The sequence below is a fragment of the Stappia sp. genome (assembly GCF_048268045.1).
Lineage (GTDB): Bacteria > Pseudomonadota > Alphaproteobacteria > Rhizobiales > Stappiaceae > Stappia.
On sequence record NZ_JBLWWG010000005.1, the window covers coordinates 57,672 to 115,342 of the forward strand.

At 66.5% G+C, this 57,671-nt stretch carries 45 protein-coding genes and 1 riboswitch (2 of these 46 cut by a window edge); of the genes, 19 read left to right on the forward strand and 26 right to left on the reverse strand.

Translation table 11 applies throughout. From position 1 onward, the window contains the following. On the forward strand, nucleotides 1-604 hold the final stretch of the coding sequence (locus ACN0WF_RS09635) for an autotransporter domain-containing protein (protein WP_417772608.1). 2,990 nt of this gene lie to the left of the window's left edge; the window shows 604 of its 3,594 coding nt (coding positions 2,991-3,594); the start codon falls outside the window, past its left edge; the stop codon is at nucleotides 602-604. Nucleotides 605-628: 24 nt separating this feature from the next. Here ACN0WF_RS09635 and ACN0WF_RS09640 read toward each other — a convergent pair whose 3' ends face one another. From ACN0WF_RS09640 to ACN0WF_RS09650, 3 genes are all read right to left on the reverse strand, one after another. Further along, on the reverse strand, nucleotides 629-1,462 hold the full coding sequence (locus ACN0WF_RS09640) for a class I SAM-dependent methyltransferase (protein WP_417772609.1): 834 nt from the start codon (nucleotides 1,460-1,462) through the stop codon (nucleotides 629-631). Between the two features lie 253 nt (nucleotides 1,463-1,715). After that, on the reverse strand, nucleotides 1,716-3,035 hold the full coding sequence (locus ACN0WF_RS09645) for a glycosyltransferase family 4 protein (protein ID WP_417772610.1): 1,320 nt from the start codon (nucleotides 3,033-3,035) through the stop codon (nucleotides 1,716-1,718). 16 nt (nucleotides 3,036-3,051) lie between these two features. Continuing rightward, nucleotides 3,052-4,878, reverse strand: a complete 1,827-nt coding sequence (locus ACN0WF_RS09650; protein WP_417772611.1) for a glycosyltransferase family 9 protein — start codon at nucleotides 4,876-4,878, stop codon at nucleotides 3,052-3,054. A 281-nt stretch (nucleotides 4,879-5,159) separates the two neighbouring features. Here ACN0WF_RS09650 and ACN0WF_RS09655 point away from each other — a divergent pair, with 281 nt between their 5' ends. From ACN0WF_RS09655 to ACN0WF_RS09700, 10 genes are all read left to right on the forward strand, one after another. After that, complete coding sequence (locus tag ACN0WF_RS09655) at nucleotides 5,160-6,218, forward strand: DUF2793 domain-containing protein (protein ID WP_417772612.1); 1,059 nt, start codon at nucleotides 5,160-5,162, stop codon at nucleotides 6,216-6,218. Nucleotides 6,219-6,389: 171 nt separating this feature from the next. Further along, nucleotides 6,390-7,493, forward strand: a complete 1,104-nt coding sequence (locus tag ACN0WF_RS09660) for an SAM-dependent methyltransferase (protein WP_417281053.1) — start codon at nucleotides 6,390-6,392, stop codon at nucleotides 7,491-7,493. A gap of 22 nt (nucleotides 7,494-7,515) precedes the next feature. Continuing rightward, entirely contained in the window at nucleotides 7,516-8,706 is a 1,191-nt protein-coding gene (locus ACN0WF_RS09665; RefSeq protein WP_417281052.1) for an FkbM family methyltransferase, read from the forward strand. A 402-nt stretch (nucleotides 8,707-9,108) separates the two neighbouring features. After that, nucleotides 9,109-10,650 carry a D-glycero-beta-D-manno-heptose-7-phosphate kinase gene (gene rfaE1 / locus ACN0WF_RS09670; protein ID WP_417281051.1) on the forward strand — a complete coding sequence of 514 codons (1,542 nt, stop codon included), beginning with the start codon at nucleotides 9,109-9,111 and terminating at the stop codon, nucleotides 10,648-10,650. A gap of 57 nt (nucleotides 10,651-10,707) precedes the next feature. Continuing rightward, nucleotides 10,708-11,688: an ADP-glyceromanno-heptose 6-epimerase gene (rfaD, locus tag ACN0WF_RS09675; RefSeq protein ID WP_417281050.1), complete on the forward strand. Its 981-nt coding sequence runs from the start codon at nucleotides 10,708-10,710 to the stop codon at nucleotides 11,686-11,688. Between the two features lie 104 nt (nucleotides 11,689-11,792). Next, complete coding sequence (locus ACN0WF_RS09680; protein ID WP_417281049.1) at nucleotides 11,793-12,974, forward strand: hypothetical protein; 1,182 nt, start codon at nucleotides 11,793-11,795, stop codon at nucleotides 12,972-12,974. A 7-nt stretch (nucleotides 12,975-12,981) separates the two neighbouring features. Then, on the forward strand, nucleotides 12,982-13,782 hold the full coding sequence (locus ACN0WF_RS09685; protein ID WP_417772613.1) for an ABC transporter permease: 801 nt from the start codon (nucleotides 12,982-12,984) through the stop codon (nucleotides 13,780-13,782). A gap of 75 nt (nucleotides 13,783-13,857) precedes the next feature. After that, complete coding sequence (locus tag ACN0WF_RS09690; RefSeq protein WP_417772614.1) at nucleotides 13,858-15,087, forward strand: hypothetical protein; 1,230 nt, start codon at nucleotides 13,858-13,860, stop codon at nucleotides 15,085-15,087. Further along, nucleotides 15,087-15,893: an ABC transporter ATP-binding protein gene (locus ACN0WF_RS09695; protein WP_417772615.1), complete on the forward strand. Its 807-nt coding sequence runs from the start codon at nucleotides 15,087-15,089 to the stop codon at nucleotides 15,891-15,893. The genes ACN0WF_RS09690 and ACN0WF_RS09695 overlap by 1 nt, the downstream gene beginning before the upstream one ends. A gap of 60 nt (nucleotides 15,894-15,953) precedes the next feature. Further along, nucleotides 15,954-17,003, forward strand: coding sequence for a hypothetical protein (locus ACN0WF_RS09700; protein WP_417772616.1), 1,050 nt, complete (start codon nucleotides 15,954-15,956; stop codon nucleotides 17,001-17,003). 76 nt (nucleotides 17,004-17,079) lie between these two features. On the opposite strand, the gene ACN0WF_RS09705 is transcribed toward ACN0WF_RS09700, so the two are convergent. The 3 genes from ACN0WF_RS09705 to ACN0WF_RS09715 are packed head-to-tail and all read right to left on the reverse strand — an operon-like array spanning nucleotide 17,080 to nucleotide 19,616. Next, nucleotides 17,080-17,865, reverse strand: a complete 786-nt coding sequence (locus tag ACN0WF_RS09705) for a MetQ/NlpA family ABC transporter substrate-binding protein (RefSeq protein WP_417772617.1) — start codon at nucleotides 17,863-17,865, stop codon at nucleotides 17,080-17,082. A gap of 28 nt (nucleotides 17,866-17,893) precedes the next feature. Continuing rightward, nucleotides 17,894-18,571: a methionine ABC transporter permease gene (locus ACN0WF_RS09710; RefSeq protein ID WP_417772618.1), complete on the reverse strand. Its 678-nt coding sequence runs from the start codon at nucleotides 18,569-18,571 to the stop codon at nucleotides 17,894-17,896. Then, nucleotides 18,561-19,616, reverse strand: coding sequence for a methionine ABC transporter ATP-binding protein (locus tag ACN0WF_RS09715; protein WP_417772836.1), 1,056 nt, complete (start codon nucleotides 19,614-19,616; stop codon nucleotides 18,561-18,563). The genes ACN0WF_RS09710 and ACN0WF_RS09715 overlap by 11 nt, the downstream gene beginning before the upstream one ends. Nucleotides 19,617-19,996: 380 nt before the next feature. Here ACN0WF_RS09715 and ACN0WF_RS09720 point away from each other — a divergent pair, with 380 nt between their 5' ends. Together ACN0WF_RS09720 and ACN0WF_RS09725 are read left to right on the forward strand one after the other, a co-directional pair. Next, nucleotides 19,997-21,409 carry a mannose-1-phosphate guanylyltransferase/mannose-6-phosphate isomerase gene (locus ACN0WF_RS09720; RefSeq protein WP_417772619.1) on the forward strand — a complete coding sequence of 471 codons (1,413 nt, stop codon included), beginning with the start codon at nucleotides 19,997-19,999 and terminating at the stop codon, nucleotides 21,407-21,409. A gap of 116 nt (nucleotides 21,410-21,525) precedes the next feature. Continuing rightward, nucleotides 21,526-23,025, forward strand: a complete 1,500-nt coding sequence (locus ACN0WF_RS09725) for a phosphomannomutase/phosphoglucomutase (protein ID WP_417772620.1) — start codon at nucleotides 21,526-21,528, stop codon at nucleotides 23,023-23,025. A gap of 24 nt (nucleotides 23,026-23,049) precedes the next feature. Here the strand turns inward: ACN0WF_RS09725 and ACN0WF_RS09730 are convergent, their stop codons facing one another. After that, the gene (locus tag ACN0WF_RS09730; RefSeq protein WP_417772621.1) at nucleotides 23,050-24,264 is read right to left on the reverse strand and encodes a glycosyltransferase family 4 protein; all 1,215 of its coding nucleotides are present in this window, start codon (nucleotides 24,262-24,264) and stop codon (nucleotides 23,050-23,052) included. A gap of 202 nt (nucleotides 24,265-24,466) precedes the next feature. Between ACN0WF_RS09730 and ACN0WF_RS09735 the strand changes: the two genes are divergently transcribed. Together ACN0WF_RS09735 and ileS are read left to right on the forward strand one after the other, a co-directional pair. Further along, nucleotides 24,467-25,780 (forward strand): nucleotide sugar dehydrogenase, encoded by a 1,314-nt coding sequence (locus ACN0WF_RS09735; RefSeq protein ID WP_417772622.1) that lies wholly within the window; start codon nucleotides 24,467-24,469, stop codon nucleotides 25,778-25,780. 166 nt (nucleotides 25,781-25,946) lie between these two features. Continuing rightward, entirely contained in the window at nucleotides 25,947-29,087 is a 3,141-nt protein-coding gene (gene ileS, locus ACN0WF_RS09740) for an isoleucine--tRNA ligase (RefSeq protein WP_417772623.1), read from the forward strand. 126 nt (nucleotides 29,088-29,213) lie between these two features. Here ileS and ACN0WF_RS09745 read toward each other — a convergent pair whose 3' ends face one another. Then, nucleotides 29,214-29,648 carry a 6,7-dimethyl-8-ribityllumazine synthase gene (locus tag ACN0WF_RS09745; protein ID WP_417772624.1) on the reverse strand — a complete coding sequence of 145 codons (435 nt, stop codon included), beginning with the start codon at nucleotides 29,646-29,648 and terminating at the stop codon, nucleotides 29,214-29,216. 104 nt (nucleotides 29,649-29,752) lie between these two features. Then, nucleotides 29,753-29,912: riboswitch (FMN riboswitch) on the reverse strand. 318 nt (nucleotides 29,913-30,230) lie between these two features. Here ACN0WF_RS09745 and ACN0WF_RS09750 point away from each other — a divergent pair. Beyond that, on the forward strand, nucleotides 30,231-31,418 hold the full coding sequence (locus ACN0WF_RS09750) for an MFS transporter (protein WP_417772625.1): 1,188 nt from the start codon (nucleotides 30,231-30,233) through the stop codon (nucleotides 31,416-31,418). A 48-nt stretch (nucleotides 31,419-31,466) separates the two neighbouring features. Here ACN0WF_RS09750 and ACN0WF_RS09755 read toward each other — a convergent pair whose 3' ends face one another. The 7 genes from ACN0WF_RS09755 to ACN0WF_RS09785 form a co-directional block, all read right to left on the reverse strand. Further along, complete coding sequence (locus ACN0WF_RS09755) at nucleotides 31,467-33,179, reverse strand: FAD-dependent oxidoreductase (RefSeq protein WP_417772626.1); 1,713 nt, start codon at nucleotides 33,177-33,179, stop codon at nucleotides 31,467-31,469. After that, a complete protein-coding gene (locus ACN0WF_RS09760; protein WP_417772627.1) occupies nucleotides 33,176-33,949 on the reverse strand; it encodes an SDR family NAD(P)-dependent oxidoreductase in 774 nt (257 codons plus the stop codon). Before ACN0WF_RS09760 ends, ACN0WF_RS09755 begins: the two co-directional genes overlap by 4 nt. A gap of 14 nt (nucleotides 33,950-33,963) precedes the next feature. Then, nucleotides 33,964-34,710: an SDR family NAD(P)-dependent oxidoreductase gene (locus ACN0WF_RS09765; protein WP_417772628.1), complete on the reverse strand. Its 747-nt coding sequence runs from the start codon at nucleotides 34,708-34,710 to the stop codon at nucleotides 33,964-33,966. Between the two features lie 112 nt (nucleotides 34,711-34,822). Then, nucleotides 34,823-35,944, reverse strand: coding sequence for a C4-dicarboxylate TRAP transporter substrate-binding protein (locus tag ACN0WF_RS09770; RefSeq protein ID WP_417772629.1), 1,122 nt, complete (start codon nucleotides 35,942-35,944; stop codon nucleotides 34,823-34,825). 79 nt (nucleotides 35,945-36,023) lie between these two features. Then, entirely contained in the window at nucleotides 36,024-37,328 is a 1,305-nt protein-coding gene (locus ACN0WF_RS09775) for a TRAP transporter large permease (protein ID WP_417772630.1), read from the reverse strand. A 9-nt stretch (nucleotides 37,329-37,337) separates the two neighbouring features. Beyond that, nucleotides 37,338-37,862: a TRAP transporter small permease subunit gene (locus tag ACN0WF_RS09780; protein ID WP_417772631.1), complete on the reverse strand. Its 525-nt coding sequence runs from the start codon at nucleotides 37,860-37,862 to the stop codon at nucleotides 37,338-37,340. Continuing rightward, nucleotides 37,862-38,620, reverse strand: a complete 759-nt coding sequence (locus tag ACN0WF_RS09785; RefSeq protein WP_417772632.1) for an SDR family NAD(P)-dependent oxidoreductase — start codon at nucleotides 38,618-38,620, stop codon at nucleotides 37,862-37,864. Before ACN0WF_RS09785 ends, ACN0WF_RS09780 begins: the two co-directional genes overlap by 1 nt. A gap of 143 nt (nucleotides 38,621-38,763) precedes the next feature. Here ACN0WF_RS09785 and ACN0WF_RS09790 point away from each other — a divergent pair, with 143 nt between their 5' ends. Further along, entirely contained in the window at nucleotides 38,764-39,507 is a 744-nt protein-coding gene (locus tag ACN0WF_RS09790; RefSeq protein ID WP_417772633.1) for a GntR family transcriptional regulator, read from the forward strand. Nucleotides 39,508-39,543: 36 nt separating this feature from the next. Continuing rightward, nucleotides 39,544-40,155 (forward strand): glutathione S-transferase, encoded by a 612-nt coding sequence (locus ACN0WF_RS09795; protein ID WP_417772634.1) that lies wholly within the window; start codon nucleotides 39,544-39,546, stop codon nucleotides 40,153-40,155. A 64-nt stretch (nucleotides 40,156-40,219) separates the two neighbouring features. Here ACN0WF_RS09795 and ACN0WF_RS09800 read toward each other — a convergent pair whose 3' ends face one another. Beyond that, a complete protein-coding gene (locus ACN0WF_RS09800) occupies nucleotides 40,220-40,561 on the reverse strand; it encodes a cupin domain-containing protein (protein WP_417772635.1) in 342 nt (113 codons plus the stop codon). Nucleotides 40,562-40,688: 127 nt separating this feature from the next. Then, entirely contained in the window at nucleotides 40,689-42,311 is a 1,623-nt protein-coding gene (locus ACN0WF_RS09805) for a Na/Pi cotransporter family protein (RefSeq protein WP_417772636.1), read from the reverse strand. Nucleotides 42,312-42,822: 511 nt separating this feature from the next. Here ACN0WF_RS09805 and fdhD point away from each other — a divergent pair. Further along, nucleotides 42,823-43,656, forward strand: coding sequence for a formate dehydrogenase accessory sulfurtransferase FdhD (gene fdhD, locus ACN0WF_RS09810; protein ID WP_417772637.1), 834 nt, complete (start codon nucleotides 42,823-42,825; stop codon nucleotides 43,654-43,656). 137 nt (nucleotides 43,657-43,793) lie between these two features. Here fdhD and ACN0WF_RS09815 read toward each other — a convergent pair whose 3' ends face one another. The 9 genes from ACN0WF_RS09815 to ACN0WF_RS09855 all read right to left on the reverse strand — a co-directional run. Then, nucleotides 43,794-44,063 (reverse strand): formate dehydrogenase subunit delta, encoded by a 270-nt coding sequence (locus ACN0WF_RS09815; protein ID WP_417772638.1) that lies wholly within the window; start codon nucleotides 44,061-44,063, stop codon nucleotides 43,794-43,796. Nucleotides 44,064-44,097: 34 nt separating this feature from the next. Then, a complete protein-coding gene (fdhF, locus tag ACN0WF_RS09820) occupies nucleotides 44,098-46,980 on the reverse strand; it encodes a formate dehydrogenase subunit alpha (RefSeq protein WP_417772639.1) in 2,883 nt (960 codons plus the stop codon). Nucleotides 46,981-46,984: 4 nt separating this feature from the next. Further along, nucleotides 46,985-48,553, reverse strand: a complete 1,569-nt coding sequence (locus ACN0WF_RS09825; protein WP_417772640.1) for a formate dehydrogenase beta subunit — start codon at nucleotides 48,551-48,553, stop codon at nucleotides 46,985-46,987. Further along, complete coding sequence (locus tag ACN0WF_RS09830) at nucleotides 48,550-49,029, reverse strand: formate dehydrogenase subunit gamma (RefSeq protein ID WP_417772641.1); 480 nt, start codon at nucleotides 49,027-49,029, stop codon at nucleotides 48,550-48,552. The genes ACN0WF_RS09825 and ACN0WF_RS09830 overlap by 4 nt, the downstream gene beginning before the upstream one ends. 114 nt (nucleotides 49,030-49,143) lie before the next feature. Next, complete coding sequence (locus ACN0WF_RS09835) at nucleotides 49,144-50,052, reverse strand: LysR family transcriptional regulator (protein WP_417772642.1); 909 nt, start codon at nucleotides 50,050-50,052, stop codon at nucleotides 49,144-49,146. Nucleotides 50,053-50,240: 188 nt separating this feature from the next. Continuing rightward, nucleotides 50,241-51,995 (reverse strand): OFA family MFS transporter, encoded by a 1,755-nt coding sequence (locus ACN0WF_RS09840; RefSeq protein ID WP_417772643.1) that lies wholly within the window; start codon nucleotides 51,993-51,995, stop codon nucleotides 50,241-50,243. Nucleotides 51,996-52,389: 394 nt separating this feature from the next. After that, entirely contained in the window at nucleotides 52,390-54,453 is a 2,064-nt protein-coding gene (locus tag ACN0WF_RS09845) for a cache domain-containing protein (protein ID WP_417772644.1), read from the reverse strand. Beyond that, complete coding sequence (locus tag ACN0WF_RS09850; RefSeq protein ID WP_417772645.1) at nucleotides 54,446-55,972, reverse strand: sigma-54-dependent transcriptional regulator; 1,527 nt, start codon at nucleotides 55,970-55,972, stop codon at nucleotides 54,446-54,448. Before ACN0WF_RS09850 ends, ACN0WF_RS09845 begins: the two co-directional genes overlap by 8 nt. Before the next feature lie 189 nt (nucleotides 55,973-56,161). Further along, on the reverse strand, nucleotides 56,162-57,671 hold the 3' portion of the coding sequence (locus ACN0WF_RS09855; RefSeq protein WP_417772646.1) for a DEAD/DEAH box helicase. The gene runs 44 nt beyond the window's last position; 1,510 of the gene's 1,554 nt are visible here — the last part of the coding sequence; the start codon falls outside the window, past its right edge; its stop codon occupies nucleotides 56,162-56,164.

Below are 57,671 nucleotides of genomic sequence, written 5' to 3' on the forward strand. Positions count from 1 at the left end.
CTATGCCGGCCAGCAGTTCGGCCCGCTCGGCCTGAGGCTGGGGGCGGTCTATACCTGGCATGACATTGATACCCGCCGTGACGTGGCCTTTGGTGCCTTCACGGGTCGGCTTTCCGCCGACTATTCGGCGGCGACTGCCCAGGTGTTCGCGGAGATCGGCTACCGGATCGAGCGCGATCTGGTTCGCCTCGAGCCCTTCGCCGGGCTTGCGCTGGTACACCAGAGCAGCGACGGTTTCGCTGAAACAGGCGGTGCGGCCGCCTTGACCGCGGGCTCGACCTCGCAGGGGATAGGGGTCTCGACGTTCGGCCTGCGTGGCGAGGTCGATCTTGCGTCCGTTATCGGGGCCCCGGCGTCGTTCACCGGGTCTCTCGGCTGGCGTCACGCCTTTGGCCGGGTCGATACGACGACACCGATGGCGATGACCGGATCGGTACCGTTTTCCATCGCCGGCGCGCCCATCGACCGGGATACGCTGGCCCTCGAGGCCGGTGTCAGGGTGGCGCTTGGAGCCGGTGCGCGCGTCGACGTCAGCTATCGCGGCGAGCTTGGCGCCAGCGCCAGCGACCAGGGCGTCACGGCAAGACTGTCGCTCCCGTTCTAGGGAGGACATTGGTCTGCGCGGATCTCACAGTTTGCGGAAGACGGCGGCATAGTCGAGGCGTTCGCCGTCTTCATACTCTTTGAAGCGCTGTGTGCCGGGCATGTCGGCCCAGTCGCGCGCATAGCCGCGAAACGGCGGCGGTACGCGCGAGATGAGCGCCGCGCGCCGGGGTGCGTCCTCGGCGATCGCGGCGAACACATGGGCTGTGATGTCGCGAAAGCGCAGCGGCGCGAGACCCGCCCCTTCGGCCAGTTCGCTGACATAGGACTTCTGGCCTTCGAAGTCCTGTCGCGTATAGCCGACCGAGAGTGTCAGCAGCCCGCCCGGGCGCAGCACGCGGGTCGCCTCGGGCAGGAAGTCCTCCATGCGGATATAGCTCGCCGCACCGACGCTGAAGACGAAGTCAAAGGCCGCGTCGTCGAGCGGCAGGCGTCGTCCGTCGCCGCTGACCACCGAAATCGCCGGATCGCCGCGGAACCGGTCGCGACAGACGCGCGCGGCCGCCCGGTCGACATCGACGCCCGTGATCCGCGATTGCGGGTGAAGCATGCGGGCCACCCGCATGCCGCCGCCGAGTCCGCAGCCGATGTCGAGCATTGCCGCGCGCGAGCCGTCGAGATCCCGCGTCATCTCGTCGATGACAACCTGATAGAGCGTCGCCTGCAACGCCTCGCGGGCAAACTGTGGCTCGGCGAGGATTGCCGGTGCAGCGGGTGCATAGCCGCTGTTGAAGAAGTTGAGCCGTCGCGCTGGCGAGAGCTTGTAGAGAATGAAGTAGATCGCCTCCTGCAGGCGGTCGCGCGCCTGACGCGGCAGGTGCTTCTGGATCGACTTCTTGAGCTCGAAAAGCGCGGACATGGCGGGAGATCCGGTTCAGGTCTGTCGGGCCATGGCGCGGCGGCGCGCGAGCGTGGCGTGATGAAGGAGAGGCGCGCCGCTCTCGAAGCCGCGCGCATGAGGCCGAAACTCGACATTGCCCTTGCCGGAGCAGGCCGGGTCACGGACAGGAACGGCGAAGAAGACCGGCTCCCGTTTGACGGCAGCTTTCGCAAGCCTCGCGGCGACGCGGACCGCTGCGCTGTGCGGTGGGGTAGGGGCGCGGCCGGTCACGTCACGGTTCCCGCGCTGCCTGCTGGAGCCGCTCGCGCACGGCGTCGAGCACCTGGTCCGCGTGGGAAAGCCAGCCCTGGCCAGGGGCGCCTGCCGGCGCCGGGCGGGCGGAGGCGGGATCTTCGGCAAGGCGCAGGATTTCGTCGCGCCAGCCGCGCCCGTCGGTCGGGTCGAGAAGCGTCGCCCGTCCTGCAAGCGCTTCCCGGTGTGCGGCGATGTCGGAGGCGACGACCGGCACGCCGAGGGCTGCTGCTTCCGCTGGCACCAGGCCGAAGCCCTCGGCGAGCGAGGGGGCGAGAACGCCGGCCGCGCCGCGCATCAGCGCCACGATTTCCGCATCGGTGAAGCCGTTCGCCTCTGCCACATGCCCCGAAAGACCCCGGCTGCGGTCGAGCGCGGCCAGGACATCGTCGCACGCCCAGCCGCGTCGCCCGGCGATCACCAGGCGCGGAACCATGGTCGAGGGCAGGCGCTCGGTCAGGCCGCGCCAGAGGTTGAGCAGGAAGCCTATGTTCTTGCGGCCCTCGATGGTGCCGGCACAGAGGAAATAGGGGCGCGTGGTGGCCGGCGGGGGCAGGGCGGTCGTCCCGGGACCGATGTCGCCGGGCAGCGGCACCACCGCGACGGGCGGGCGCGCCAGCCGCTCCTCCGCCTGGAACCGGGCGAGCCGTTCCGCTGTCGCCTTCGAATTCACCAGCAGCAGTTCGCCGCTCGCCGAGATCGCGCGGATGCGGGCCTTGTGCTCCTCGGTGCTGGCCGCGCCGCAAAACTCCGGGAAGTCGACGGGGATCAGATCATGCAGGAAGAACGCCGGGCGCACCTTGCTTCGCTCCAGCCAGCGAAACAGATGCCGTTTCTCCAGCAGGATATGGGAGACGTGCAGATAGGCGGTTGGCATGTCGTTGGCGGATGCGAGCGGCCCAAGCCCCTCGGACGCGCGTGCCGCCGCCTTGAGGATCTGCCAATAGGCGGGAAGCCGCGTGCTGCGCGGCTGCGGGGCCTCGAAGCGGACCGCACCCGCGCGCTCGCGGGTGAGCGTGTTCGCGCTTTCGAGCCAGTCGACGAGCGCGCGGTAACAGGGGCGCGGGTCGCTCTGTTCGTCGATCCGCGTGCGGTGGGCGAGGATGCGGTGGAACTGCGCGCCCGACAGCGAGATCTGCCGCCCCGGCGTCAGCACCACATAGCGCAGGTCGCTCCAGCGGCCGGCGGCCTCCGGCATGGCGAGCCGGCGCACCAGCGCGTCCTCGACGCGGTCGATGCCCGAGCGCGAGGGATGGTAGAGGTGGGCGAGCGTCCGCGTGACGTCGAGGAGCAGCCTCATCGCCGGAGCGCCCCGCTCATGCTGTCGGCGCTGGGCTTGGGGCGAGGGAGCGCCGGCCGTGGCTGTCGAGCAGGCGGCTGACCTCGGCCTGGATCTCCGCGATGCCGATGGCGTTGACGCAGGGGCTGATGCCGGTGAGCCCGGTGAGGATGCAGGGCAGATCCTCGTTGCGCCAGCACGGCGAGCAGCCATAGACCTCCGGCTTCCACAACACCGTCGCGTGCTTGTGGTGGCGGGTGAAGGTGCGCCCGTCCGTTGGCCCGAAGAGCGCGACGACGGGAACGTCGAAGGCGGCTGCGGCGTGAAGGAAGGCGGAATCGACGCTCACCATCGCGTCGAGCCGCGACACCAGTGCCAGCGAGGTGGCAAGCGACTGGCCGGCCGTGGACCAGATGCCCGGGCCTTGCGGAATGCCGTCGGCGAGGTGGTGCAGCACGATGACGTCGTGGTCCTCTGCAAGCTTGACGATCAGCTCGCCGATGCGCGGATGGTCCTTGTAGCTGTCGCGCGAATAGGGCTGCACGCCGACGACCGGCCGCCTGCCGATGCCGCGCTCCGCCAGGAAGGCGTCGCGCGCGGTGCGCTGGTCAGCATCGAGCTCCATCTGGATGTTCCAGCCGTGGCGCGTGAGCAGGCGCTTGCGAATGCCCATGCCCCGGGCGAAGAGCTCGACCCGCCCCTTGCGCACATGCGGCCTGGTCCTGCTTTCGTAGCGTCCGGCCGGGCAGATCGTCAGATTGCGCCAGCCGCGATACGAAAGGGTGTCGAGCGGCGCGCCGTTGATGTCGATGAGGCGCACATGCGGGTTGTCGAGGAAGATCGGGAAGAACCCCTTCGGCACCGCCAGATCGACCGGTTGGCCGGACTTGAGCGCCAGCGCCCGCAGGCCGGGCGTCATCATCAGCAGATCGCCGATCCCGCCCATCGCGCGGGTGACGAGATAGCGGCGCGAGAGTCCGGCCTCCGCCGCTTTGGGCGCGGTCGGCGCGGTCGCGGGCTGGCGCCAGCGCAGGTCGCCGAAGCGCGACAGCAGATCGAAGAGCACCGCCATGCGCAGCGCCAGCGTTCCGCGCCTCAGGCGTGTGAGAACGCGCTGCACCAGCCCGCGTCGCGGCCGGCGCGCACTGACCAGCCGGCGCGCGGTGGTCACCAGCAGATGCGCGAACAGTCCTTCCGCCGCCGGTGGGGTATCGGCGGCGGCAAGGAACGGGGCGAAGGTGCGGGCGATGCCGACGGCCTTCATCTTGCCGTTGCGGATCAATCGGCGGCCGTGCACCAGATAGTCGGTGCCGCGCGCGCCGATGCGCCCGTCCATGAGCATGGCCTTGCCACGGATCTCGACCACGCGGCGGTAGTCGTTGAAGCCGCCCTGGATCAGGTAGGGCCGGTCGGCCAGCCCGCCGATGGCCTCTTCCACGCCCTCCGGATCGCCCATGATCAGATGGACGTCGGCATGAAGGATGCGCACGCCGATCGCTTCCGCCGGATACAGCTTCTCGACGAAGGTGGCGAAGTCGGAGATCAGTTCCTCGAAGCGGTGGATCGGGCCTGGGTCGCGGGTGCGAAACAGCGGCTTGTAGGCCTCGAACACGGCTTCCAGCGCGGCGAGCGCGCGGCTGCAATCGGACGGTCGCACGCGCGGAACGCCGGAAACGGTCTGCCCCTGCGCCTTCAGCGTCTCGATGATGCGCTCCGCGTTCCGGTATTCCCGGTAGCTGGTTTCATCCAGAAACGCGCCGAAGAACCGCTCGAGCGTTTCCTCCAGCGTCGCGAGAGTGGCCTGGGCGGCGGGCGTGGCATCTGTCACGGAGGCGTCGAGCTCCTTCTGCGCGATCGCGGACATCAGGTCCGTAGCGGTTGAGTTCGGCGGAAACGCGGCGTCGCGGCTTGCGGGCGAGGATTCGGCGCCGCCGCCGCGCGCTTCCTTCCGGTTATCCGATGGGAGCCCTCGCAGGCAACCCAAAAGCACATCCGGTGCCTGCGAAATCCCCGCTGTCGGGCCCGATGCTAGACTCGTTTGCGCCGGGCATTGCACCGCCGTTGGCCAAACTTGCCCGCACCGCACGTCGCCGGCCGTCCGCCGCCCGTGTCTCCCGTTCCCCCTCGCACAGAGAGGACCACCGCATGTCCATCGATCCCGCAACCGCAACGCCGCTGCTCGCTCTCCCCCTCATCCAGGCCGCGCAGGCGCAAAAGCATGTCACCCACAACGAGGCGTTGATGGCGCTCGACGCGCTGTTGTTCCTGACGCTGGAACGGTCGGATCTGGCCGCCGCTCCCGAGGAGGCGGGCGAGGCGGCGCGCTATCTGGTCGCCGCGCCGGCGACCGGCGCCTGGGCGGGACATGAGGGCGAGATCGCTCTCAGGCGCGACGGGGCCTGGCTCTTCCTTGCGCCCGCCGAGGGGTGGTGCGCCCTCGACCGCGCCCGTGGCGTGCTGATGCTGCGCGGGGCTGCCGGCTGGCGTGACCTTGCCGAGCTGCCCGATGCCGGGCGTGACGACCTCGCCCGCCTCGGCATCAACGCCAAGGCCGATCCGGTCAACCGTCTCGCCGTGCGCGCGCCCGCCAGCCTCTTTGTCGGCGAGACGGGCTCGCACCGGCTGACGGTGAGCAAGGGCGCGGCCGGCGACACGGCGGCGCTGCTTTTCCAGACCGACTATGCGGCGCGCGCCGAGATCGGCCTTTGCGGCGACGACAACCTGTCTCTCAGGGTTGCCCGCGACGGGGGCGGCCTGGCACCGGCGCTGACCGTCGCCCGCGCCTCGGGAAACGTCGGCATCGGCACCACGGAACCCGGCGCGGAGCTGGAGGTCTCCGACACAAACGGCGACGGCGACTGCCGCCTGCAACTGCGCACCGGCAACGAAATCGCCCAGTTCGGCGTGTCCACGACCCAGGTCTTCATCGACACCACCGACGAGAAGCCTTTTGTGCTCTATGGGAATGGGGCGAGTAGACTAATTGTAGGTGCTTCAGGTGCTGTGGGAATCGGGGTGCTTGAACCAACCGCACGGCTTCATGTGGATGGAGCGATGCGTTGCACTGTGTATCCTGCTGAATCCCTTCCTGACCCCGCCTCCATTGGCCCAGGTGCTATCGCATTCTCTGATAATGGCACTGCAATTTCGCAGTTGTTTTGTGATGGGCAGAAATGGGTGACGGTGATGAGTTCCAACAAATGAACATGAATTTTATTGTAGGAGATTTGAAATTTAAACGTCCAATTCATTTGGTGTTACTTTTTTGAAAATTAATACATTAATTGACTCGTTGTCTTCGTTTGAATTTGCGGTGCAATATGGTTTGGACTAAAAATCAAACGGTGATTCCGACCTCCAAACGGATACAATAGCATGGCAACATCACCGTTTTTCCGATCCCGCAAGCATGGCTCAGCTGGAGCTAGTTCAAAGGACGACGGAGGAGTCGAAGTGGAGGCGGATTTTTCGCTGGAAGCTCAGTTGCGCGATCTTCTCAAGCTTACACGAGATGATGGGGAGCCTAATCTTAATCCCCTTATGGAGTTGCTTCGCGATTTCAACGCAATGAAATTCAATATAAAATTTTTCGGCTATGAATTGGCGAAGATTCTCGCAGAAAACCTTCCTCCCGCACCCTCGGGTGGGCCATTTGAAGTCAGCATGATGTCAAAGCCCTCGACGCAAGCTGATTTGTCGGATGATTGGACGCGTCATTGGACGAGTGAGTTGAGGGTTGCTCATGTCTTTCATCGGAAGCTGTGGGAACTCGCCTATGTGCTCCAGTTCGTCTGGCAGACTGGAAATATGGGCGAAGGCAAGAGAGGGCTGGGCTTCGGATGTGGTGAAGAACCCCTTCCGTCATACTTGGCATCCAAAGGTTGTCATGTCACGGTGACAGACTTGGAGCCGACAGATCGGCGTGCGGCTGGGTGGGCTTCGACTAATGAGCTCGCAACCCTCGAAAAAGCATACAAGTCTGAATTCTTGGATCGTGAAACGTTTAATCGGCTGGTCGACTTCAAGTATGTCGATATGACGGATATTCCATCCGATCTGCGTGGGTTTGATTTTTGCTGGTCGATTTGTGCTTTTGAGCATTTGGGGTCGATTGCAGCTGGTATGGATTTTGTTGAAAGCGCTGTCGATGTTCTGAAGCCCGGTGGCGTCTCCATTCATACTACTGAATTTAATTTCATGAATGACGTCGAGACTATGGATAATTGGAGTACGGTTCTATTTCAAAGAAAGCATTTTGAGGAAATGGCACGCCGCTTGGAGGCGAAGGGGTGCGATGTTGCTCCGCTTTGTTTTGATGTAGGTGACGGTGCACTAGACAAGTTTATTGATGTCGCACCCTATGCCCATGACTGGCGGTTTGATCAGGGGGGCGCATGGCGAGATGGTGCAAATCATATCAAGCTAACTGCTGATGGGTTTCCGGTAACCTGCTTTGGCATCATTGCTACTAAGCGCTGACACTCGAGTTTGTAGGTTTACGATGGCAAATGAATATTATTATCTCGGTCGCTCCATGGGGATGGCTAAGCTTCATGGTACGGATAGCTACATATGCGTAGATACACGTTCCTGGGAGTCCTTGATATATATTCAGGGACATCCTGTTGAGCCGTCTGAACTCTCGGTGCTTAAGCGGTTTTTATCGCCGGGCGGGACATTTCTCGATATCGGGGCAAATTTCGGGCTTTATTCCATCGTTGCAAGCGAGATAATCGGTGCAAGAGGGCGGGTTTATTCTTTTGAGGCCAATCCTCATACCTTTGCCTATCTTAAGCAATCTGCCATGGCAAATCGCCTGATCTGGCTGCCTCAGTACACGTGGGAAAACCTGGCCGTTGCTGAGAGTAGCGGCGAGTTGGAGTTTGCGTATGACCCAACCCAACTCGGGGGAGGCCATATTCGCAATGAGCATGATGCGGAGGACACCCACACGATCGTGCGGGTGAAGTCTGTGGCTCTTGACGACTATCTTCCCTCGGACGTGCAGCCCGATTTCGTAAAGATCGATGTCGAGGGGCACGAGCTTGGCGTCTTGAAGGGGATGGAAAAGACGCTGCGGCGCTCGCCGAACATTCGCCTTCTGCTGGAATATTACACGTTCACTGACGAGGTGACGGAGTACGGGCGGAGCGTCATCGGCTATCTGCGTGAACTTGGTTTCGGCGTCTGCGCCTTGGATGGACATGGGGCGCTTCGTGTCGTTCCCGAGGGAGAGATCCCGACGGGAAATATCTATATTCTGGCGACGCGGACGCCCGACGAAGACGCCTCGCGCGCCCTTGATTCCTTTAGTATCCGCCCGCACGGGTTTGTGTATCACCCCGTGTTTGAGTCTGGTGAGCATCGTCTTGTCCAGCGCGGCGGAGAGCTGCTCTACGACGGTGCGCGTAGTGGCGACCTTGAGGAGCCGACGCTTTTCTTTGGCCCGTATATATCTCTGCCTGCCGGCGCGTATACTCTGCGGTTTGAAGGCGATGGCGATGGGGATGCACATTTGGCCCTGACCGCCGATGCCGGTGCGAAAGTGCTTTTCTCGTCGGAGGTTTCGCGGTGGAACCAACCGATCCGGTTCGATGTCGCCGAGAGGGTTGGGCAGTTTGAGGTTGTTCTGAGGAAAACCGCCAGCTTGAAGAGCTTGAGACTGGACGGCGTTGTGATCGAAAGGCGTTGAGGCAATATGCGGCCGGGCGTTTGATGCCAATAGGTACTGAATGAAAGTCGCTTTGGGCCGTGAAAACCTTTCCGGCGTCTTGTTGATCAAGGTTGCCTGGGGGAAATGTCACGCCGCAAGCTCAACCCTGTAAATTGTGCGCGTTTTTCCGCAGTGCGGAATCTGCCATATTCCCGATGTACATATGTTTGCGTTCGATTCGGGCGCGCTCGCGCATGCTTCGGCTGTGCAACCGGTGTTGCCGGATCTCGGCTGGGGATTGTTTTGTGAGAAGGTGCGGACATGCCTGAACGCCTCCCTCGACATGGTGGGCGGCGCCCGTCTGCAGGCGACGGCGGGCCCAGCCCGAGCAGGGCGGTGCCGATCGAGGAGATCGGAAACGGGGACGGACCGGAGACACGCATGTTCGCTCGCAAGTTCTTCAACAAGTCGTTCGACGGGACCCGGATCCTCGTTGTCGGCGACGTCATGCTCGACCGCTTTGTCTACGGCAAGGTCTCGCGGATTTCTCCCGAGGCGCCCGTGCCCGTGCTGCATGTCGACAGGGCGTCCACCATGCTCGGCGGCGCCGCCAACGTCATGGCCAACGCGGTCTCCATCGGCGCCGAGGCGGTGCTGATCGGCCTTGTCGGCGCGGATCCGGCCGGCGCCCACTGCGCGGAGCTTGTCGCCGCGCATCCCAGGGCCCGCAACGGCCTGATCACCCGTCCCGATATCTGCACCACGGTCAAGACCCGCTACGTCAGCAATGGCCAGCAGATCATGCGCTGCGACGAGGAGGTCGTGCGTCATGCTCCCGCCGAGGTCGAGGACCGCGTCATCGCCGCGGCATCGGCGGCGATGGCCGATTGCGACGTGCTCGCCATCTCCGACTATGCCAAGGGGCTGCTGACCGACCGGGTTCTGGCCGAGGTGATCGCGGCGGCGCGGGCACGCGGCATTCCCGTGATCGTCGACCCCAAGCGGCGCGATTTCTCCGCCTATCGCGGCGCGACGCTGATCAAGCCGAACCGCGCCGAGCTCCGCGACGCGACGGGCCATGCCTGCGCCGACCTCGAAGGATGCGCCGAGGCGGCCGCGCGGGTGATCGAGCAGACCGGCGCGGACCTGCTCGTCACCCTGTCCGACGAGGGCATGGCGCTGTTTCGCGCTGGCCGCGAGCCGCTGCATTCGCCCGCCAGCGCCCGCGAGATCTTCGACGTTTCGGGCGCCGGCGATACCGCGCTGGCGGTCTTCTGCGCCGCGCTCGGCGCAAGCCATTCGATGGAGCAGGCGACCTTTCTCGCCAATGCCGGGGCAGGCGCCGTCGTGCGCCGCGCCGGCACGGCGGCGCTGACGCCGAGCGAGCTGTCGCGTGAGCTCAACCGCATCAACCGCCCGCTTGCCCATGCCGTCGCCTCGCTGGAGGACGCCGCCGAGATCGTCGAGGGCTGGAAGCGCGAGGGCCTCTCCGTCGGCTTCACCAACGGCTGCTTCGACATTGTCCACGCCGGCCATGTGGCGATGCTGGCGAAATCGGCGGAGCAATGCGACCGGCTGGTGGTCGGGCTGAACAGTGACGCCTCCGTCTCGCGGTTGAAGGGCAGCGGCCGTCCGGTGCAGCCGCTCGTCTCGCGCGCCGAGGTTCTGGCGGCGATGCAGTCCGTCGATCTGGTGGTTCCCTTCGAGGAGGACACGCCGCTGGAGCTCATCTCCGCGCTGCTGCCCGACGTCCTCGTGAAGGGCGCGGACTACCGCGAGGAAGACGTGGTCGGTGGCGATGTGGTCAAGGCCGCCGGCGGGCGCGTGGCGCTCATCGAACTCGTCCCCGGTCTCTCGACAACCCGGGCGGTGGAGCGTATCAGATCGGCGCAGGGCTCAGCGGACGTGGTGGCATCCCTTGCCCCGCCCGTCCTGTCCGTGGCCGGCGCGGCCACTGCGGAACCGGCCTCCAGCGCGGAATGAGCGCTGCGGGTCGAACATCACACGGCATCGAAACACACACGACATGGAGCGAACGACGTGATCCTAGTGACCGGCGGCGCCGGATTTATCGGCTCCAACATCGCGCTGGCGCTGGCCGCGCGCGGCGAGCGTGTCGTGGTTTGCGATACCTTTGGCGATGGCGACAAGTGGAAGAACGTCCGCACGCTTCTGGCCGAGGAGTTCGTTTTCCCCGAGGCGCTTGACGGCTGGCTCGCCGCCAACGGCGATGCGCTCAGCGCCATCGTGCACATGGGCGCGATCAGCGCCACGACGGAGCGCGACGTCGATCTGATCGTGGCAAGCAACCTGCAGCTTTCGAAGCGACTCTGGAGCTTTTGCGCGGCGCGGGCGATCCCCTTCGTCTATGCCTCCTCGGCCGCCACATATGGTGACGGCGCGCGCGGTTTCGACGACCGTTCCGACGATGCCTATCTGTCGGCGCTTCGTCCGCTCAACCCCTATGGCTGGAGCAAGCTCCTGTTCGACCGGCAGGTGATGGCCGCCATCGGTCGTGGCGACCCGGCCCCTTCGAAATGGGCGGGCCTCAGGTTCTTCAACGTCTATGGCCCGCGCGAGGACCACAAGGGCTCGATGCGCTCCGTGATGCGGTCCAACTGGGAAAAGCTGCGCGCCGGCGAGCCGCTGCGGCTCTTCCGCTCCGACCGCGCGGACTATGTGGACGGCGGGCAGATGCGCGACTTCGTCCATGTGGACGATTGCGTCGCCGTGGTGCTGTGGATGCTCGACAATTCCTTCCCCGGCGACATCTACAATGTCGGCACCGGCACGGCGCGGCGCTGGGTCGATGTGGGCGAGGCGATGTTCGCGGCACTGGGGCGGGCGACCGACATCACCTTCATCGACATGCCGGAGCAGCTCAAGGGGCGCTACCAGTATTTCACGGAAGCGCGCATGGACAAGCTGCGTGCCGCGGGCTTCGACCGGCCGCCGACCGGCCTGACGGAGGGCGTCGCGGCTTATTTTGCGTTTCTGGAGCGGGAATCAGACATACTTTGACCATAGAAGCCGCGTAGGAGGCGAGAACGCAACGTGATGACCGGCATCATTGGCACGGGTCGCGAACGCCTGACCCGCGCGGACGCGGGCAAACGGAGACGGTCGTGAACGTCGAACCGGACAGGCACCTGCTGCTCGCGGCGGCCGGGCAAGGCGGTGCGCGCGGGCTTTTCCGGCGTGCCTGGGATTTCGTCTCGCGCCACTACGCTCTGCTTCTCGTCACGGGCATCTTCGTTGTCCCGGTCACCTGGGCGCTTCTCTTCTACGGGCTGATCGCCGCCGACCGCTACGTGTCGGAGACCAAGTTCATCGTGCGTGGCGTCAACAGCCAGCAGATCGGCGGTCTGTCCGTGCTGCTGCGCAGCTTCGGCCTGGCGCGCGCCAATGACGATGCCTATGCGATCCACAGCTACATCCGCTCGCGTGACGCGATGGACGAGCTGATGAAGCAGGTAGACCTCAGGGCGGTCTACACCCGACCCGAAGCGGATTTCATCACCGGCTACTCCACTCTGTTCGGCGATACATCGGAGGGCTTCTTCCGCTATTTCTCCGATCAGATCGTGGTGGAAGAGGACATCCAGACCGGCATCACCACCCTGCGCGTCTCGGCCTACCGGCCGCAGGACGCGGTGGCCATCGCCCGCGCGCTGCTCAGCCTCAGCGAGGCCAGGGTCAACCAGATGAACGACCGCGCCCGGCGCGATGCGCTCGATGCCGCCGGCGAACTCCTCAGCGAGGCGGAAACGCGCGTGATCGAAAGCCAGACGGCGATCACCGCCTACCGCAACCGGGTGCTGATGGTCGACCCGGAGGAGAATGTCAGCAAGCGCACGGAGCTGATCGCCGCGCTCACCTCGGAGATGGTCGAGGACGAGGTTCTGCTGCGTCAGCTCCGCACCTCCTCGCCGAACAATCCGCGCATCCCCCCGCTGGTCACCAAGATCACCTCCCTACGGGACCAGATCGCGGAAGAGCAGGGCCAGATCGCCGGCTCGGACGCTTCCATCGCCAGCAAGATCTCCGACTACGAGGGGCTTGTGCTGAAGCGCGTGCTTGCCGACAAGGCGTTCGAGAGCGCCATGCGCACCATCGACAACGCCCGGCAGGAAACGCAGCGCAAGCGTATCTACATCGAGGCCGTCGTCAGCCCGCACCAACCGGACAAGTCGACCGAGCCCAAGCGCCTGCGCCGCATTTTCACGGTGATGATCATTTCTTTCGCCGCGTTCGTGATGATCTACCTGCTGGTTTCCGGCGGGCGCGATCACCTCAACATCCATTGAGGGCGCCATGACGGACGAGATCGCCGCCACCGATACCTCGATGATCCTCAAGCGACGCTTCAAGACGCTGAACGCGCTGCTGATCCGCGAGCTGATGGTGCGCTTCGGGCACAACAACATCGGTTTTCTCTGGCTGGTCGGCGAGCCGCTGATCCTGACGGTCGGGGTGATGATCGTCTGGTCGTTCATCTACGGGCGGGAGAACCATGGCGTTCCGATCCTGCCGCTGGTGCTGACGGGCTACTCCATGCTCACGGTCTGGCGGCACATGGTCTCGCGCTTCGTGCACTGCTTCCGCCACAACTCGGGGCTGTTCTTTCACCGCCGCATCCGCCCCTTCGACATGCTGGTCGCCCGCGGGCTGTTGGAGCTTGTCGGCACGCTGATCGCGTTCTTCGTCGCCTACATCCCGCTCGCCCTGCTCGAGGTGATTGCCCCGGTGCACGACTACCTGATCATGCTGACCGCCTGGTTCCTGATGTGCGCCTTCACCTTCGGCGTCGGCCTCATCATCGCCAGCCTGACGGAGATGTCGGAGACGCTCGAGCGCTTCGTGCAGCCGGTCATGTATCTGTTGCTGCCGCTGACCGGCTCCTTCTACATGGTCGCCTGGTTGCCCAGCACGGCGCAGAAAGTGGTGCTTTGGTCGCCGCTGGTGCACGCCAGCGAGATGTTCCGCGGCGGCTATTTCGGCGCGACGGTTCCCACCACCTGGGATGCGTCCTACCTCGCGGTCTGGGCGGTGGTCGTCAATGCCGTCGGCCTTGCCATGATCCGCAAGGCGCAGAACCATATCGAGGTGCAGTAGGATGGCGCGCCTGGCTCGCGGCATCGGCGGGCGGACAGGTCACCGTGCCCGCCAATCGGATGGATTCGGAGCGAGATGAGCGAAACGAAACAACGCGACGACACGCAGGAAGTCACGAGGGAGCGCAAGCTGGAGCTTGTGCCCGTCGACGGGACCGCGCATGTCGATATTGTGCGCCGTTTCGCCGGCCCCACCAGCCCGGACAAGGCGACGGTCGGCGGGCGTCTTTCGTGGCGCGCCTGGCTCTTTCTTTTCCTGGTGGCGCTGCCGGTGTTGGTCTCGCTCCTGTACAACGGCCTGATCGCCAGCGACCGCTACTTGTCGACCGCCTCCTACATCGTACGCCAGACACAGCCCGACAGCTCCCTGCTGGGCATGCTGCAATCCCAGACGGTGTCGAGGGTCGACGACGAGAGCTTCGCGGTTGCCGAGTTCATGCGATCGCGCGACGCGGTCGACGAGCTCGACCGCGACGGCATGCTCTCCGCCATCTTTGCCGCTGACAATGTCGACATGTTTTCCCGCTTCCCTGGGATGTGGGCGGGTGACACGCGCGAGGATCTCTACGATCACTTCCAGAAGTATCTGCACGTCGAGTTCCAGCGCTCGACCGGCGTCAGCGTGCTCGACGTGCAGTCCTTCTCGCCCGAGGCGGCGCGGCGGATCGCCGAGAAGCTTCTCGTCGCGGCCGAGGCTCTGGTCAACCGGCTGAACGACCGCGCCCGCAACGACGCCATCGATCTTGGCCGCAAGATGGTCGATGACGCGCTGGCGCGCTTGTCCGGCATCCGAGACCGCATCACCCAGTTTCGCAACGATGAAAGCATGATCGACCCGAGCGTCGAGGTGAAGGCCGCCTCCGAGTTGATCAAGCAGCTGCTGCTTGAGACCAGCAAGATCGATGCAAAGCTTGCGGAGACCATCGCCTCGACGCCGGACAACCCGATGATCCCGCAGCTTCGTATCAAGCGCGATGCGCTGGAGGAGAGCATCCGTGGCATCCGTGAGCGCGTCGCCGGCAGCGGTAACGCCTCTCTGGCGCGCAAGATCTCCGATTACGAACGGCTTGTGCTGGAGCGCGAGCTCGCCGAAAAGCAGCTCGCCGGTGCGGTTGGAACCATGGAGGCGGCGGTGCAGGAGGCGAGGTCCGGCCGGCTCTACCTGGAGCGGGTCGTCGAGCCCAGCCACCCGGATCGCCCGGCGTTTCCGCGCCGCCTGCTCAACATCCTGGCGACGCTCGGCATCTGCCTCCTGCTCTACTGGATTGTCCGCTCCATGGCGGACCTGCTGACGGAGCAGAACTGATGTGGTCGGCTCTTGCGCGCCGTGGCCGCGGCTTTCCGCTCGCCAAGCGCCGCACGACCCGTCCCGCGGCGCAGGACACGCCCGAGATCGAGGGCGAGCGGATCGCTGACGTGACCCGCGCGCCCGGCCGCGCCGCGGATGCGCGCGCGCCTGAGCGCGCCATCGTGCTCGAGAATATCGTCAAGTGTTACCACACCCAGGCCGGCACCAAGCGCGTGCTCGACGGGATCGGCTTTCGCGTCGGCGCGGGCGAGAAGATCGCCGTCCTCGGCCGCAATGGCGCGGGCAAGTCGACGCTCGTCAAGCTCATCGGTGGTGTCGAGCAGCCGACCGCCGGCACGATCTCGCGCGGGCTTTCCATGTCGTGGCCGATCGCCTTCGGTGGCGGCTTCGAGGCCAATATGACCGGCTACGACAACATCCGCTTCATCGCCCGCCTCTATGACCGGCCGATCCAGGAGACCATCGAGATGGTCGACGATTTCGCCGAGCTGGGGCGAAATCTCCTGCTGCCGATCCGCATGTATTCCTCCGGCATGCGCGCGCGGCTGGCCTTCGCGCTGACCCTTGCCATCGATTTCGAGTGTTTCCTGATCGACGAGGTCATTGCCGTCGGCGATCAGCGCTTCCACCGCAAGTGCCATGACGCTCTGTTCGTGCAGCGCGCCAATTCCGCGATGATCCTGGTCAGCCATGACATTGGCATTATCCGCTCGTTCTGCGACAGGGCCCTGGTGCTGAAGAACGGACGTGGCCGCGTTTTCAACGACATCGATCTCGCCCTCGACATCTATTCGTCGTTGTGACGGCGCCGGCAGGAAGGACCGCAATGAACCGCACCGCCAGGCAGGGCAGGCAGGTCTGAGATGTTTCTCGCGCTTTGCGGTCCGCCGTCCCCCAATACGATCTTCGTCTCGCGCGTCGCCCTCGATATCCTGCGCCTGCAGGGCGAGGAGTTCCGCTTCGTCTCGGGCAACTCCGCCGCCGACATGGTGCAGGCGCTGAAGGAGAGGGGGGATACGTCCGCCATCCTGTTCTTCGATGTGCCGGACTGGCGCGTGGTGCGCGCGATTGTCTCCGGACACGTTCCCACGCTTCAGCTCTCCCAGACGTTCGAACGGGTCGTCGTCTACAACATGGTCTCGCGCAGCATGACCATGGAGCAGGCGATCCGTTTTGCCAGCCAGTCCGCCTCCTGCCTCTTCCCCGTGGCAGGCGCTCCCGAAACGCTGCTCGTGCGCATCGACGACAGCATCTCGACGCTTGGCGGCCTGGTCGAGGAGATCGGCGCCGCCTGGGGCCTGCCGATAGACGACCGGATCCAGGAGGAGGTCGCCCGCATCTACATGCCCGATGGCCAGATGGATCTGGAGGAGCTGATCCTTGCCAGGGTCGAGCACGCCCAGGCTGCACACCTGCGATCGCTGGAACTCACCGACAGCGAACGCTCCCTGCTTGCCGCCGTCGGCGAGGAGTACCAGCCCCTGCTGGATGGCGCCCCGGTCGAGCGGGTCGAATGGCCGGTGCGCATCCTGATGAACGCGGCAAAGCCGGATCTGCCGTTCGAGGGCGGGGCCATCGACATGGTCGGGCCCGCGCGCTGCCTCACCTTCGGGCCCTATCTCCACCTTGCGCCCGGAGACTGGGAGGCGGACATCGCCTTCGCGGTGTTCGACAACCTGTCGGGCAACAGCCTGATGATCGACATCGTGGCCGACGGCGCCATCGCCAGCGTCGGGCGGGCGGAGCTTCCCGCCGAAGGGCTCTTTCGGGTGCGGCTGCCGTTTCGCGTCAGCGAGCCGCAACAACCCGTCGAGGTGAGAACCGTCATGCTCACCGGCGCCATCGAGGGGGCTTTCCAGCCTGTCCACGTCGTCATGACGCGCCGCCGGGATGACGCGCAGGCGGACGGCTGAGCCCCGATGCGGCGCGCGCAACGCAGAAAGGGCGGCACGATGGCCGCCCTTTCGCGTCTTTCCGTGAAACGGATGCTTACCAGCTCGACAGCACGGCGCCCTGGAAGGTCTCGGCGACGAACGCGCGGATCTCGTCGGACTGGTAGGTCTCGACGAGCGTGCGCACCCAGTCGGCATCCTTGTCGACCGTGCGAACGGCGATCACGTTGACATAGGGGCCCTTCGGGCTTTCGCGCAGGATCGGGTCGTTGACCGGGTCGAGGCCTGCTTCCTTGGCGTAGTTGGTGTTGATGCCGGCGGCGTCGACGTCCGGCAGCGAGCGCGGAAGCTGGGCCGCGTCGATCTCGATGATCTTCAGGTTCTTCGGGTTTTCGACGATGTCGGCGACCGAGGCCTTGGTGCCGACGCCTTCGGTCAGCTTGAGCAGGCCCTTGTCCTGGAGCAGCAGCAGCACCCGGCCGCCGTTGGTCGGATCGTTGGGAATGGCGATGGAGCCGCCCTCGGGAATGTCCTCGACGCTCTTGTACTTCTGCGAATAGACGCCGATGGGGAAGTTGACCGTGGTCGCCACGTCGGTCAGCTCATAGCCGCGGTCGCGCACCTGGTTGTCGAGATAGGGCTTGTGCTGGAACGAGTTGGCATCGAGGTCGCCCGAGTTCAGCGCCTCGTTGGGCACCACGTAATCGGAGAACTCGAGGATCTCGATGTCGAGCCCCTTCGGCGCGGCCAGTTCCTTGACCGCTTCCATGATCTGCGCATGGGGTCCGGGGGTGACACCGACCTTGATGCTCTTGGCGGAGGCCGGAGCGGCGGCGAGAAGCGAGACGGCGGCGAGGCCGGCGAGGAGAGTCCTGGTGAACATGATGAAGCCTTCCAGGTTGGAGGAGTCGTCAGTGCCGGGCGCGCTTGTCGAAGCGCCGGGCAAGAAAATCGCCAAGGCTCTGAACGCCTTGAACGAGCAGGATCAGCACCAGCACCACGGCCAGCATGACGTCTGGCATGAAGCGCTGATAGCCGAAGCGGATACCGAGATCGCCCAGGCCGCCGCCGCCGACGGCCCCCACCATCGCCGAATAGCCGATGAGGCTGACGGCGGTGAGCGTGAGCGCCAGCGTGATGGCAGGCAGAGCCTCGGGAAGCAGGACCTTGCGCACGATCTGCAGCGGCGAGGCGCCCATGGCGCGCGCGGCCTCGATCAGCCCCTGGTCGACGCCGCGCACGGCGCCCTCGATCACCCGTGCGATGAACGGCGCGGCGGCGATCGTCAGCGGGACGATGGCCGCGGTGGTGCCGATGGAGGTGCCGGCGATAAAGCGCGTGAACGGCACGATGGCGACCACCAGGATGATGAAGGGCGTCGAGCGCGCGGCGTTCACCACCAGCCCGATCCCGGTGTTCAGCGCCGGAGCGGCGAAAAGCTCACCCTTGCGGCTTGTCGCCAGGAAGACGCCGAGCGGCAGGCCGACGAGCGTGCCGATCAGCCCGGAGACCGCCACCATGTGCAGTGTCTGGACAAGCGCGTCGACAAGCAGCCGCAGGATCTGCGGGGGCAGGAAATCAGGAAACATAGCCGAGCACCTCGGTTGTCAGGCCGTGGGCGTGTGCGCCAGTGTCGAGGGCGGCGAGCGCCGTGTCCGTTCCCTCGACGCTGAAGACGAGCTGGCCGAAGGTCTGGCCGGCGATCTGGTCGACCTTGCCCTGGACGATGGAAAGGTCGAGCCCCAGCTCGCGCGAGAGATGGCTGATGAAGGGGGCTTCGCTGCCCGGCCCCTTGAAGACCACGCGCACCAGCGCCTTGGCGCCTGGGCTCCGGCTGGCGGTGAGCTTCTCGCGCAGATGATCGGGCAGCACCGCGCCGGTGACCGCCGAGACGAAGGAGCGTGTCGTCTCGTGCCGGGGCTCGGTGAAGACGTCGAAGGTTGCCCCGTGCTCGACGATCTCGCCGCCGTCGATGACCGCCACGGAATCGGTCACCGCGTTGATCACGCTCATTTCGTGGGTGATGAGCAGGATGGTGACGCCGAGGTCGCGATTGACCTGCTTCAGCAGTGCGAGGATCTGTTCCGTCGTCTCTGGATCGAGCGCCGAGGTCGCCTCGTCCGAAAGCAGCACCTTGGGATCTGTGGCGAGCGCGCGGGCAATGCCGACGCGTTGCTTCTGGCCGCCCGAAAGCTCGGCTGGATAGCGGTCGGCCTTGTCCGCGAGGCCGACGAGATCGAGGAGGGGGCGCACCCGCTTTTCGATCTCGGAGCGGTTCGTGCCGATGATCTCCAGGGGCAGGGCCACGTTCTGGAACGCGGTGCGCCGGGCCAAAAGGTTGAAGTGCTGGAAAATCATGCCGATGGAGCGGCGCTCGCGGCGCAGCGCCGCCTCGTCGAGCCGCGTGATGTCGGTGCCGTCGATGATGACAGAGCCGCTCGTCGGCCGCTCCAGCCCGTTGACGAGGCGGATCAGCGTCGACTTGCCCGCGCCCGAGCGTCCGATGACCCCGAGGATGCTTCCACGCGCCACATTCAGGTCGATGTTGCGCAGCGCCTGCACCGAGGCGTGGCCGGAGCGGGAGGGGAAGGTCTTCTCGATGGATTTCAGCTCGACGATCGCCTCGCGCGCCACCTGTGGCGTGGAACGGTCAGGCGTCGGATGGTGTTGGCTATTCAATTCTGATGAACCGGTCTTTGGGGGAGGCAGGGGGCGACACTATCGCCGTGCTGCACCGCAAAATCTAGAGACCGGGTGTTGTATTCCCCCGCTGGGGAGGATCCTGTTCTCTGCTTGGGCATGTTCGCGAAAATGGAATCCACCGACACCGGTTTCGCGGAATGGTTCGAGTCTGGCGTCAGGGCGTGAATGCCCGTCCCCAGACGATTTCGCGTTGCAGAGCTTTGCGGTTAACGTTGCATCAGTCGCGGAGGTGGCAAAAGGGACCGTGCCATCATCCGCGTGCTGCGGTGGCCAATTGCGACCAGAGACCCCTTGCGACGAGAGACCCAAGCGTGATCGTTCCCTGTATTCTGTCCGGCGGTGCCGGGTCGCGGCTCTGGCCCCTGTCCCGCTCGCTTCGCCCCAAGCAGTTCCTTCCGATCTTCGGCGGCGAAAGCCTATTCCAGAAGACGCTCTCGCGTTTCTCCGGGGAGGGGTTCGCCGCGCCGCTGATCATCTCCAACGCCGACCATCGTTTTCTCGTCGGCGAGCAGATGGCGGAAATGAGCATCTCGCCCGGCGCTATCGTCCTCGAGCCCGTCGGTCGCAATACGGCGGCACCGGCGGCGGCGGCGGCGCTCATGGCGGCGGAGCAGGACCCGGACACGCTCGTCCTGCTCGCCCCTTCCGATCACATGGTGGCCGATCCGTCGACCTTTCTCGAGGCGGTGACGCTCGCCGCGCCGGCCGCCCGGGCAGGGCGCATCGTCACCTTCGGCATCACGCCCAGCGAACCCAACACCGGCTATGGCTACATCCGCCTGCGCGCCGGCGACAGCGCCGTGCGCGAGGTTGCCGCCTTTGTCGAAAAGCCCGACCGCGCGCGCGCCGAGGCATTCCTTGCCTCGGGCGACCACGTCTGGAACGCCGGGATCTTCCTGTTTCGGGCCGGGACCATGATCGAGCAGTTCGAGCGCCACGCGCCGGAGGTTCTCGCCGGGGTGCGCTCCGCGCTTGCAGCCGCGGTGCGCGATCTCGACTTCCTGCGCCTCGATGCGGAGCTTTTCGCGGCCTTGCCCGATATCTCCATCGACTTCGCCATCATGGAGCGCTCGGATGCGATCTCCTGCGTGCCGGTCGATCCGGGCTGGAACGATCTTGGTTCCTGGTCAGCGGTCTGGGAGACCTTGGAGAAGGAGGAGAACGGCAACAGCGCACTCGGCGAGGCGATGTTCCTGAAGAGCCACGACAGCCTGGTCGTCAGCGATTCGGCGCTGGTGTCCGTCGTCGGCCTTGACCACGTCATGGTGGTTGCGACAAAGGACGCCATTCTGGTCGCCGACAAGGGGCATGCCCAGGACGTGAAGACCATCGTCGACCGCTTGAAGGCCGATGGCCGGCGGGAGGTGCGTGAGCATCTTCGCGCCTATCGGCCCTGGGGCTGGCGCGAGGAGATCGCCGCCGGCACCCGGTTCCTTGTTCAGGAGATCGAGATCCGTCCGGGAGCAGCCCTGACCGAGCAGAGCCACGTCAACCGGGCCGAACACTGGGTGGTGGTGTCCGGCACGCTCGAGATCTGCATCGACGGGGAAACGCGGCTCGTGACGGAGAACCAGTCGGCCTATGCGCCGGTTGGCGCGCGCCACCGGCTGGCGAATCCGGGCCGAGTGCCGACCCGTGTCATCGAAATTCAGTCGGGCGCCTATATCGGCGATGACGACATCGTTCGCTATCACGCGAAGGCGGACGCCGCGCCTGAAGCGTGAAGCGGGGGAACCCGCCGCAGTTTCGGCCGTTTTAACAAGGAGAAGGACGTGGGCCCGTCGCGCCCGCGTCTTCGTTTCGCATTCGAATCGCTTGCCAGCATTCAAAGAGGTCTCACATGTTTCCAGTGCCCGTCGCCGGCCTCGTGCCCAATACCTATGCCTTCGAATCGACGCCGCTGGTGAAGCCGACGGGCTTTCGCGAGTACGACGCGCGCTGGCTGTTCGAGAAGGAAATCAACCTCATGGGCGTGCAGGCGCTGGGCATGGCCATCGCCACGCTCATGCACGAGCGCGGCGTGCGCCCGGAGATCGTCGTCGGCCATGATTTCCGCAGCTATTCCGCGTCGATCAAGCTGGCGCTTGTCACCGGTCTCATGGCTGGCGGCGTAAAGGTCCACGACATTGGCCTGGCCCTGTCTCCGATGGCCTATTTCGCCCAGTTCGCGCTTGATGTTCCCGCCGTCGCGATGGTCACCGCCTCGCACAACGACAACGGTTGGACCGGCGTCAAGATGGGCATCGACCGCCCGTTGACCTTCGGCCCGGACGAGATGGGCCGGCTCAAGGAGATCGTGCTCACCGCGTCCTTCCGTGAGGGTTCCGGTGGCGGCTATCGCTTTGTCGAGAACTTCCCCGAGCGCTATATCGCCGATCTCACCGACCGAGCGAAGCTGTCGCGTCCGATCCGCATCGTCGCGGCGTGCGGAAACGGCACCGCGGGCGCCTTTGCTCCGCAGATCCTCGAGGCGGTCGGCGCCGAGGTGATCCCGCTCGATTGCGAGCTCGATCACACCTTCCCGAACTACAATCCGAACCCGGAAGACATGAAGATGCTTCATGCGCTGCGCGACAAGGTGCTGGAGACCGGCGCCGAGGTCGGTTTGGGCTTCGACGGCGACGGCGACCGCTGCGGCGTTGTCGACAATGAGGGCGAGGAGATCTTCGCCGACAAGGTTGGCGTCATGCTGGCGCGCGATCTCTCCGCGCTGCATCCCGGCGCGACCTTTGTCGTCGACGTCAAGTCGACGGGCCTGTTCGCCACCGATCCGGTGCTTCAGGAAAACGGTGTCATCGCCGACTACTGGAAGACCGGCCATTCCTACATCAAGCGTCGCGTCAACGAACTTGGCGCGCTCGCCGGCTTCGAGAAGTCGGGGCACTATTTCTTCAACGCCCCCATCGGTCGCGGCTATGACGATGGCCTGGTCTCCGCCCTCGCCATCCTCGACATGCTCGACCGCAATCCGGAGCGCACCATGGCCGACCTGCGCCGGGCGCTGCCGCGCACCTGGGGCTCTCCGACCATGTCGCCGCATTGCGCCGACGAGATCAAATACGAAGTGGTCGACCGGGTCGTCGCCCGTTTCACCGCGATGCGCGACAAGGGCGAGGAGTTCGCCGGCGGCATGATCGTCGACCTGGTGACCGTCAACGGCGTGCGCGTTGTCATGGAAGACGGGACCTGGGGGCTGGTACGCGCCTCCTCCAACAAGCCGGAACTGGTTGTCGTCATCGAGAGCCCGGTGTCCGACGCGCGCCTGCGCGAGATGTTCAAGGCGGTCGACACCGTGTTGCGCGAGAACCCGGAAGTGGGCGACTACAACCAGACGATCTGACGCCCGGCGCGCGGCGCGGCTTTCTCAGTCGAGGCCGAGCCGCGCGCAGACCAGATCGAGATGCGTCTCCCAGCCAGGCGGGCGATAGTGTGCGAGCCGCGCGATCTGCGCCGCCCGCCGGGGCGCGTCTGGGCGGGCGTAGTCGATCACCGCCTGCTGCCATCCGAGACCGTCGAGGGGGTCGAGGAAGTCCGGCACCGTGCCGCCGACCTCCCGGAAGGCGGGTATGTCGGACACCACGGCGGGAACCCCCATGGCCAGCGCCTCCGCGAGCGGCAGGCCGAAGCCTTCCGCGAACGAGGGAAACAGCAGGGCGCGCGCACTGGCCAGAAGCCCGCGCAGGTCCGCGTCGCCCATGCCGGCGACCTCGCGCACGTGCCCCTTCAGCGCCGGCGCCCTGTCGAGCATGTCGAAGGCGGCCTCCGCCTCCCAGCCGCGCCTGCCGACGATGACGAGTTCCGGCATCTCGGACAGCCCCAGCCGGCCGTCCCGGTAGCGCTCGGCGAGCTTGCGCCACAGGTTCAGCAGCAGCAGATGGTTCTTGCGCGCCTCGATGGTGCCGAGCACGACGAAGCGCGGCCGGCCGTTCCGCGCCGCCGGCTCGACCGGAACCCAGTCGGCCTCGATGCCGAGAGGCGCGGTGATCGTTTCCGGCTGGGCAAGGCCGAAGTCGGCGACCGCCTCGGCGAAGCGCGCGGCCGTATCGCCGGAGTTGGCGATCACCAGCCGCGCATGGGCGGCCATCGTGCGCACCCGCGTGGCGTGGCGCGGGATCTGCGCCGGCACCACATATTCCGGGTGGGTGAGGGGGATGACGTCATGCAGCAGGCAGACGGGATCGGCGGCGCCCGCCCGGCCGAGCCGTTCCACCGTGCCGCCACGCTCAAGGCCCCGGTGATCGAGGCAGAAGAACAGCGGCCGTCCGTCGACGCCCGGCGCTTCGCGTGGCCGCGAAAGCGTGCCGCGCAAGACGGCCGCAAGGGCTGCCGCGCGTGTCGGCCGATCACCCGCCGCGGCCGTCCCCGCCCAGATCGCCTGTGTCGCGTACATCGCCTCGTCGGCGAAGTCTGGCGGATAGCGCAGGACGCGGCCGGCAAGGGTGTCGACGCGAACGACCCTGTCGCCGAAGCGCGCCCGCAGGCCGCGTTCGTAGGCAAGCACCACCCGGTCGACGCCGGTTGGCGTCGTGCGGTTCAGGCGGCGCACCAGTCGGCCGATGTCGATGAAGATCTCGCGCATGTCCTGTCCTCTTGCATGAAAATCGCGCGCGTCCTATCCCCCTTCGTCGGAAAACCATGATAGACGCAGTCGCGACAGGGGCGCGGGCGGCAGTCCTGCCGGGCCGTCAGGCCGCTTCCGCCACGCGCCCGACACGGATCTCTGGCGGTGGACGGACGCCCTGCGCGGGCCCTGGTCGCTGCGTCATGCGAGAGCACTGAACATGCAGCCTTCCTCCGCGCTTGCGAGCCTTTCCGGCCGTATGTCCGACCGTTCCGCCGTCATCGGCATCATCGGGCTCGGCTATGTCGGCCTGCCGCTTGCCTATCGCTTCTCGGAGCTCGGCCATGCCGTCGTCGGCTTCGATGTCGACCCGGCAAAGATCGCCGCGCTCAACGCCGACAACGGCTACCGCCGCTATGTCGGCTCGCGGACCGAGGACATCCGCTTTCCCGCGCCCTTCGAAGCAACCTCGGACTTTGCCCGTTCGGCCGACTGCGATGCGCTGGTGATCTGCGTGCCGACGCCGCTCGGCAAGTATCACGATCCCGATATCGGCTATATCCTCGACGCCGCGCGGCGCGTGCGGCCGCACTTGCGCCCCGGTCAGGTGATCGCGCTCGAATCGACCACCTATCCCGGCACCACCGAGGAGGACATGCTCCCCGAACTGGCGCGCGACGGGCTGACGGTGGGCGAGGACATTTTCGTCGTCTATTCGCCCGAGCGCGAGGATCCCGGCAACGAGCGCTTCGGCATCCGCCAGATCCCCAAGGTCGTCAGCGGCGTCACCGCCAATTGCCTTGAGGCGGCGAAGGCGCTCTACGGCGGAGCTGTCGACACCCTGGTGCCGGTCGCCTCGACCCGCGTTGCCGAGATGACCAAGCTCCTGGAGAACATCCACCGGGCGGTGAACATTGGCCTCGTCAACGAGATGAAGACGCTGGCCGACCGCATGGGCATCGATATCTTCGACGTGATCCGCGCGGCCGCGACCAAGCCCTTCGGCTTCACCGCCTTCTATCCGGGGCCGGGGGTCGGTGGTCACTGCATTCCCGTCGACCCGTTCTATCTGACGTGGAAAGCGCGCGAATACGGGCTCCACACCCGCTTCATCGAGCTGGCGGGCGAGATCAACCGCTATATGCCCGATTACATCGTCGAGAAGACGATGGAAGCGCTCAACGGCGACCGCAAGGCACTGAACGGCTCGCGGGTGCTGGTGCTGGGCGCGGCCTTCAAGAAGAACATCGACGACATCCGGGAATCCCCAAGCCTTCAGGTGATGGAGGGGCTCGCCGCGCGCGGTGCCCGGCTCGGCTATGCCGACCCCTTCGTGCCCGCGCTGGCGCTCGCCGACGGAACCCGGCTTGAGGCCGTGACGGCGGACGCGGCGACCATTGCCGCGCAGGACGCGGTGGTGATCGCCACGGATCACGATGCCTTCGACTACGACATGATCGCCCGCGAGGCGAAGCGCATCGTCGACACGCGCGGACGCTTCCCCGCCGCCGATGCGAAGGTGACGCGGGCCTGAACGGCAGAGCGTCGCCGGCTTTTCCGTCCGGCCGCGCCGCCACGATGATTGTTTTTTGCGCGCCGGTCGGCTAACCCACGAATGCCAACCGGCGCCTCCAGCCGGGATCCACGGAAGAGGGCGGCAAGGCCCTGTCCGCGATCAACAACACAGCGGGACTTTCGCGATGTATGAAGCCATCGATCCAAACCCCAATTTTCCCAAGCTCGAGGAAGATATCCTCAAGTTCTGGGAAGAAAACCGGATTTTCGAGGCTTCCGTCGAGAACCGGCGCAACCAGGACGGCGCTGGCGAATATGTCTTTTATGATGGCCCTCCCTTCGCCAACGGCCTGCCGCACTACGGCCATCTGGCGACCGGCTTCGTCAAGGACCTGATCCCGCGCTACCGCACCATGCGCGGCGACTGCGTCGTGCGCCGCTTCGGCTGGGACTGTCACGGTCTTCCCGCGGAGCTGACGTCGGAGAAGGAACTGGGCATCTCGGGCCGCAACGAGATCCTCGAGTACGGTATCGGCAAGTTCAACGAGCATTGCTCCGTTTCGGTCATGCGCTTTACCAACGAGTGGCGCTATTACGTCAACCGGCAGGGGCGCTGGGTCGATTTCGATAACGATTACAAGACTATGAACCTCTCCTTCATGGAGAGCGTGATCTGGGGGTTCAAGCGCCTCTGGGACAAGGGACTGGTCTATCGCGGCTATCGCGTCGTGCCCTATTCCTGGGCCGTGCAGACGCCGCTGTCGAATTTCGAGACCCGCCTCGACAACTCCTACCGCGAGCGCCAGGATCCGGCTCTGACCGTCGGCTTCCTGCTCAAGGACGAGCGCTTCGCCAGCCGGCCGACCCGCCTGCTCGCCTGGACGACCACGCCCTGGACGCTGCCGTCCAACCTGGCGCTGGCCGTCTCTCCCGATCTCGACTACGCGGTCCTGGAAAAGGACGGCCAGCGGGTCATCCTGGCCGAGGCCGCGCTGGAGCGCTACGAGCGCGAGTTCGGTGAATGGACCAGGGTCGACAGTCTCAAGGGCGCGGCGCTTGCGGGCGTTGCCTATGAGCCGCTCTTTCCCTATTTCGCCGACACCGAGAACGCCTTCACTGTGCTTGCCGCCGAGTTCGTCGAGGCGGGCGACGGTACGGGCTGCGTGCATATCGCACCCGGTTTCGGTGAGGAGGATTTCGAGCTCGCCCGCGACCGCAACATTCCGCTCGTGGTCCCGGTCGACGAGGCTGGCAAGTTTACCGCCGAGGTCACCGATTACGTCGGCAAGAACGTCATCGAGGCCAACAAGGACATCATCCGCGACCTGAAGGCGCGCGATGTCGTCTACCGCCACGAGACCTATCTCCACGACTATCCGCACTGCTGGCGCACGGACACGCCGCTGATCTACAAGGCGATCGACGCCTGGTACGTGGCGGTGTCCCAGTTCAAGGACCGCATGGTCGAGCTCAACAAGGAGATCGACTGGGTTCCCTCCCACGTGCGCGACGGCCAGTTCGGCAAGTGGCTGGAGAATGCCCGCGACTGGAACATCTCGCGCAACCGTTTCTGGGGATGTCCGATCCCGGTATGGATCAGCGACGACGCCAACTACCCGCGCACCGACGTCTATGGCTCCATCGAGGAGATCGAGCGCGATTTCGGCGTCAAGGTCGACAACCTGCACCGTCCGATGATCGATGAGCTGGTGCGTCCCAATCCGGACGACCCGACCGGCAAGTCGATGATGCGCCGCGTGCCGGAAGTTCTCGACGTGTGGTTCGATTCCGGCTCCATGCCCTTCGCGCAGGAGCACTATCCGTTCGAGAACAAGGAGCGGTTCGACCGCAACTTCCCGGCCGACTTCATTGTCGAATACGTGGCCCAGACGCGCGGCTGGTTCTACACGCTGATGGTGCTGTCGACGGCGATCTTCGACCGTGCGCCGTTCCGCAACGCGGTCTGCCACGGTGTCGTGCTCGACGAGAACAAGCAGAAGCTCTCCAAGCGGCTGATGAACTACCCCGACCCCGTGGGCGTGTTCAACACCTACGGCGCCGACGCGCTGCGCTGGTATATGCTGTCCTCGCCGCTGCTCGTCGGCGGCGACCTGGCGGTCGCCAAGGACGGGCGCGGCATTGCCCAGTCGCTGCGCCAGGCGATCATTCCGATCTGGAGCGCCTATTACTTCTTCACGCTCTACGCCAACGCGGACAAGTACAAGGCCGAGGTGCGCTTCGACCAGAAGAACCTGCTTGACCGCTACATCCTGGCCAAGACCCGGGAGCTGATCGAGAAGATCGAGGGATCGCTCGACGCCTACGACATTCCCGCTGCCTATTCGCATGTGCCGGGCTATATCGACGCGCTCAACAACTGGTACATCCGCCGCTCGCGGTCGCGCTTCTGGGGGGAGGAGCTCGATGCCGACAAGCGCGACGCGCTCGACACGCTCTACACCGTTCTGACCCACCTGATGCGCACGTTGGCGCCGATGATGCCCTTCGTTGCCGAGCGCATCTACAAGGGCCTGACCGGTGAGCTGTCGGTGCATCTCGTCGACTGGCCGGACGCGACGAAGCTGCCGCACGACCCGGACCTGGTTCGCCGCATGGACCTGATCCGCGACATCTGCGCCTCGGTCATGTCGCTGCGCGAGGCCAAGCGCCTGCGCGCCCGCCTGCCGCTGAAGACGTTGACCGTCGCCCATGTCGACATTGAGGATCTTCGCGACTACGCGCCGCTCATCGCCGAGGAGGTCAACGTCAAGGACCTGGTGCTCGAGTCCGACCCGCTTTCGGTCGGCGAGCACAGCCTTGTCGTCAAGCCGCAGATCGGCAAGCGTCTGGGACAGAAGATGAAGGAGGTGATGATTGCCTCCAAGTCCGGCAACTGGACGCTGCGCGACGACGGCATGGTCGAGCTCGCCGGCATCGAGCTGCCGCCGGAGGACTACACGATGCGTGTCACCGCGCCGGAAGGCTCCGACACGGGTCTCTTCGACGCCGGTCGCGGTGTGGTCGTCATGGACACGCGCCTTTATCCGGAGCTCGAGCGCGAGGGCTACGCCCGCGATATCGTCCGCCTCATCCAGCAGACGCGCAAGGACGCTGGGTTCGACGTCAGCGACCGCATCCGCCTGGCGCTTAGCGTCCCTGCGGGGCTTGTCGAGGCGGTCGAGGAGCACAAGGCCCGCATCGCGCAGGACACACTGGCGATCGATCTCGTGATCTGCGATGCGCCGAAGGGTGGCGCCGGCGTTCATGCCGCGACCCATGAGGTCGGCGGCGAGAGCGTCACCATCGAGGTTGCAAAGGCCGGCTGACGCCGGTCTGACGCGCGACATTAAAGAAGGCCGCCGTCCCTTCCGGGGCGGCGGCCTTCCTTATTGTGCGCATGGCGGTGGAGGGCCGCGGCGTCCGCCGCCTTGGCCCGGCCGTGGCCGCTGGGCCTAGGCGGCGAGCGAGGCCCGGATCTTGCCGATCTGCAGCGCGGCGCGTGCGGCCTCGCGGCCTTTCTCGACGAAATGCGTGCGATAGATCGCGTTGTGGTGCTCGTCGTCGCGATATTGGTGCGGCGTGAGCGAGACCGACAGCACCGGCACGCCGGTGTCGAGGCCGGCGCGCATGAGCCCGTCGACGACGGCGCTGGCGACAAAGTCATGCCGGTAGATGCCGCCGTCGACGACCAGCGCGGCCGCAGCCACCGCCGCATAGCGGCCGGTCTGCGCGAGGTCGCGGGCAACGAGTGGCATCTCGAAGGCTCCGGGCACGTCGAAGACATCGACCTGTGCGGCGGGGATCAGCTCGAGGAAACCCTCGAGCGCGCGGTCGACGATGTCGGAATGCCAGTTGGCCTTGATAAAGGCGTAGCGGGGTTCTGTCATTGGATCACCCTGGTCGTGGCCCCGGTGGGGCGCGTCTGCGGTCAGGTCACCCAAGGCGATTACCCGCGAGCCGGCCGAGGGCTCCGCCTGGAGCCTGCCGGTTCGCTGGTTCTCTTCCATCCGGACTGTGACCGTCGGCCCAGGCATCGCACCTGGTCTGCTGACCCCTCGGCCGGCGTGGTGCCGGGTCGAAGGCGCTCGCGGGCTCGCCGCACGACGCGGCATACCGCCGGTGGGGAATTTCGCCCCGCCCTGAGAACTGCGCCAACATAATGCCGTCCGTCCGCCGCTTCAATGCACTTGAGCTCTGAACAGACTGTCGAATTCCGCCCGGGCTTGACGGCCGGCAGACTTTGCGGCACCTCTGGATTACTGGAACCGCCGCCAGGGCGCAGTTTCGTTCCGGTCCTTCCCGTTGCATTTTTTCGAAAGTCGGGAGCGCAAGGTTTGCCGCGCCGCGCCGCGCGCGCCGCCTCCGTTTCAAGCGTCTCCCGCAAATCCCCCAAACGCTCCTCGGTTCCCGCAAGGCGCTCGGCGCGCCTGCGGGCGCTCGTCTTTGATCTCTCCGCAAGGATGCCTCAAATGTCCTTTTCCCCGCTTCTCGGGTTGCTTGCGCTTGCCGTCTTCTTCGTCGGTGCGAGCGAATTCATGATTTCCGCGATGCTGAGCCCGCTTGGTGCGGCCTTCGGCGTGTCGACGGCGCAAGCCGCGATGCTTGTTTCCGCCTACGGATTTGCCTATGCGGCGGCCGCGCCCTTGCTGGGACGCCTGTCCGACCGGGTGAACCGGGAGCGGCTGCTTGTCGTCGCGCTGCTGCTGCTGGCCGCCGATGGGCTGGCACTGACGCTGGCGCCGCATTTTGCCGCCGCCGTTGTGCTGCGTGTTCTTGGCGGCTTTGCCTCGGCTGCGCTGGTGCCCAGTGCCTTCGCGCTCATCGCCGAGCGGGTCGGGGAGGGGAGGCAGGCGGCGGCCATGGGAAGCGTCATGCTCGGAATGACAGCAGGGATCGTGCTTGGTCCCGTCGGCGCGGGGCTTTTGACAGAGGCCTTCGGCTGGCGCGCGCCCTTCCTGGCGACCGCCGCCGGCTGCTTCACGCTCGCCTGTTGCGCGGGACTGCTGCTTGTGCGCCGGGCAGGTTCGACGCGCGACGGGCAAGAGAGCGCCTCGGCACGGGCAACGGTCTGGCGCGCCTGCCTGCGGGGCCCGCTTCTGCGCCCGCTTGTGGCCAAGGGATTGTGGAACGGCGCGGCGGTCGCCGGGTTTCTGCTCGCAGGCGAGGTCTTGCGCCGGCGCTTTGGTCTGTCGACCGGCTCGGTCGGATTGGCCATTGCCGCCTTTGGCCTCGGCCTTGGCGTGGGCAATCTCGCTGTCGGGCCGCTCGGTCGTGTCTTGCGCTCGAACGAAGGTGCCCTGGCGCTGGCGAGCGCTGTTGCCGCTGCGGCGGCGCTTGCCTTCCTGTCCGGCTTCGCGTCCCTGCCGGCGGCAGTCCTGCTGCTTGCCATATGGGGCGCGGCGCTTGGCGTTGCCGCGCCCGCCAGCACGGCGATCATCGCGGGTCGGGCGGCGGGGCTGCGCGGCACGGCCCTGGCGCTCTCCGAGAGCCTCAACAATCTGGCGGTGCTGACCCTGCTGCCGCTCGCGGCGCTGGCGCTGGAGACGGGTGGCGGCGCGCGGGCCGGGCTCGTTCTAGGAAGCGCTGCGGTGGCCGGCGCGGTGCTTGCTGCGTGCGACCGACGCCTTGAAGAGGAGAACCGGGCGGCTGGAGGATGAGCCGCCCGGCCGGGAGGCACCCGGCGGCACGCCGCCGGGTGTTGTGTTTCAGTTGGCCGCCGTCGCCTGCGCGCCGGCCGCGTGCCGGCCGACCACATAGCCGAATGTCAGCGCCGGGCCGAGCGTGATGCCCGCCCCCGGATAGGCGCCGGCCATGATCGAGTTCATATCGTTGCCGCAGGCATAGAGGCCCTCGACCGTGGCACCGTCCTCGTCGAGGACCTGGCCGTTGCCATTGGTCGACAGGCCAATGCTCGTGCCGATATCGCCGGGATAGATGCGAATGGCGTAATAGGGGCCCGTGTCGAGCGGATGCAGGCAGGGGTTGGGTGCATTCTCCGCGTCGCCCAGATAGGTCTGGTAGGCGGTCGAGCCCTTGCCGAAGTCGTGGTCCTTGCCGTTTTCCGCATCGTGGTTGAAGCGCGAGATGGTGTCGGCCAGTGCCTCCGGCGGGACGCCGATCCTTTCTGCCAGGGCCTCCGGCGTCGCACCACTGGTGATGTAGCCGGAGCGCAGATGCGCGCGATAGGGCGCGGGGAAGGGGCGTACCGCCCCGAGCCCGTATTTGCGCAGCGCCCGATGGTCGCACATCAGCCAGGCCTGCTGTTTGCCGGCGTTCAGCATTGCCTGGACGAAGTCGTGATAGGACAACGCCTCGTTGGCGAAGCGCCGGCCGTCGTCGCCGATGGCGATCACGCCGGGCTTGGCCCGGTCGAGGAAGAGATGCGGGAAGGGACGCGGCCCCTCCTTGCCCGGCAGCAGCGATACCGGCGCCCAGAAGGCGGCGTTGCTGTTGGTTGAAACCAGCGCCGCGCCGACGCCGAGGCTGGCGTCGATGGCATCGCCCGTGCTTGTCGCCGGCGACATCGAATAGTGCCGCGCGCCCGCCTGTACATGCGGCATGTAAGTGGCGCGCTTCGCCTCGCTCTGCGGAAAGCCGCCGGTCGCCAGCACCACGCCGCGTCGCGCCAGCACGCTCCGCGTGACGCCGCCGTGATGCACGCTCACGCCGCTGACGCGGCCGCCGTCGCGCTCGAGCGAGACGAGGGGCGTTTCCACGAAAAGCGGAATGCCGAGCGCGAAGACCGTTTCGGCCAGCCGTCCGGCAACCGCCTGCCCGAGCACCAGCCGGGTGCCGCGCGGGTGGGTGAGCCTGTCGAGCGCATGGCGCATCATGAGCTTCGTCGCGTGGATCGCCGATTTCGGCGAACGCGTCATCTTCATGAAGTGGCCGATGTCGAAGCGGTTCAGCATCATGCCGCCAAAGACGGTGAAATCGGCGATCGGCGGCTTCAGCCGCTTGAAGTTGGCGCCGAGCCGCCGCCCGTCATAGTCCTTGGCGTCGAGCACGCGCCCGCCCATCGCCGCGCCGTCCTGGTCGGGGTGATAGTCCGGCGAATAGCTGCGGTGCTCGAACTGGAGCGCGGTGTTGGCCTCGAAGAAGCGGACCATCTCGGGTCCGTTGTCGAGGAAGGAGTCGACCAGCTCGGCGTTCATCCGGTTGCCGGTCTCGGTCTTCAGGTAGGTGCGCGCCGCCTCCTTGCTGTCCTGCATGCCGGCGTCGCGCATCTTCGGATTGTCGGGGATCCAGATCGCGCCACCCGAGACGGCGGTGGAGCCGCCGTAGTGGGCGGCCTTTTCCAGGATGGCGACATCGAGTCCGGCGAGCTTCGCCGTGATCGCAGCCGCCATGCCGGCGGCTCCCGAGCCTACGACGACGAGATCATAGGCATCGGCGAGAACGGGGGCTGTCCGGCTCATGCGGTTTCTCCGACCGTGGACTGCTGGCGCGGGTAGCGTCCGACCGCCCAGCCGCCGTCGACCCGCAGCGTTGCGCCGGTGATGAAGCGCGCCTCGTCGCTGGCGAGGAAGGCGACCGCCGCGGCCACCTCCGCAGGCGTCCCGACGCGGCGCAGCGGCGCCTGCTCGATGAAGATCTGGTGGCGCCAGGCCTCGGTGCGGATACGCTCGGCGGTGAGCGGCGTCTCGATCAGCCCCGGAGCGACGGCGTTGACGCGAATGCCCTCGGGGCCGAAGTCGGTCGCCATCTGCCGGGTCATCCCGTCGACGGCGGCCTTGCTCATGCTGTAGGCGGCGCTGCCTGTTGCGCCGATCAGCGCGTAGATTGAGGCGATGTTGACGATGGCGCCGCCACCGGTCCCGCGCATCCGCTTCACCGCATAGGCGCTGAGGCGGAAGACGGAGCGCACGTTGATATCGAAATAGCGCTGCAGGTCGTCGTCGCTGGTTTCGTCCGCGCGTCCGCCTCCGCCAATGCCGGCGTTGTTGACGAGGATCGACAGAGGCCTGGCGCCGAGCTGCTGGTCGAGCCGCGCGCCAAGCTCAGGATCGGTGACATTGCCCTTCACCTTCTCCACGCCGTCGGGCAGCAAGGTCAGGCCGGCGGCATTGCGGTCGACGGCGATGACCGTCGCGCCCTGCTCGAACATTTGGGTGGCGATGGCGAGACCGATGCCGGAGCCGGCGCCGGTGACGATCGCCGTCTTGCCGGAAAAGCGGTTGGTGTCCATGGGTGTCGCCCTTCTCAGAATGCCGTTGTGCCGCCGAGCGAGCGGCCGCCGTCGACAAGCAGGACCTGTCCGGTGATGAAGCCCGCGACCGGCGATCCCAGGAAGGCGACCGCCTCGGCGATGTCCTCGGGCCGGCCGAGCCGACCGCTCGGCTGCTGTGCGCGCAGGCCGTCGAGGTTGGTGTCGGAGCGTGCCTTCAGCATGTCCGTCTCGATCACGCCGGGAGCGACCGCGTTGACGCGGATCTGCCGCTCGGCAAGCTCCAGCGCCATGGCCCGGGTCAGTCCGCCGACGGCCGCCTTGGAGGCGACGTAATGGGCGTAGTGGCGCGCGCCGAGCATGGCGCGCGAGGCGATGTTGACGATCGCCGCGTCCTCGCGCATGCGCTCGGCCACGAGCCGCGACAGGTCGAAGAGCGCGACGAGGTTGATCTCGTACATCTTGCGGAAGTCGTCGGCGGTGAGGTCGAAGAAGTCCTTCACGCCAAAGATGCCGGCGTTGTTGACGAGAAGCCGCACGTCACCGGCCTCTTCGGCCAGGCGGACAAGCGCAGCGCTGTCGGTGATATCGAGCGCGCGGGCGCGCGCCTTGCCGCCCTCGGCGATGATGGCGGCTGCGGTCGCCTCGGCCCGCTCGCCGTCGCGGTCGACGATGATCACATCATGGCGACGGGACTGGTCGTGCAGGGCAAGGCGCCGGCAGATGGCCGCGCCGATCCCGGCGCCGCCGCCGGTGACGATGGCGATGGGGCTGTCGGTCATGGTCTGGATCCGTTCTGGCTGGGGCAGGTCGCTAAGGACGGCGGGCATCGAAATGCCCGCCGCAAGTTTCGACAGGGCAGGGGCGGCCAGGGGAGCCGCCCCAACCTCCGGCTCAATCGAGGCCGAAGGTCTTCTCGTCGATCTTCGAGTAGAGGTTGTCCTGCAGGACCTTGGCGAGTGCGTCCGCGTCCGTGCGGTCGACGCCCTCGAGCAGGCCCTTCCACTTGGTCTGGAGCTCCTGGAACTCCTGGACCATGTCGGTCGGGTCCTCGACGCCGCGGCTCTCGACGGACTTCTGCGGCAGCGCATCGACGAAGCCGCTCTGGAAGGCGGCGAGCTTCTCGGTCATGTCGGCCGACGGCTCGATGATCTCGAGGCCGCGCTCCTTGGAGCCCTCGATCGCCGCGTTGACGCCGATGTGGTAGGAAACCTGCGCGCGCGCCTCGCCCTTGGCCATCTCGTCCAGCATCGCCCGGCGCTCTTCCGGCGTCAGGCCGGCCCAGAAGTCAGGGTTGATGACGTAGTTGGCGCCCATGACCACGCCCATCGGCAGGCGGGTGACCGACTTGGCGACCTCCCAGAACTTGTTGCCCTTGTCCAGGTTGGTCGGATCGGACATCGTGCAGTCGATGGACCCACGGCTCAGGCCGGAATAGACGTCGCCGATCGGCACGGAGACCGGCACGCCGCCGATGGCTTCCACCCAGGCCGTCTGGGCGCCGCCTGCGGTGCGGATCTTCAGGCCCTGGGCATCGGCGAGAGCGCGGATCGGCTTGACGCAGATGAAGTTGTAGACCGGCGTGGAATAGCCGCCGGCGAAGATGCCGCCGTTCTTCTTCCATTCACCCTTCAGCCGGGCGTTGGTCATGCCCATCTCGGTGTAGGCGAACGCCGAGGCGATGTCGTCGTCGGAGACGAAGACAAGATCATTGAGCACGTTGTTGAGCGGCAGCTCGGAAGGCGTGTAGCCCGGATAGACGATGCCAAGCTGGACGACGCCATCGCGGATCGCCTGCATGGTCGACTTGGCCGGCACCAGCGAGCCGCCCGAATAGACCTCGAAGGTGATCGCGCCGTCGGTGTCGGCGGCCAGATCCTTGGCGAACTTCTGGTAGGTCTCCTCGTTGAGGATATGAACCGGCGTCATCCAGTTGCTCGCCTGATAGGTCTCGGCCGAGGCCGTCGACGCGGCAAGGCTGGCGGTCAGTGCGGCAAGAACCAGCAGTTTTTTCATGTTTCTCCCACTCCCAGTGTTTGGCGCCTCTCGCGGGCGCCATCTTGTTTTGCGAACCGGCCGTTGGATCGATGGGGCCTCAGTTCGCCATGAAGGCAGGCAGCCACAGGCTGATCACGGGGAAGGCGATCAGCAGGGCAAGCGTGATCAGATCGGCAAGGATGAACCAGGAGACGCCGGCGAAGATCTTGCCGAGCGGTATGACGTTGCCGAGACTCGAGCGGATCACATAGACGTTCATCCCGACCGGCGGCGTCACGAGGCCGATTTCCAGCAGCTTCACCGTCAGGATGCCGAACCAGATCAGGTCGACGCCGAGATGAGCGAGCAGCGGCGCCAGCACGGGCAGCGTCAGCAGCATGATCGAGATGCTTTCCAGGAAGCATCCGAGCACGAGGTAGAGCACGCCGATCATCAGGATGACCGACAACGCGCTGTAGCCCTCGAAGAAGCCCGTCACCCAGACCGGCACGGTCGACAGCGCGATGAAGCGGGCGAAGAGGGCCGCGCCGACGACGATGATGAAGATCGCGGAGGTGCTCAGCGCCGTGTCGATCAGCGCCGTACGCATCACGGAGAACGAGAGCTGGCGGCGGAAGAGCGCGATCACCGCGGCCAGGAACGCGCCGATGGCGCCGGCTTCCGTGGCCGTGAAGATGCCCGTGAAGATGCCGCCGAGCACGCCGGCGATGAGCACCGGCAGGGGCCACACGTCCTTGATCAGGTCGATCTTCTGGCGAAGCGTGTAGTGCTCCTTGAGCCGCGGCGCGAGCGACGGGTTGAGCGTCGTGCGCACGGTGATCAGCGCGATGAACATCACGCCCGACAGAAGCCCGGGAATGAGGCCGGCGACGAACAGCGTGCTGATCGAGACGTCCATCATCAGGCCGAAGACGATGAGCAGCACGCTCGGCGGGATGAGCGAGCCGAGCGTTCCTGCCGCGGCGACCGAACCGGCGGCCAGCGAGGGCGCGTAGCCGGCCTTCAGCATCTCCGGAATGGCGATGCGCGAGAAGGCGGCGGCGGTGGCGACGCTGGAGCCGCTGGCGGAGGCAAACAGCGCGCTCGAGGCGACGGAGGCCGAGGCCAGCCCGCCTGGGACCCTGTTGAGGAAGACGCGGGCGGCGGCGAAGAGGCCGCTGGTCAGCCCGGCGCCGGAGGCGACATAGCCCATGAGCAGGAACATCGGCACGGCCGACAGGTTCCAGTCGCCGACGAGTTCGTAGGGGATGGCCTTGGCGATGCCGATGGCCGGCATCAGCCCGAGCATGGCATAGATGCCGGCGATCGCGACCGCGCCCATGGCAACGCCGATGGGGATGCGGATGCCGATGAGAAGCAGCGTGATGACGATGCCGATGAAGCCGATATCGAGACGATCCATGGTCAGGCCTCAGGCTGGGTCAGCGTGGTCGGCGGCGGGACCGTCTGCGGTCACGTCGCGGCCGGAAAGGATGAGGACGAGGCGCAGTGCCAGCGCGACGCAGGCAAGGCCGAGGCCGATCGGCAGAAGGAACTTGGTCGGCCAGATCGTGACCTTCCAGGCGCCCTCGACGATCTCGCCGATGTTCCAGGCGTGCATGGCCGGCTTCCAGGAAAGCCAGGCAAGCACGGCGTAGAGCACCAACGAAAGCACCGTGCCGAGCACCAGCATGCCGCGCTTCATCCAGTCGGGGCTCAGTTCGTAGAAGAGATCGACGGTGATCGGCCCGTTGGTTGCCTCCAGCCAGGCCAGCGGCAGGAACACGACGGAGATCATGTAGTAGCTGGCGACGACCTCGGCGGTGCCGGGGATCGGCTTGTTGAAGAGATACTTGCCCGCAACGTCGGCCGTCACGTGCAGCATCATCAGCAGAAGTGCCAGCGCCGCCACCGAGGCAAGCGCGAAGGACAGTCGGTTGAGGGCCTTTTCCACCATCACTGCATCCGGTATCCGCCGTTGACGTCTATGGTCGCTCCGGTGACATAGGCACCATCCGCGCCGGCGAGATAGGCGACCGCGCCAGCGACGTCCTCGGGCGTGCCGATGCGGTTGAGCGGGATCGACTTGGCGATTTCCACGTCGTTGGCCGGGTCGAGCGACAGGCGCAGCATCGGCGCGTCGATCAGCCCCGGAGCCACCGCGTTGACGGTGACGCCGATTGCCGCGGCCTCGCGGGCGGCAGCCTTCACCAGGCCGCTGATCGCGCTCTTGCTGGCGATATAGGCGGCGCTGGAGCGGTAGCCGCCGAGCTGTGCGGCGACCGAGCTGAAGGCGATGAAGCGTGCGTGGTCGATGGGGGTCTGCGTTCTGTGTCGCAGGTATTCACGCACGAGAAGGAACGTGCCGGTGCTGTTGACCTGCTGCGTCCTGTCCCATTCCTTCATGCCTGTCTCGATGATCGGGCGGCGCTGGCCGTTCTCGTCGAGAATGAGCAAGCCTGCGGCGGCGACGAGCACGTTGATCGGCCCGTGCTCGCTCTCGACGCGGGCAAGGGTGTCGGCAACCGCCACCTCATCCGCCACGTCAAGCGCAAGGCCCGCGTGACCGCTGCCCGGCAACGACCCGGCGACGTCTCGCGCCAGAGCGGCGTCGATGTCCGATGCAATGATCCTGAAACCGTCGGCTGCAAGCCGCCGTGCGACCGCACGGCCGATACCGCCTGCGGCGCCGGTGACGAACGCGGTAAGCGTCATCACGTACCTCCCTGGTTGTTGACCGAGGAATGGATACATTTTTGAGGTATGTCAAGCTGGAACTGCCGATTTTTGCACTGCAACAATCAAAATGTATCCGATTTTCGCTTGCCTCGAAGCTAGAAACTGGCCATCTTTCGCCCATGAAGATCAAGGGCTTCACCGCATCACCGCCGGTTGACGTGACCAGCGCCGACGCCGCCGCCACCGCGATCCGGGAGATGATTCTGGAAGGTCGCTTCCTGCCGGGAGAGCGGCTGCACCAGGATCACCTGGCCGAGACGCTTGGCGTCTCGCGGACGCCTCTGCGCACCGCGCTGGCGCGCCTCGCCCAGGACGGGCTCATCGACTATGAGCCGAATCGCGGCTACCGCATCCGTCTGTTCCTCGTCGATGACATTCGCGATGCTTTCGCCGTGCGCGCCAATCTCGAGGGCTTTGCCTGCCGGCTCGCGGCCGAGGTCGGGATGAGCGTCGAGGATCTCGACCGGCTTGCGGCGCTGGTGGAGGAGGGGGACCGCATTCTGGTTCTCGGCAAGCTGGAACCGGACATGCTTCCGGGCTACCGTCGCATGAACGTGGAGTTCCACGAGACCATCATCGAGGCGACCGGCAACAGCTGGCTCGGCCGCTTCGTGCACCAGTCCCACAACGTCCCGCTGGTGTCGGATCGCGTCATCCTGTGGGACGATTTCGAAGTGATCCATCGCTCTCACGACGACCATCGTCGCATCGCCAAGGCGCTGGCCGACCGCGACGGCGTCAGGGCACAGAACCTGATGAGCGAGCATGTGATCTACGCCGGCCAGCTTCTGGCCGACAGGCTGGAGGACGATCCCTCCGCCGCTCTGCGCCACGCCTACCAGGAGCGCCAAGCCGGAACGTGACCGGCTGGCGCATCAACAAACCCGGAGTATCTACTGATGAAGCTCTATTTTTCGCCTGCGTCTCCCTATGTCCGCAAGGTCGTGGTCACCGCCCATGAAAAGGGTGTCGCGGACCGGATCGAGCTGCTGTCCTCGGCTGCGAGCCCGGTCAACCGCGACAAGACCATCGTGCGCAGCAATCCCTCGGGCAAGGTTCCCACCATGCTGCTCGACAGCGGTGAGGCGCTCTACGACAGCCGCGTGATCTGCGCCTATGTCGACGCGCAGGGCGAGGGCGCGAGCCTGCGTCCGCAGGGTGTCGCCGGCTTTTCCGACATGACGCTTGAGGCACTCGGCGACGCCATTCTCGACGCCGCGCTTCTTGCCCGTTACGAGACCGTTGCCCGGCCGAAGGAGCTCTACTGGGGCGCCTGGTACGATGGCCAGATCGAGAAGATCGACAGCGGCCTCGACGCGCTCCTGGATGTCTGGCTTGACCGGCTCTCCGGTCCGGTGACGCCGGGCGTCATTTCGGCCGCCTGCGCGCTCGGCTATCTCGACTTCCGCTTCCCGGACAAGGACTGGCGCACCGGCCGCGAGAAGCTGGCCGCCTGGTTCGAGGCATTCGAGAAGCGCCCGTCCATGCAGGCGACGATGCCGAAGGGCTGAGGTCGGCCCTGTTTCGACATGCGACGGGCGGGGAATTCCCCGCCCGTTTGCGTTTCTCGCGGCATCAGTCGGGATAGTGGCGGTCGTCCAGCGGAATCGGATGGGAAATCGCCAGGAATTCGGCCGGTCGGTCGGAGCGGTTCGAAACCACGTGAAGCGTGCCGGGCGCGATCTCCATCGCCTCGTGGCGCTCCAGCCGCTGGTGGGTGTCGCCGCTTTGTATCCAAAGCGTGCCCTCCAGCACGAAGAACACCTGCCGCGCCGTCTCGTGCCAATGGGCGCGCTCCGCCGTTCCCGGCGGCATCCGCTCGTGGAAGACGGCAAGATCTGGGTGGCGTGCCAGTTCCCATGTCTTGCAGCCGTCGCCCCAGTCGCGCGGTGCCACTGCCTGATTGCTCGTTTTCATCGCCTCTGCTCCTCGCGTCTGCGTCGCTGCCTGCGCAGGGATCCGCATAGGCTGTCAGGGGGCGTGGTGTCGCGTCCGGCTTTCTCATGTGCGGTGAAACCAGGCTCAGGCCCGGCGCGCGACTCGCTCAGATCAGCCGCGATTTTCGCAGTGCGCCGGCCTGCTCGAGGATCGGATAGGCGATCGCCGCCACATAGGCGTTGATGCGCTTCAGGTCGCGCAGGATGTCGAGATGCAGCGAGGACGTCTGCACGCTCTCCGCCCGCCCGTCGCGCAGCCGCGCCAGATGGTTCGAGGTTGAACGCTCCTCATAGTCGCGGATGTCGGTCTTGGCTTCCATGAGCTGTCGGGCAAGCTGCTCGTCGCCGGAGATCAGCACACTCTGGGCCAGCCGCAGATTGTCGATCGTGATCTTGTAGAACGCCTCGATCTCTTCCTGCCCCTCGGGCGAGAAGGTCAGCTGATAGCGGATCTTCTTTTCGATCATGTCGCGCAGGTTGGTATCGACGATGTCGCCGACGTGCTCCAGGTTGATTGCATAGGAAATGATCTCGTCGGCGCGCCGCGCCTCGCGTTCCGGCATCGGCATTCGGTTCAGCTTCGACAGGTAGAGCTTCACGGCCTCGTTGAGCTCGTCGACCTCGTCGTCGAGCCCGCCGATCCCGGCGCACAGCGAGGCGTCGTTCTTCTTCAGCGCCTGCAGGTTCCGCTCCAGCATCAGCGCCACCCTGTCGCCGATCCGCAAGGTCTCGCGCGCGGCCGCGGCAAGCGCCTGCGCCGGCTGGTCGAGGAACCTCTTGTCGAGATGCTTCGGCCCGGTCTCGGCGATCTGCGCTTCCGGCAGCATCTGTCGCATCAGCTTTGCCATCGGGCCGAGCAGCGGCAGCATGACGAGCGACAGCAAAACGTTGAAGAGGATATGCGTATCGACCACCAGAGCTGCCGGGTCGCTGTGGAAGACAGAGAGAAATGCGGCGGTCGCCGGCTGGATGAAGGCCAGCACCGCAAGGGCGCCGGCAAGGCGGACCAACAGGTTGCCGATGGTCACCCGACGGGCCAGCGCCGGCTGGGTCAGAGTGGCCAGAACAGGCGGCACGGCGCCGCCGAGGTTGGCGCCGAGCACCAGGGCGATCCCGGTCTGCGGGCTCACGCCGCCGCCGGCGGCGAGGGCCATGGTGAAGAGCACGACGGCAAGGCTGGAGGAACAGGAAAGCGCCAGCACGGCGGCGATGGCCACGGCCACCACGGGCACCGCGTCGAGCGTCGCCATCAGCGCCAGCAACGTCGGCGAGCCGAGCATCGGCTTGGTCGCGGTGCCGAGAAGATCGAGCGACAGCAGCATCAGACCGAGGCCGAGCACGGCGCGCGCCAGCCCTCTCTTCGGCTTGCTCTTGCTGAAGGAAAACGCGAGGAAGCCGACGGCGATCAGCACCGGCGACAGCCAGTGAAGGTCGAGGGCGAGCAGGCGGGTGACGAGGCTTGTGCCGACATTCGCCCCCAGCATCACCGCTTGCGCCATCATCGAGTTGATGAGCCCGATGCCCGCGAAGGAGGCGGTCATCAGCGCGATGGCCGTGCTGCTCTGGAGCGCCAGCGTGGCGATGAGCCCGGAACCGAAAGCCGCGACGCGGGTTCGTGTCGCCGTCGCCAGCACGCGGCGGAGCTGCGGGCCGAACGCCCGGCTCACGCCGGTTTTCACCATGCGCAGCCCCCACAGAAGGAGGGCGAGCGCGCCGATCAGGTCTATCATCTTCTTGTCATCGCTTCGAAGTCACGCGCAGAAACGCCCGAACCGGGTTTCGCCGCGAGGCGAAAAGGGGAGGGGAAGGAGCGATCCGGTAGGATATTTCATGCGCCGGCTAATCCCATATGATACCAAAAAACAATGGATAGGGACAGTGTTTCGTCATTTCCGGTGCGACCGGGCGCACGGCTGCCCTTTCCACCTGTCGCTTTCGCGCTCAAATGGCTTGCGGGCAAGCGACGGCCGTTGACTGGCGTCGGGGACGATTGCGCCGCGTTGTCCGGCCCGCCCAGCCCGTCGGCGCGGATCTCGATTTTCGCACCACGGTGCGCCTGAGATGAGACATTTGGGCTGGCGCCACGAGGCTTCTCGCCGGGCGTCGCAGGCCTTTGCCGCACGGGGCCGCGGGCGGGTGTTCGCCAGGTGAATCGATTTGCCCGCAAGTGCCCGGATTTTGCTGATTTCCCGTGCTTTTTCATCGATCCGGCGGAGCGAGCCGGGTATACTCGCGGCCATCATGAGCAGTATCGACGAGCCCGAGATCACCACGTTCCCGCCGCCCTTCGAGCGGGTTGAAAACCGTCGCTGGCAACAGGGCGGCGCCAGCGCCTCACGCCGCTCCATTCCCGAGGAAACGCCCGTCGCGTTGACCTATGACGGCTCCACCCAGGCGGTGATGATGGCCACCCCTTCCGATCTGGAGGATTTCGCCGTCGGCTTCAGCCTGACGGAGGAGCATATCGCCTCGCCGGAGGAGATCCGCTCCGTCGAGCCGACCGCCTTCGACGACGGCATCGACCTGCGCGTCTGGCTGAAGCCGGGTGCCTCGGGCCGCTTTCTCGAGCGCCGCCGCCGCATCGTCGGCCCGACCGGCTGCGGTCTTTGCGGCGTCGACAGCCTGTCGGAGGCCTTGCGCCTGCCGCGTCAGGTCCTGGATGACACCCGCTTCGCCGCCGCCGATATTCTTGCCGCCCAGGCCTCGATGTTCGAGGCGCAGGCCCTGCATGCGGAGACCGGCGCGGTTCACGCCGCCGGTTTCTGGACGCGGGAAGAGGGGCTCGTGGCGCTGCGCGAGGACGTCGGCCGGCACAATGCGCTCGACAAGCTGGTCGGCGCGCTCGCCCGCCAGGGACGCAGCGGTCGCGGTGGTCTGCTGTTGCTGACCAGCCGTGTGTCGGTCGAGCTCGTCGCCAAGGCCTCGGTGCTCGGCGCACCGGCGATCGTTGCCGTTTCCGCGCCGACCGCGCTTGCCGTGCGCATGGCCGAGCGCGCCGGTCTCACCCTTGTCGCAAGCGCCCGCTCCGGCGGCTTCGAGCTTTTCACCCGCACGCAGCGCATCACCGACGGTTGATGCCTGCCTCCCGATGTCCTGTGCCGGGCGAGGCGGGCGCGGACATTGTCGCAAGGGTGGCGGCTCTCGATGAAAACCAAAAAAGGGCGGAGGCCATCCGGCGCTCCGCCCTTTTCATTGTGTCGTTGACGTTCGCCTCAGTGCGGCGCCGCCCCTTCCGTTCGTGCATAGGCACGCGGCAGGTGCGAGGCGTCCGGCTTGCGGATCGCCGGCAGCGCCTCGCGCACGAGCGCGGCGAGGCCGTGGCCATCGTCCGCTTCGGCGATCGCGAAGAGCTGGGCCCGCATGCGCGGCTCCCAGAACTTGTTGATGTGGACCGCCACCCCCTCTACGCCCTCGTCATGGGGCTTGGAGGTGAAGAATGTGGCGATCTGGTTGGCCATGTAGACGAGCTTTTCCGGCTTCATGCCGCCATCTCCCGTTGGTTGCGCGTGCTCCGGTTCATTCGGCGGCATCCACCGCCGGCATGATCCGGCGCGACTGACGGGCCTGCTCCTCGTATTCCACCTGCCAGTCCGTCGGGCCGTTGGAGGGCGAGATCTGCACCGCCGTCACCTTGTATTCCGGGCAGTTGGTTGCCCAGTCCGAAAAGTCGGTGGTGATGACGTTGGCCTGGGTCCCGGGGTGGTGGAACGTGGTGTAGACCACGCCCGGCGCCACCCGCTCGGTGATCAGCGCGCGCAGGGTCGTCTCGCCCGCCCGGCTTGCCAGCCGCACCCAGTCGCCGTCCTTCAGGCCGCGGTTTTCCGCGTCGAACGGGTGGATCTCCAGCCGGTCCTCGGCGTGCCAGACAACGTTCTCGGTGCGCCGCGTCTGGGCGCCGACGTTGTACTGGCTGAGAATGCGGCCGGTGGTGAGCAGCAACGGGAAACGCGGCCCCGTCCGCTCGTCGGTCGCCACGTACTCGGTGCGGATGAACTTGCCCTTGCCGCGCACGAAGCCGCCGAGATGCATGATCGGCGTGCCCTCGGGCGCCGTCTCGTTGCAGGGCCACTGCACCGAGCCCTTTTCCTCAAGCAGCGCGTAGGAGACATCGGCGAAGCTCGGCGTTGTCGCCGCGATTTCGTCCATGATCTCGCGCGGGTGCTCGTAGGTCCAGCCGGCGCCCATGGCGTTGGCGATCTCCTGCGTCACCTCCCAGTCGGCGAGGCCGTTCTTCGGCGTCATGACCCTGCGCACGCGGTTGATGCGCCGTTCCGCGTTGGTGAAGGTGCCGTCCTTCTCCAGGAAGGTCGAACCCGGCAGGAAGACATGGGCGTGGTTGGCGGTCTCGTTGAGGAACAGGTCGTGCACGACGACGCATTCCATCGCCGCGAGGCCGGCGGCCACGTGGTGGGTGTCGGGATCGGACTGGAGAATGTCCTCGCCCTGCACGTAAAGACCCATGAAGGTGCCGTCGACGGCTGCATCCAGCATGTTCGGGATGCGCAGGCCCGGCTCATCGTCGAGCGTCACGCCCCACAGTTTCTCGAAGATCTCGCGCGTCTCCTCGCCCGAGACGTGCCGGTAGCCCGGCAGCTCGTGCGGGAAGGAGCCCATGTCGCAGGAGCCCTGCACGTTGTTCTGGCCGCGCAGCGGGTTCACGCCCACGCCCGGACGGCCGATGTTGCCGGTCGCCATGGCAAGGTTGGCGATCGCCATCACCGTGGTCGAGCCCTGGCTGTGCTCGGTGACGCCGAGGCCGTAATAGATCGCCCCATTGCCGCCGGTGGCGTAAAGGCGCGCGGCACCGCGGATCTCGTCCGGGTCGATGCCGGCGAGCTTGCCCACGGTCTCGGGCGAGTGCTCCGGCTGCGACACGAACTCGGCCCAGTCCTGGAATTCGTCGAAATCACAACGCTCGCGGATGAAGGCCTCGTCGAAGAGCCCCTCGGTCACGATGACATGGGCGAGCGAGGTCAGCACCGCCACGTTGGTTCCCGGTCGCAGCGGCAGGTGATGGGATGCCTCGATGTGCGGCGAGCGTACCAGGTCGATGCGGCGCGGATCGATGACGATCAGCTTGGCGCCCTGACGCAGACGCTTCTTGAGCCGCGAGCCGAAGACCGGGTGGCCGTCCGTCGGGTTGGCGCCGATCACCACCACCACGTCGGCCTGTTCGACGCTGTCGAAGTCCTGGGTGCCGGCGGAGGTGCCGAAGGTCTGGCCGAGGCCATAGCCCGTCGGCGAGTGGCAGACGCGGGCGCAGGTGTCGACGTTGTTGTTGCCGAAGACCTGGCGGATCAGCTTCTGCACCAGGTAGGTTTCCTCATTGGTGCACCGCGAGGAGGTGATGCCGCCGACGGCGCCGCGTCCGTACTGGTACTGGATGCGGCGGAACTCGCTCGCCACATGGCTCAGCGCCTCTTCCCAGCTCACCTCGCGCCAGGGATCGGAGGTCTTCTCGCGGATCATCGGATTGAGGATGCGGTCCCGGTGATTGGCGTAGCCATAGGCGAAGCGGCCCTTGACGCAGGAGTGGCCCCGGTTCGCCTTGCCGTCCTTCCACGGCACCATGCGCACCAGTTCCTCGCCGCGCATCTCCGCCTTGAAGGAGCAGCCGACGCCGCAATAGGCGCAGGTGGTGACCTTGGAGTGCTCAGGCTGGCCGATCTCGATGACCGACTTCTCCTGCAATGTCGCCGTCGGGCAGGCCTGCACGCAGGCGCCGCAGGACACGCATTCCGAGGCCAGGAAGCTCTCGTGCATGCCCGGCGACACGCGGCTGTCGAAGCCGCGGCCCTCGATGGTCAGTGCGAAGGTTCCCTGCACTTCCTCGCAGGCGCGCACGCAACGCGAGCAGACGATGCACTTGGACGGGTCGTAGGTGAAATAGGGGTTCGATTCGTCCTTCGCCATGAAGCGGAAGTTGTCGCCGCCCTCGCTGGCGCGCGGCTTGACGTGGTTGTCCCCGTCGTAGCCGTAGCGCACGTCGCGCAGGCCGACGGCGCCGGCCATGTCCTGAAGCTCGCAGTCGCCGTTGGCCGCGCAGGTCAGGCAGTCGAGCGGGTGATCGGAAATGTAGAACTCCATCACCCCGCGTCGGATGGTCTTGAGCCGCTCCGTCTGGGTGGTCACCACCATGCCGTCGCCGGCCGGCGTCGTGCAGGAGGAGGGGGTGCCCTTGCGGCCCTCGATCTCGACGAGGCAGAGCCGGCAGGAGCCGAAGGCGTCGACCATGTCGGTGGCGCAGAGCTTGGGCACGGAAATGCCCGCCTCCATCGCCGCGCGCATCAGTGAGGTGCCCTCGGGCACCGTCACCTTGTTGCCGTCGATGGTCAGCGTGACGGTCTTGTCGGACTTGACCGCCGGTGTTCCGAAATCGGTTTCCTGGATCAGGCGCATGGGATTACTCCGCTGCTTCGGCGACTGTCTGCGGACAGAAGTCGTCGGGGAAGTGGGTGATGGCGCTCATGACCGGATAAGGCGTGAAACCGCCCAGGGCGCAGAGCGAGCCGAATTTCATCGTGTCGCAAAGGTCGGCGACCAGGTCGCGCTGTGCCTGCGGGTCCTCGCCGCCGTCGATGCCGCTGGCGATCCGGTCGATCACCTCCGCGCCGCGCACCGCTCCGATGCGGCAGGGCGTGCACTTGCCGCAGGATTCGATGGCGCAGAACTCGAAGGCGAAACGGGCCTGCTTCAGCATGTCGGCGGTGTCGTCGAAGACGGTGATGCCGGCGTGCCCGATGAGCCCGTCGCGCTTGGCGAACTCCTCGTAGTCGAACGGCGTGTCGAACAGCGCGCGCGGAAAATAGGCGCCGAGCGGGCCGCCCACTTGCACCGCCTTCACCGGCCGGCCACTGGCCGTGCCGCCGCCGATCTCGTCGATGATCTCGCCGAGCGTCAGTCCGAAGGCGGTCTCGTAGAGGCCGCCGAACCGGACGTTGCCGGCGATCTGGATCGGGATCGTGCCGCGTGAGCGGCCCATGCCGAAGTCGCGGTAGAACTCCGCGCCGCGGTCGAGGATCACCGGCACGGAGGCGAGCGAGATCACGTTGTTGACCACCGTCGGCTTGCCGAGGAAACCCTCGAGCGCCGGCAGCGGCGGCTTGGCGCGCACGACACCGCGCTTGCCCTCCAGCGAGTTGAGCAGAGACGTCTCCTCGCCGCAGACATAGGCGCCGGCGCCCACCCGCACCTCCATGTCGAAGGCATGGTCGGAGCCGAGCACGGACGCGCCGAGGACGCCCGCCTTGCGCGCGATCAGGATCGCCTCGCGCATGGTCTCGATGGCGTGCGGATATTCCGAGCGGGTGTAGAGATAGCCGCGCGTCGCCCCGGTGGCGATGCCGGCGATGGCCATGCCCTCGATGAGCACGAAGGGATCGCCCTCCATGATCATACGGTCGGCGAAGGTGCCGCTGTCGCCCTCGTCGGCGTTGCAGACGATGTACTTCTGGTCGGCCTCGGCGCCGAGCACCGTGTTCCACTTGATGCCCGTCGGGAAGCCGGCGCCGCCACGCCCGCGCAGGCCGCTGTCGGTGACCTCCTTGACGATCTCCGCCGGCGTCATCGTGACGGCCCGCTCAAGCCCCTTGAGGCCCTTGTAGTGGCGGTAGTCGTCCAGCGACAACGGGTCGGTCACGCCGCAGCGGGAGAAGGTGAGGCGGGTCTGGTTCTTCAGGAACGGGATGTCATGGGTCGGCCCCTGGCAGAGCGGATGATCCGCGCCGGTCAGGAAGCCGGCGTCGAAGAGGCCCGGCACGTCGGAGGCTGCGACCGGCCCGTAGGCGATGCGGCCATGGTCGGTGCGCACCTCCACCAGCGGCTCCAGCCAGTGCATGCCGCGAGAGCCGTTGCGCACGATGCGTGCGTCGACGCCGCGGGCGGCGATCTCGCGGGACATCGCCTCGGCGACGCGCTCGGCGCCGAGCGCCAGGGCGGCGGCGTCGCGGGGAACAAAGATCGTGACGGTCATCGGCTGGCCTCCCCGATGAGAGTGGAGAGCCCGTCGGCATCGAGCCGTCCGTGAACGTCGCCGTCGAGCATGGCCGCGGGCGCGCAGGAGCACAGGCCGAGGCAATAGATCGGCTCGAGCGTCACCGCGCCGTCGGGCGTCGTCTGGTGAAAATCGATGCCGAGCAGCTCCCTGGCGCGGTCGGCAAGGGCGTCTCCGCCCATCGACTGGCAGGACTCCGAGCGGCACAGCTTGAGCACATGGCGGCCGGCCGGCTCGGCACGGAAGTCGTGGTAAAAGCTCATGACGCCATGGACTTCGGCGCGGCTCAGGTTGAGCCGGTCGGCGATGATCCGCAGCGCTTCTTCCGGAATATGGCCGAGCTCCGCCTGCACGTCGTGCAGGATCGGCAGCAGCGGGCCTTCCTCCCGTGTCCAGCGTTCGACGGCGGCTAGGACGCGCTCCTGATCCGGAGCAGCGAGTTCCCTGGCTTGCATGCGTTCCCTCCAAAGGTGTTCTGGTTGAATCCTGCCGTCACGCAAGGGGTTAGTTCAATAGAGCTGTCCCGTTCCGCGATAGCAAAAACCTATCGAACGCCGGCACCGTCCTCCTCAGGCCGGCGTTCGCACCTGCTGTTCGGCCTGCGCGTTGCGTCGGGCCTGGTCGATCAACGCCGCGATTACCGGCGTATAGGGCTCCCTGTAGGCGGCCACGAGGCCGACGGAATGGGTCGCCTCCGGCTCGACGATGGGGATCGAGCGCAGCCTGCTCCATGTGCTGAATGTCTCGACAAGTTTCAGCGGCATCACGCTCGCCCACTTGCCGGTGCGCACGTGGGAGAACAGCGCGATCATGGAATCGGATTCGAGCGTCGGCGTCGCCGAGGCGCCCGCTTCGCCGAGATGCTGGTTGACGATCCGCCGGTTCTGCATCTGACCGGTCAGCAGGCAGAGCGGGATCTCGCTCACCTCCTTCCAGGTCACCGTCTCTCGGTCGGCGAGGGGGGCGCCCTCGATCGTCACCAGCCGGTAGCGCTCCGTGAACAGGGGCACCGTCACCACCCGGCCGAGCGGCTCGTTGTCGAGATAGGTGATGCCGGCGTCGACCTCGAGGTTCTCGATCAGCGCCAGGATCTCCACCGACGAGCGCGACAGGATCGAGAAGGTGACGTTCGGATGCTTCTCGCAGAAGGGCTCCGTCAGCTCCGCCACCATGGCGAGCGCCGTCGGAATGGTGGCGATGCGGACGTGGCCGGAGAGGCCGTGCTTTGCCGCGCGCATCTCCTGGTGCATCGAGCGGGCGTCGCCGACGATCCGCCGCGCCCAGTCCAGCACGCGCAACCCCTCGGGCGTCAGCCCCTGGAAGCGCGAGCCGCGGTTGACCAGCATCACGCCGAGCTGGTCCTCGAGCTGCTTCACCGCCGCGGAGAGAGTCGGCTGGGTGACGCCGCATTCCTCGGCCGCATGGCCGAAATGGCGTGCCCGCGCCAATGCGATGAACATCTCGAGCTTGTCGATCATAGTCTTCCCCTGACGGCCCGCGTCCGGCCGCCTCTGTGCGTCCGTGTCCCGCCCGCCGAAGCGGGCGGGCCCATGCCCCGCAGCCTAGTTCATTTTGCCGCGAGGCTGGTATCCCGGAGCGTGAAATTGCGACGGAACAAGGAGTTGGGACGGCAGGGCCCCTTGCAGGCTCTGCCGTCCCGCTTGCCTCAGGCGCGCGCGGTGGACGTGCGCGTCGCGTCGCTGCCCTGCCCGGAGCCGGCCGGCTTGGCCGGCGCGTCCTCCATGTGGTGCTTGGCGTGGACGGGCTTCACCAGCATGTTCGCCACGAGCGCGATCACCAGCAACCCGGCCATGGCGTACATGGTCGTGTTGTAGACGCTGGAGGTCGGGTCGACCGTGCCGGCCGGTGCGATCTCCATCAGCCGCGCGATGGTGACGGTCTTCGCCACGACGAGCTGATCGAGCTGGTCGACGCTGGCGCCGAACTTCTCGGAGAAGGCGGCCGGGTCGATCTTCGAGGCCAGGTCGCGGATCGAGTTGGTCACCGACATCTCGCGCAGGTGCGTGATCGCCAGCGGGCCCAGCACGCCGGCCGTGCTCCATGCGGTCAGCAGGCGACCGTGGATGCCGCCGACGTATTTCGTGCCGAAGATGTCGGCCAGATACGCCGGGATCGTGGCAAAGCCGCCGCCGTACATGGTGAAGATCACCATGGTCGCCGCGTAGAACATCACCAGCCAGGTCACCGCCGGACTGACGCTCACCTGCGCCGCGGCGAAGGGGATCGACAGGTAAAGGATCGTGCCCAGGATGAAGAAGCAGTGATAGGTGTTCTTGCGCCCGATGTAGTCGGACATCGAGGCCCAGAAGAACCGGCCGACCATGTTGAACACCGAGATCATGAACACATAGGTCGCGGCGAAGGTCGAGTTGACGATCAGCGGCAGCGTCGTGCCGAAGATCTCGGTCATCATCGTCTTGGCGACGCCGATCACGCCGATGCCGGCGGTCACGTTGAAGCACAGCACGATCCACAGCAGATAGAACTGCGGGGTCTTCAGCGCCTGGTCGATGTGGACGTTGTTGGAGGTGATCATCTTGCGCGATGCGGCGTCGGCGGCGGGCGGCGTCCAGCCGGCCGGCTTCCACCCCTCGCGCGGCACGCGATAGGAGAAGGAGGCGAGCATCATCACGATGAAGTAGACGATGCCGAGGGTGAAGAACGTTCCGGCTGCGCCGGTGTTGCCGGTGCCCACCACATAGACGCCTTCCTGCAGCGCCATCGGGGCCGAGGCGAGCTGCTTGGCGCTGGCGACCACCACCTCGACCATCTGGCCGTTGACCTCGGCGACGCGACGGCCGCCTTCGGTGACCATCTGCACGGCGCTTTCAGGGCCGAGGTAGGTCGGAGCCTTGTAGAACAGGCCGAGCAGGTACTCCTTGATCGGCGTCGCAATCATCGCGCCGCCGCCGAAGCCCATGATCGCCATGCCGGTGGCCATGCCGCGCCGGTCGGGGAACCAGCGGATCAGCGTCGACACCGGCGAGACATAGCCGAGGCCGAGGCCGCAGCCGCCGATGACGCCATAGCCCAGATACACCAGCCAGAGCTGGTGGGTCATGATGCCGAGGCCGCCGATGATGAAGCCGCCGCCCCAGCACATGGCGGCAACGACGCCGACCATGCGCGGGCCCACTTCCTCAAGCCATTTGCCGGCGAAGGCCGCCGAAAGGCCGAGGAAGACGATGGCGACGGAGAAGATCCACACCACGGAGGACAGGCTCCAGTCGCCCGCCGAAGCGGCGACGACGCCGAACTGCTTGGTCAGCGGCGGATTGAAGATGCTCCACGCGTAGACCGAGCCGATGCAAAGGTGAATGGCGATGGAGGCGGGTGGCACCTTCCATCTGTTGAACCCATCGCCCGCAACGATGTGTTCCTTTTTCAGGCTGTCGAACATGTATTCGCTCCTCCCAGGCCGCGTCTTCTGTCGGGCGCGGCTGACCGACCGGTCGGGGAGGGCGGAGCAGGCGCTGACGCGCCATGCCTTCCGCGCCGTTGTGGACAAAATGTCCGGCGCTGCCGTCTCCCCCTTGCCGGCGACCTGGGCATTGCAGGTTCGATGCCAACCGCGCTTGATCAGGCTTTGCAATGGGTCGATAGGCCCGGCGAATGCCCGGACTGGACATTTTGTCCGCAAAAGACCGGATGTCGGCCGCGCGACAGGGTCAATTTGTCCCCGGACGACCCGGTGCGGCGGGTGACCCGGCCCGCCTCAAGTGGCGGGTAACCCGGCCCGCCTTAAGTGGCGGGTAACCCGGCCCGCCTTAAGTGGCGGGTAACCCATGCCCGCCTCACGTGGCGGGCAGCCAGATGCTGAAGGTCGTGCCCTGTCCGGGGGTGCTCTCCACCGCGATGCCGCCGCCCAGCCGCGTCACCAGCGTCTGGCTGATCGACAATCCGAGCCCCGTTCCCTGCTGCCGCTTGGTGGTGAAGAAAGGATCGAAGATGCGCGCGGCGATGTCCGGGGCCATGCCGGTGCCGGTGTCTTCCACGACGATTTCCACGCCGGGTTCGTCGCGATCCGCGTCGCGGGTCCAAAGCCGCAGGGAGCCGCCGTCGGGCATGGCGTGCAGCGCGTTGACGATGAGGTTGATGATCACCTGCTGCAGTTCGGTGCGGTTCATCAGCACCGTGCGGGTCGCCGTGTCCTCGCGCTCGACGCTGATTTCGGCGCGCTTGAGAAGGTGCTGCACCAGCGGCAGGCAGTCGCCGATGACTTCGGCCGGCGTCTGCCGGTCGGCATAGCCGGCATATTCCTCCGGCTTGGCGAATTGCAGCAGCTTGGTGACGATCTGGTGGATGCGGTGGATCTGTTCGTCGATCAGGCGGATCTCGGTCCGCGCGATGTCGGCCTTTCGGCCGAGCAGGTCGCGCAGCACCTCCAGGTTTCCCTGCATGACGGCGATCGGATTGTTGATCTCATGGGCAACGCCGGCGGTGATCTCGCCGATGGCGGCGAGCTTTTCCGACATGATGAGCTGCTTGGTGGTTTCCTCCAGTCGCCTGTTCGCCTGCTGCAGCTCGGCGGTGCGTTCCTCCACCCGCACGTTCAGCTCCTCGTTCCACGAGCGCAGTTGCCGGTCGCGCTGCTGGACGAGGTCGAGCAGATGGTCGAGGTGCAGCGCCACGCGGGCGATCTCGTCGTCGGCGGCCGGGATCGAGGTGCGCGCGCCCATCTCGCCGCCTTCCACCCGGGCAATGGTGCTGGCCATCTTCTCCAGTGGGCGGAAGATGCCGCGCGCCCACCGCAGGAAGATCGGCACGCTGACCAGCGCGACGATGAGAAAGGCGCCGACGATGGTGACGAATGTGGTGTATTTCGCCCGGTAGAAGGGGCGTTCGAGAAACCCGACGTAGAGCATGCCGACCCGCGCGCCGGCGCTGTCGACGATCGGCTCATAGGCGGAGATGTACCAGTCGTTGACGACGAAGGCGCTGTCGAGCCACACCTTGCCCTCGCCGAGCACGGCCTGGCGCACCGCCGCGGAGACCCGCGTTCCCAGGGCCCGCCGGTTCTCGAACAGCCGCACATTGGTGCTGATGCGCACATCCTCCAGGAACAGCGTCGCCGTGCCCTGGCTGCCCTCCGGCAGGCTTGCCTCGCGATAGACGAGATCGTTGATCGTGTCGATGAAGACGAGGTTCTGGTTGAGCAGGATGCCGCCGACCAGCGCACCGCCGGTGCTCTCCCCGGCGTTGACCACGGGGGCGGGGGCGGCCGAATGCACGACCATGCCGCGGGTTTCGCTCGCCCGTTCCGTCGGCACCGCGTTTTCCGTTGGGATCAGTTCCAGCTGCGCGCGCTCCGCAAGCGCGGGGGAGAGGGCTGCAAGTGTGGCCCCGTCGAAGATGTCGATGGCGGTCGAGGGAGTTCCCCCCAGCGCCTGCGCGACCACGGGGCCGGCGGTCGCGGCGTCCGGCCGCGCGCCCATGGGTGCTGCCGCGCGCAAGGATCCCCCCGCGTCGACCAGATAGAGGAAGTCGAGCCCGATCTCGGCTCGCTTGCGCTCAAGCAGCGCCGACAGCGCTGCCGCGTCGCCGCTCTCGACGATGTCGCGATAGGCGGCCGACTGCCCGAGCGCCTCGATGCGCTCCCCGGTGTTTTCCAGGATCCGCGTCACATACTGGTGGGCGATGGTCAGGTCGCCGTGGACCTTGGCCTTGAGCACGCCATCGAACTTGGTGCTCCAGCGGGCGATGGTGATGCCGAGCAGCAGCGGCAGCAGCACCAGCGTCGGCAGCAGCGCGATGGCCAGCAGGCGGAAGCGCACCGAGCGGGAGGGACGGGGCCGCGCCGCTTCGCGTACGGGCGCGCGCGCCTGCGGCAGCGGGCCGGCGCGCAACTCGTCAGCCATTCCAGGCCGCGAGCTTGCGGTCGATGGTCTTGCGCGAAACCCCGAGCCGTCGGGCGGCCTCGGCCCGGTTGCCGTCGGTCTCGGCGAGGATGGCCTCGATGTGCCGCCGTTCGACCGCTTCGAGGGTGTCCTGCGCTGCTTCCGCCTCCGACGCGTCGGCGACGGGCTTGCGCACGTCGTCGGGGAATTCCCCCAGAATCAGCGAGCGCTCGATCAGGTTGCGCAACTCGCGCACGTTGCCCGGCCAGGGGTAGGCGAAGAAGCCGGCCTCGACCGAGGCGTCGATGGGCACGGGCGGCATGCCGAGCTGCTTCGACAGTTTCTGCATGAACAGCGTCGCGAGCTCGACCACGTCCGCGCCGCGCTGGCGCAGCGGCGGCATGGCGATCTGCAGCACGTTGATGCGGTAGTAGAGATCGGCGCGGAACCGACCGTTCTCCACCGCCTGCTCCAGGTCGGCGTTGGTGGCGAAGACGAAGCGCAGGTCGACCGAAACCTCGCGTTCCGATCCGACCGGCCGGATGCGCCGGTCCTCGATCGCGCGCAGCAGCTTGCTCTGCATGGCCAGCGGCAGCTCGCCGATCTCGTCGAGGAAGAGCGTGCCGCCCTGGGCGTGGCTGAAGAGCCCGTCGCGGGCCGCATGGGCGCCGGTGAAGGCGCCCTTGAGATGGCCGAAGAGCTCCGCCTCGATCATGTCGGTGGGGATCGCGGCGCAATTGACCGGCACGAAGGGCTTGTCGGCGCGGTCGGAGAGCGTGTGGATCGAGCGTGCGGTGACCTCCTTGCCGGTGCCGGATTCGCCGGTGATCAGGACGGAGGTCGGCAGCGGCGCGACGCGGGCGATGGTCTCGCGCACCTCCTCGATCTCGCGTGAGTGGCCGATCAGCTTGTCGCGCAGCAGCACATGATCCGAGGTCGCCCGCAGTTCGTGGCGCAGCACGTAGTTCTCGCGCTCGAGCCGCATCCGGTCGAGACAGCGCGCCACCGCGTTGAGGATCTGGTTGGAGCGGAACGGCTTCAGCACGAAATCCACCGCGCCGGCCCGCAGTGCCTCGATCACCGTATCGAGGTCGGCATAGGCGGTCATCAGGATGGCGTCGGCGAAGAAGCCGATCTGCCGCTGCTCCGAGAGCCATTCGACGCCCGACTTGCCCGGCAGGATATTGTCGAGGATGACCACGTCGAAATGATGCGTGTCGAGCTTGGCGGATGCCTCCTGGGTGTCGGCTGCCTCCTCGATGCGCTTGCAGCGCGGTCCCAGCGTGCGCACCAGGAAGTTGCGCATGCCCGGCTCGTCGTCGATCACCAGGATCGAGGCTTGCGCCAGCCAGGGGCCGAATTCGGGATCGCGCTCGTCGTCGTCGCGCTGGGTCGCGTCGCCGTCCTGTGCGTCCGCGCGCGCATCCCGCGCCGCGTCCGTCGCATGCCGCCGCGTCCCTCCTGGCCTTGAGGTCCTGGTGTCGAAGTCGGCGCGTGTCGCCTGCGCGCTTGCGCCCTGCGCTCCTGTAACGGAACCCATCCTGTCCTCCCTCGCGCCTGTACCGGCGTTTTGCGAAGCATTACCCGAAACCGGATGGAACGCAAAAATCTGCAGGATTATGCACAAAAGCGAGGGTGTCCGCCGGTCGGGCTGTGCACAAGACAAAAGAGGCGCCCGGGTCTCGGGCGCCTCTTTCAAGGATGGTCAGGCAAGGCTGGGAGCATCCGCTCAGCTGTAGCGTTCGGCGCCACCGCTGCGTCCGCGCGGGGCGGCGGGACGGCGCCGTCCCTCGAAGCCGCTGTCGCTGCGCGGGCCGCGCGGCTGGTCGGTGCGGGCGTGGTCGCCGCGATTCTGCTCGCCGCGCGGAGCGCCGGCACCGGCCGAACGGCCTTCGCCGCCGGAGGTCCGGCCGCGTCCGCCGCTGCGGTTGGAGGAACCGTCGTTCGACCAGATCTCGTCGCGTCCGCCACGGCCTTCGCCGGAGCGTCCGTCACGCGGGCCGCCGTTGGCAGGGCGCGCGTTGCGATCGCCGAAGCCGCCACCGCCGCCTTCGCGACGGCCACGGCCCTCGCTCGGGGCGCCGCTCTGGCGCGGACGACGCGGGCCGGAGCCTCCGCCCGGCTTGCGGGCGGGCTTGCCCTGGCCGATGAAGTCGCGGTCATCCTCGCGCTCGACCAGCGTCATGCCGATCAGGCGCTCGATGTCACGCAGATACGGACGCTCCTCGCGGTCGCAGAACGACACGGCGATGCCGCTGTGGCCGGCACGCGCGGTGCGGCCGATGCGGTGGACATAGGCTTCCGGAACGTTCGGCAGCTCGTAGTTGACCACATGCGAGACGCCGTCGACATCGATGCCGCGGGCGGCAATGTCGGTGGCGACCAGGATGGGCGTGCGGCCGGAGCGGAAGGAGTCGAGCGCGCGCTGGCGCTGACCCTGGCTCTTGTTGCCGTGGATGGCGGCGGCCGAGAGGCCGGCCTGCTCAAGCTGGCGGGTGACCTTGTCAGCGCCGTGCTTGGTGCGGGTGAAGACGATGGCGCGATTCATGTTCTCGGAATCGCGGAGCACCTCGACCAGCGCCTGACGCTTGGCGTCGCGCTCGAGAAGCATCACCTTCTGTTCAATGCGCTCGATCGGCGTGGAGGCCGGAGCCACCGCGATCTCGGTCGGATTGTTCAGGAAGTCGGATGCAAGCGCGCGGATCGGCTTGGGCATGGTCGCCGAAAGCAGGATCGTCTGGCGTTCGCGCGGCAGGGCCGAGAGAATGCGGCGGATCGCCGGCAGGAAGCCGAGGTCCAGCATGTGGTCGGCCTCGTCCAGGACGATGGTCGTCGTCTGGTCGAGACGCACGGCGCCGGCGTCCATGTGGTCGATCAGCCGGCCGGGCGTTGCGACGATGATGTCGAGACCACGCGCCATGGCGCGGGCCTGCGGCATCGCACGCACGCCGCCGACGACGACGGTGGACGATTGGCGCATCTTCTGGCCGTAGGCGCGAATGCTGTCGGCGATCTGCGCTGCAAGCTCACGGGTCGGAGCGAGGATCAGCGCAGTGGTCGTCTTCGGCATCGGCCGGTTCTGGAGTTCGTGGATGCGGTGAAGGAGCGGCAGCACGAAGGCTGCGGTCTTGCCGGTGCCGGTCTGGGCGAGGCCCAGCACGTCGACACCAGAGAGAATGGCCGGGATCGCCTGCGCCTGGATCGGCGTGGGCGAATCATAGCCTTCGGCGGCAACCGCC

Coding starts and splice junctions, on each gene's coding strand:
- ACN0WF_RS09785 (WP_417772632.1), bottom strand. CDS start 38,620: ATGACGCTTACCGCGTTCGTCACCGGCGCCGCAGGCGGTATCGGCCGT.
- ACN0WF_RS09685 (WP_417772613.1), top strand. CDS start 12,982: ATGACGGACGAGATCGCCGCCACCGATACCTCGATGATCCTCAAGCGA.
- ACN0WF_RS09765 (WP_417772628.1), bottom strand. CDS start 34,710: ATGACCGACAGCCCCATCGCCATCGTCACCGGCGGCGGCGCCGGGATC.
- ACN0WF_RS09730 (WP_417772621.1), bottom strand. CDS start 24,264: ATGCGCGAGATCTTCATCGACATCGGCCGACTGGTGCGCCGCCTGAAC.
- ACN0WF_RS09840 (WP_417772643.1), bottom strand. CDS start 51,995: ATGTTCGACAGCCTGAAAAAGGAACACATCGTTGCGGGCGATGGGTTC.
- ACN0WF_RS09790 (WP_417772633.1), top strand. CDS start 38,764: ATGAAGATCAAGGGCTTCACCGCATCACCGCCGGTTGACGTGACCAGC.
- ACN0WF_RS09750 (WP_417772625.1), top strand. CDS start 30,231: ATGTCCTTTTCCCCGCTTCTCGGGTTGCTTGCGCTTGCCGTCTTCTTC.
- ACN0WF_RS09780 (WP_417772631.1), bottom strand. CDS start 37,862: ATGGTGGAAAAGGCCCTCAACCGACTGTCCTTCGCGCTTGCCTCGGTG.
- ACN0WF_RS09825 (WP_417772640.1), bottom strand. CDS start 48,553: ATGACCGTCACGATCTTTGTTCCCCGCGACGCCGCCGCCCTGGCGCTC.
- ACN0WF_RS09640 (WP_417772609.1), bottom strand. CDS start 1,462: ATGTCCGCGCTTTTCGAGCTCAAGAAGTCGATCCAGAAGCACCTGCCG.
- ACN0WF_RS09655 (WP_417772612.1), top strand. CDS start 5,160: ATGTCCATCGATCCCGCAACCGCAACGCCGCTGCTCGCTCTCCCCCTC.
- ACN0WF_RS09760 (WP_417772627.1), bottom strand. CDS start 33,949: ATGGACACCAACCGCTTTTCCGGCAAGACGGCGATCGTCACCGGCGCC.
- ACN0WF_RS09710 (WP_417772618.1), bottom strand. CDS start 18,571: ATGTTTCCTGATTTCCTGCCCCCGCAGATCCTGCGGCTGCTTGTCGAC.
- ACN0WF_RS09660 (WP_417281053.1), top strand. CDS start 6,390: ATGGCAACATCACCGTTTTTCCGATCCCGCAAGCATGGCTCAGCTGGA.
- ACN0WF_RS09815 (WP_417772638.1), bottom strand. CDS start 44,063: ATGAAGCCGGAAAAGCTCGTCTACATGGCCAACCAGATCGCCACATTC.
- ACN0WF_RS09850 (WP_417772645.1), bottom strand. CDS start 55,972: ATGGGTTCCGTTACAGGAGCGCAGGGCGCAAGCGCGCAGGCGACACGC.
- ACN0WF_RS09770 (WP_417772629.1), bottom strand. CDS start 35,944: ATGAAAAAACTGCTGGTTCTTGCCGCACTGACCGCCAGCCTTGCCGCG.
- fdhD (WP_417772637.1), top strand. CDS start 42,823: ATGAGCAGTATCGACGAGCCCGAGATCACCACGTTCCCGCCGCCCTTC.
- ACN0WF_RS09845 (WP_417772644.1), bottom strand. CDS start 54,453: ATGGCTGACGAGTTGCGCGCCGGCCCGCTGCCGCAGGCGCGCGCGCCC.
- ACN0WF_RS09705 (WP_417772617.1), bottom strand. CDS start 17,865: ATGTTCACCAGGACTCTCCTCGCCGGCCTCGCCGCCGTCTCGCTTCTC.
- ACN0WF_RS09755 (WP_417772626.1), bottom strand. CDS start 33,179: ATGAGCCGGACAGCCCCCGTTCTCGCCGATGCCTATGATCTCGTCGTC.
- rfaE1 (WP_417281051.1), top strand. CDS start 9,109: ATGTTCGCTCGCAAGTTCTTCAACAAGTCGTTCGACGGGACCCGGATC.
- ACN0WF_RS09835 (WP_417772642.1), bottom strand. CDS start 50,052: ATGATCGACAAGCTCGAGATGTTCATCGCATTGGCGCGGGCACGCCAT.
- ACN0WF_RS09745 (WP_417772624.1), bottom strand. CDS start 29,648: ATGACAGAACCCCGCTACGCCTTTATCAAGGCCAACTGGCATTCCGAC.
- ACN0WF_RS09775 (WP_417772630.1), bottom strand. CDS start 37,328: ATGGATCGTCTCGATATCGGCTTCATCGGCATCGTCATCACGCTGCTT.
- ACN0WF_RS09725 (WP_417772620.1), top strand. CDS start 21,526: ATGTTTCCAGTGCCCGTCGCCGGCCTCGTGCCCAATACCTATGCCTTC.
- ACN0WF_RS09695 (WP_417772615.1), top strand. CDS start 15,087: ATGTGGTCGGCTCTTGCGCGCCGTGGCCGCGGCTTTCCGCTCGCCAAG.
- ileS (WP_417772623.1), top strand. CDS start 25,947: ATGTATGAAGCCATCGATCCAAACCCCAATTTTCCCAAGCTCGAGGAA.
- ACN0WF_RS09830 (WP_417772641.1), bottom strand. CDS start 49,029: ATGCAAGCCAGGGAACTCGCTGCTCCGGATCAGGAGCGCGTCCTAGCC.
- ACN0WF_RS09645 (WP_417772610.1), bottom strand. CDS start 3,035: ATGAGGCTGCTCCTCGACGTCACGCGGACGCTCGCCCACCTCTACCAT.
- fdhF (WP_417772639.1), bottom strand. CDS start 46,980: ATGCGCCTGATCCAGGAAACCGATTTCGGAACACCGGCGGTCAAGTCC.
- ACN0WF_RS09735 (WP_417772622.1), top strand. CDS start 24,467: ATGCAGCCTTCCTCCGCGCTTGCGAGCCTTTCCGGCCGTATGTCCGAC.
- ACN0WF_RS09805 (WP_417772636.1), bottom strand. CDS start 42,311: ATGATAGACCTGATCGGCGCGCTCGCCCTCCTTCTGTGGGGGCTGCGC.
- ACN0WF_RS09665 (WP_417281052.1), top strand. CDS start 7,516: ATGGCAAATGAATATTATTATCTCGGTCGCTCCATGGGGATGGCTAAG.
- ACN0WF_RS09795 (WP_417772634.1), top strand. CDS start 39,544: ATGAAGCTCTATTTTTCGCCTGCGTCTCCCTATGTCCGCAAGGTCGTG.
- ACN0WF_RS09690 (WP_417772614.1), top strand. CDS start 13,858: ATGAGCGAAACGAAACAACGCGACGACACGCAGGAAGTCACGAGGGAG.
- ACN0WF_RS09650 (WP_417772611.1), bottom strand. CDS start 4,878: ATGTCCGCGATCGCGCAGAAGGAGCTCGACGCCTCCGTGACAGATGCC.
- ACN0WF_RS09700 (WP_417772616.1), top strand. CDS start 15,954: ATGTTTCTCGCGCTTTGCGGTCCGCCGTCCCCCAATACGATCTTCGTC.
- ACN0WF_RS09800 (WP_417772635.1), bottom strand. CDS start 40,561: ATGAAAACGAGCAATCAGGCAGTGGCACCGCGCGACTGGGGCGACGGC.